Below are 57,671 nucleotides of genomic sequence, written 5' to 3'. Positions count from 1 at the left end.
CGCCGAGAGGTCTTGCGCGCCGAGCGCCAGCTCGAGCTTGTCGGCGTCGAGCAGGGTCTGGACGCTGCGCAGGTCGGTGAACGGCGGGAACACCGCGGCTTCCACCGACTCGAAGTCGTGCTTGGCGTCCTTGAGGGACCAGGCCAGCTTCTGGACGAACGCGATCGCCTGCAGGTGGTCGAGGTTCATCTTCCAGTTGCCGGCGATGAGGGGCGTGCGCGTGGTCACCATCCGAGGACCTCCAGTCCGGGGAGTCGTCTGCCCTCGAGGAACTCGAGGCTGGCTCCACCACCGGTGGAGATGTGGCCGAACTGGTCGTCGGAGAACCCGAGGGCTCGCACCGCGGCCGCCGAGTCACCGCCACCCACGACGCCGAGACCCGAGACGTGGGTGAGTGCCTCGGCGACGGTCTTCGTACCGTGTGCGAAGGCGGGGAACTCGAACACGCCCATGGGGCCGTTCCAGAAGACCGTCGACGAGGTCTGCACGATCTCGGCGAAACGGGCAGCCGTCTCGGGGCCGATGTCGAGCCCGAGGGCCTCGGAGCCCAGCGGCGAGGATTCGATGCCGTCGGCGGCGACCACGGCGTGCTCGGCGTCGGCGCTGAACGCCGAGGCGACCACCACGTCGACGGGGAGCACGAGGTTGACGCCTCGGCGCGCGGCTTCGTCGACGTAGCCCCTCACCCGGTCGAGCTGGTCCTTCTCGAGCAGGCTGCCGCCGACGGGGAGGCCCTGCGCGGCGAGGAAGGTGAAGAGCATGCCACCGCCGACCAACAGGTTGTCCACCCGTGGCAGGAGGTGCTCGATGACGCCGAGCTTGTCGGACACCTTCGACCCGCCCAGGACGACGGTGTACGGGCGCGTGGGGTTCTCGGTCAGCTTGTCGAGGACCTCGAGCTCGCGGGCGATCAGCGTGCCGGCGGCACTCGGGAGGATCGAGGCGAGCTCGTAGACGCTCGCCTGCTCACGGTGCACGACGCCGAAACCGTCCGAGACGAAGACGTCTCCGAGTTCGGCGAGGCGCTGGGCGAACTGCTGGCGCTCGGCGGCGTCCTTCGACGTCTCGGCCGCGTGGTACCGCAGGTTCTCGAGGACCACGATCTGGCCGTCCGCGAGGTCTCCGACGGCCGCGGCCGCCTCGTCCCCCACGGTGCTCGGCGCGAAGGCGACGCTCTTGCCGAGCAGCTCGCTGAGCCGCTGCGCCACCGGACGGAGGCTGTACTCGGGCTTCGCCTCGCCGTCGGGTCGACCGAGGTGCGAGATGACGGCGACCCTCGCGCCCTGGTTGATCAGCAGGTCGAGGGTCTCGAGGGAGGCGCGGATGCGCCCGTCGTCGGTGATCTCCCCGTCTTTCAAGGGGACGTTGAGGTCGCATCGGACGATGACGCGCTTGCCCGAGAGGGGACCGAGGGAATCGAGGGTACGCAGGCTCATGGGTTCGTTTCGGTAGGAGGACGGTGCCCCGGCCCGTGGGGGCCGGGGCACCGAGGTCGGACTAGAGGCGGTCGGCCACGTACTTCGTCAGGTCGACGAGGCGGTTCGAGTAGCCCCACTCGTTGTCGTACCACGAGGTGATCTTGACGAGGTTGCCGATGACCTTGGTCAGGCCCGAGTCGTAGATCGACGAGTGCGGGTCGGTCGTGATGTCGGTCGAGACCAGGGGGTCCTCGGAGTAGGCCAGGATGCCCTTGAGCTCGCCCTCGGCCGCTGCCTTGTAGGCGGCGTTGATCTGCTCGACGGTCACCGGGGTGCTGGTCTCGAGGGTCACGTCGGTGATCGAGCCGGTGGGCACGGGCACGCGCAGGGCGTAGCCGTCGAGCTTGCCGGCGAGCTCGGGGATGACGAGGCCGATGGCCTTGGCCGCGCCCGTCGACGTGGGGACGATGTTGAGGGCCGCCGCGCGCGCACGACGAGGGTCCTTGTGGGGTCCGTCCTGGAGGTTCTGGTCGGCCGTGTAGGCGTGGACCGTCGTCATCAGGCCACGCTCGACGCCGAAGTTGTCGAGGAAGACCTTCATCAGGGGCGCGAGGCTGTTCGTCGTGCAGGAGGCGTTCGAGATGATGTGGTGGTTGGCGGGGTCGTAGATGCCCTCGTTCACGCCCAGCACGATCGTGGCGTCGTCACCCGTGGCGGGTGCCGAGATCAGGACCTTCTTGGCCCCGGCCGTGATGTGCTTGCGCGCGTCCTCGGCCTTGGTGAAGAAACCGGTCGACTCGACGACGATGTCGACGCCCAACTCGCCCCAGGGCAGGTTGGCGGGGTCGCGCTCGGCGAGGACCTTGATCGGCTTGCCGTCGACGACGATCGAGTCACCGTCGAGCTCGACGGTGGCGTCGAGACGGCCCGTGATCGAGTCGAACTTGAGGAGGTGCGCGAGGGCGGCGTTGTCGGTCAGGTCGTTGACGGCGACGATCTCGATGTCGGTGCCCTTGGCGAGTGCCGCGCGGAAGTAGTTGCGGCCGATGCGACCGAAGCCGTTGATGCCGATCTTGACGGTCAATGAAACTCCTGATGATCAGGCGTCGTGGGGACGCGTGGAGGGGGTGGGCGACCAGGCCCGCGGCGCCTCCCGAACTCTCGATGACCTCGGGCCGGACACCATCCACGACAGTAGCAGCAGCCCTCCGGTGTTCGCCGTCCCGGGTCATCCCGGCGACCCCGGGCGCTCAGTCGAGGTCGAGGTCGGAGGGCAGGTTCGCGTCCGTGCCGGGGAGCCCCAGGTCGCTCGCCTTCTTGTCGGCCATCGCCAGCAGCCGTCGGATGCGTCCCGCCACGGCGTCCTTGGTCATCGGCGGGTCGGCGTGATGGCCCAGTTCGTCCAGGCTCGCGTCGCGGTGGGCCAGGCGCAGTTCGCCGGCGTACTTCAGGTGGTCGGGGATGTCGTCCCCGAGGATCTCCATGGCCCGGTCGACGCGGGCGCAGGCGGCGACGGCCGCCTGGGCGGAGCGGCGCAGGTTGGCGTCGTCGAAGTTGACCAGACGGTTCGCCGTGGCGCGCACTTCACGGCGTTGGCGCATCTCTTCCCATTCGGCGACGCTCTTCTCGGCGCCCATCGCCTTGAGCATCGTCCCGATGGCCTCGCCGTCACGGATGATGACGCGGTGGACCCCCCGGACCTCGCGGGCCTTGGCGCCGATGCCGAGCCGGCCCGCGGCCCCGACGAGCGCCATGGCGGTCTCGTTGCCCGGGCAGACGACCTCGAGCGAGGCCGAGCGTCCCGGGTCGGTCAGCGACCCCTGGGCGAGGAAGGCACCGCGCCAGATGGCGGCCAAGTCGTCTCGGGACCCCGTCGTGAGGCGGTTCGGCAGGCCCCGGACCGGGCGGCGTCGCGCGTCCATGAGCCCCGTCTGCCGAGCGAGCGTCTCGCCCGCCTCGTGCACCCGGACGAGGTAGCCGGGCGTGCGGCGGGAACCGGAGGGCGCGGTCATCGCGACGTCGCTGCGGGCACCGTACAGTTCGGCGAGGTCCTTCCGGACGCGACGGGCGATGAGGGCCGAGTCGAGCTCGGCCTCGACGGCGATGCGGCCCGAGATCAGGTGCAGGCCCCCGGCGAAGCGCAGGACGGTCGCCAGCTCGGCGGCTCGGATCGTCGTCCGGCTCACCTCGACGCGGGCGAGTTCTTCTTTGACGTCGGCAGTCTGAGCCACTCCGGTTGTTCCTTTTCGTCGGGTCGACCACTGGTCGGCTTCACGGGCGTGCTGAACGACCTCGTGAGGTCATTCTCGGCCGAGGTCGCGGTGTTTCACGCTGACGGCCACGCCCGGGAGTCCACGCAGACGCGCCGCCAGTTCACCCACGAGGGTGACCGATCGATGTTTGCCCCCGGTGCAGCCAATGGCGATCGTAGCGTGTCTCTTGTTCTCACGCTGGTAGCCGGCCAGCACGGGGACGAGCGACGAGGCGAAGGCGTCGACGAACTCCCGGGCGCCGTCCTGCTGCATGACGTAGCTCGTGACGGGCTCGTCGAGCCCGGACTGGGATCGCAACGCGGGCACCCAGAAGGGGTTCGGCAGGAACCTCGCGTCGCCCACCATGTCGGCGTCGGTGGGCAGACCGTACTTGAAGCCGAAGCTCAGGACCGTGACCTGCACGCCCGCACGGTCGGACTCGGCGAACTTCTCCGAGATCGTCGTGGCGAGCTGGTGGATGTTGAGCTCGGAGGTGTCGATGATGACGTCGCTCGTCTCGCGCAGTTCTTCCATGCGAGCGCGCTCGGCCAGGATGCCGTCGAGAAGCGTCCCGTCGCCCTGCAACGGATGGGGCCGACGCACCTGCTCGAAGCGTCGGACGAGGGCGGCGTCCGTCGCGTCGAGGAAGAGCACGCGCACCTTGCTCGGCATGCTCGCCCGGAGCGTTCGGACGGCCTCCTGGGCCTCGCTGAACAGGCGCCCGCCGCGCACGTCGACGACGGCGGCGATCTTGGGGAGGGAGTCCCCCGCCCGCTCGGCCAGGTCGAGCAAGGGGCGGAGCATCTGAGCCGGCAGGTTGTCGACGACGTACCAGTCGAGGTCTTCGAGGGCGTTGCCGACCGTCGACCGACCGGCCCCGGACATGCCCGTGACGATCAGGACCTCTTGCTGTTCGCTGGCGTCGCTCATGTCGGTGGTGTCCTCCGGGTCGGCGGGCGGTGCATCGATTCTAGGCGGGGCCCGTTGAAGGCGCGGTGTCGTCGACGTCGACCTGCTCGTCTCCGCGGAGGCGCTCGACCACGGCCGAGGCGAGCGTCGGACCGATCCCGCGGATGGCCGAGATGTCGGCGGCCTCGGCCTCCTTCAGGCGTTTGACGGAACCGAAGTGCTTGAGCAGCACGGCCACCCGTGACGGGCCCAAGCCCGGGATCTCGGCGAGCTGCGTCGAGATGTCGCGCTTGCGGCGCTGGCGCTGGTGCGTGATGGCGAAACGGTGGGCCTCGTCGCGGATGCGCTGGATGAGGAACAGGGCGTCGCTGTTGCGGGGAAGGATGACCGGGAAGTCGTCGTCGGGCAACCAGATCTCTTCGAGTCGTTTGGCGATGCCGCAGAGGGCGATGTCGGTCACGCCGGCGTCGTCGAGGGCCCGGCGGGCCGCCGCCACCTGGGGTTGCCCACCGTCGACGATGAGGAGGTTGGGACGGTACGCGAAGCGCTTGCGTTGCTCGCCGACCTCCTCGACGGGGGCGAGTTCGTCGTCGAGCCGGGACAGGCGTCGGCTGAGCGTCTGGTAGATGGACTCCGTGTCGTCCGTCGACTGCGGGATGTTGAACCGTCGGTACTGGTCCTTGCGTGGGAGGCCGTCCTCGAAGACCACCATCGAGGCCACGATGTTCGTCCCCGAGAGGTGCGAGACGTCGTAGCACTCCATGCGCAGCGGAGCGTCGCTCATCCCCAGCGCCTCTTGGATGTCGGCGAGGGCCGTGGACCGCGTGGCGAAGTCGGCGCTGCGGCGCGTCTTGTAGAGCATGAGCGACTGCTGCGCGTTCAGGGTCGCCGTCTGCATGAGGTTCGCCTTCTCGCCCCGCTGCGCCGTGTGGATCTGGACCCGTCCGCGTCCACGGATCTCGCTCAGGACGCTCTCGAGAGCGTCGTTGTCGTCCGGCGTCGCCGTCACGACGATCTCGCGGGGCAACTCGGCCCCTGCCGTGTAGATGCCCTGCAGCACCTGCTCGACGAGGTCCCCGGTCGAGATGTCGATCTCTTTGTCGACCACCCAGCCGCGAGAACCGCGGATGCGTCCGCCGCGCACCGTGAACAGCTGCACCGCCGCCGCCAGCTCGTCCTCGGCCAGGGCGTAGAGGTCGAGGTCGACGCTGTCGCGCAGGACGACCGCGGACTTGTCGAGCACGGCTTCGAGGGCCTGGACCTGGTCACGGTAGGAGGCCGCGTCCTCGAAGCGCTGCTCGAGCGCGGCCGCCTTCATCGACCGCTGGAGGTCGGCGATCACCTTCTTGTCGTAGCTGCCCATGAACTTGACGAACTCGTCGACGATCGCCCGGTGCTCGGCGATGGAGACCTTGTGGGAACACGGGCCGCCACAGCGCCCGATCTGGCCCGGGAAACAGGGCTTGCCCGTCTGCATGGCCTTCTTGTAGCTGCTGTCCGAACACGTGCGGATCGGGAAGACCTTGATCATCAGGTCGATGGTGTCGTGCACGGCCCAGATCTTGGGGTAGGGGCCGAAGTACTTCGCGCCCTTGATCCGGGGGTTGCGCGTGACCATCACCCGGGGGGCCTCGTCGGCCAGGGTGACCGCCATGAACGGGTAGGTCTTGTCGTCGCGGAACTTGACGTTGAACGGCGGGTCGAACTCTTTGATCCACGTGTACTCGAGCTGGAGGGCCTCGATGTCGCTGCCCACCACCGTCCACTCGACCGATCGGGCGGTCAGGACCATCCGACGGGTGCGCTCGTGGAGGGACGGGAGCGGGGCGAAGTAGTTGCTCAGTCGGGCACGGAGGTTCTTGGCCTTGCCGACGTAGAGCACCCTGCCCCGCTCGTCGCGCCAGCGGTAGACGCCGGGGTCGGTCGGGATCTCGCCCGCCTTGGGACGCCAGGAGACGGTGTTGCTCATCGGGCTTCGACGGCCTCCCGACGTCGTGCCGTGGTGGGCTTCTTCTTCTGCACCCGGGGCACGGTGTGACCCGACTCGAGGATCTCCTTCAGGAAGACGCCCGTGTGGCTCTCGGGCACGGTGGCGAGGTGCTCGGGTGTTCCCGTGGCGATGACGGTGCCGCCCCCCGCGCCTCCTTCGGGCCCCATGTCGATGAGCCAGTCCGCCGACTTGATGACGTCGAGGTTGTGCTCGATCGTGATCACGGTGTTGCCCTTCTCGACGAGGCCGTTCAGGACGAGGAGGAGCTTGCGGACGTCCTCGAAGTGGAGGCCGGTGGTCGGCTCGTCGAGCACGTAGACGCTGCGTCCGTTGGAGCGCTTCTGGAGTTCGGTGGCGAGCTTGACGCGCTGGGCCTCACCGCCGCTCAGAGTGGTGGCGCTCTGCCCGAGCCGGACGTAGCCCAGGCCGACGTCGACCAGCGTCGACATGAACCGCGAGATGGCGGAGATCGGAGCGAAGAACTCGGCTGCCTCGCTGATCGGCATCTCGAGGACCTCGGAGATGTTCTTGCCCTTGTAGCGCACGGCCAGCGTGTCTCGGTTGTAACGTGCACCGCCGCAGACCTCGCAGGCGACGTAGACGTCGGGCAGGAAGTTCATCTCGATCTTGATGGTGCCGTCGCCCGCGCAGTTCTCGCACCGCCCACCCTTGACGTTGAAGCTGAACCGCCCCGGGAGGTAGCCGCGCGCCTTGGCGTCGGTCGTCTCGGCGAACAGGGTGCGGATGCGGTCGAAGACGCCGGTGTAGGTGGCCGGGTTCGAGCGCGGGGTGCGCCCGATCGGAGCCTGGTCGACGTGCACGACCTTGTCGAGGGCGTCGAGCCCCGTGACGCGCGTGTGCTTGCCCGGGATCTGTCGTGCACCGTTCAGCTGGTTCGCCAGGACCTTGTACAGGATGTCGTTCACCAGGGACGACTTGCCTGAGCCGCTCACCCCGGTCACGGCCACGAAGGTGCCGAGCGGGAAGTCGACGGTGACGTCTCGCAGGTTGTTCGCCTTCGCCCCGACGACGGAGATCATGCGTTTCTTGTCGATCGGCCGACGGGTCGTCGGGGTCTCGATCGACCGGCGTCCGGCGAGGTAGTCCCCCGTGTACGAGTCGGTGTTCGCGACGAGGGCCTCGTAGCTGCCCGAGTGCACGACCGTGCCGCCGTTGACGCCGGCGCCCGGCCCGATGTCGACGATCCAGTCGGCCGTCTTGATCGTGTCTTCGTCGTGTTCGACGACGATCAACGTGTTGCCGAGGTTCTTCAGCTTGACCAGGGTGTCGATCAACCGGCGGTTGTCGCGCTGGTGCAGTCCGATGCTCGGTTCGTCGAGGACGTAGAGCACCCCCGTGAGGCCGGAACCGATCTGGGTGGCGAGGCGGATGCGTTGCGCCTCGCCGCCCGAGAGGGAACCGGCGGCTCGAGCCAGGCTCAGGTAGGTCAGGCCGACCTCGAGGAGGAACTCGAGTCGGACCCGGATCTCGCGCAGCACCTGGGCGGCGATCCGCGCTTCGCGTGTGGTCAGCGTGAGCCCGTTCATGAACTCGAAGGCGTCGGCGAGGCTCAACTCGGAGACCGCGGCGATGTCGTGACCGTCCACGAGCACGGCGAGGACCTCGGGCTTGAGTCGCTTGCCCTTGCAGACCACGCAGGGGATCTCGCGGAGGTAGGCGGCGTACCGCTGGCGCTGTGTGTCGGTCTCGGCCTCGGCGTACTTGCGTTCGATGTAGGGCATGACGCCCTCGAAGCCCGTCGAGTAGGTCATCTCACGGCCGAACCGGTTGCGCCACTTGACGGTCACCTCGAAGTCGTTGCCCTGCAGGACGGCCTTGTGGACCGACTCGGGCAGCTCGTGCCACGGCGTCTTGAGGCTGAAGCCCAGGTCGCCCGCCAGACCCTCGAGCAGCTTCTGGAAGTAGTTGTAGAGGCCCTTGCCCGACTGCGTCCACGGCAGGATGACGCCGTCGGCGAGGCTGAGCTCGGGGTCGCCGAGCAGGAGGTCGGAGTCGACCGACATCTTCGTGCCGAGGCCGGAGCACTCGGGGCAGGCGCCGAACGGGGCGTTGAACGAGAACGTGCGCGGCTCGATCTCGGTGAGCTGGACCGGGTGGTTGTTGGGGCACGACAGCTTCTCGGAGAAGGTCCGGTACTTGCCGGCCGCGCCGTCGTCGGTGTCGACGAAGTCGATCGTGACGAGGCCGTCGGTCAACCGGAGCGCGGTCTCGAGCGAGTCGGTGAGGCGCGTGAGGGCCTGGTCGGAGGCGACCAGGCGATCGACCACGACGGAGATGTCGTGCTTGACCTGCTTCTTCAACTTGGGCGGTGAGCTGAGTTGGACCTGTTCGCCGTCCACGATGGCCCGTGAGTAGCCCGTCGACGCCAGTTCGGAGAAGAGGTCGACGAACTCGCCCTTCTTCTGCGAGACCACCGGGCTGAGCACCTGGTATCGGGTGCCCGTCTCGAGGGTCATCAGCTGGTCGGCGATCTGCTGCACGCTCTGTTTGCTGATCTTCTCGCCGCAGACGGCACAGTGCGGGACGCCGATGCGAGCCCAGAGCAGGCGCATGTAGTCGTAGATCTCGGTGATCGTGCCGACCGTCGACCGGGGGTTGCGGTTGGTCGACTTCTGGTCGATGGACACCGCAGGGCTGAGACCCTCGATGAAGTCGACGTCGGGTCGGTCGACCTGGCCCAGGAACTGCCGTGCGTACGCCGAGAGGGACTCGACGTACCGCCGTTGCCCCTCGGCGAAGATCGTGTCGAAGGCCAGCGAGGACTTGCCGGAGCCGCTCAACCCGGTGAACACGACGAGCGAGTCGCGCGGGATCTCGAGGTCGACGTCGTTGAGGTTGTGGACTCGGGCGCCCCGGACGCTCAGCGTGGGGGAACCTTCTACGGGTGAGATGGACACTCTTACCATTCTGTCGATGTCGACGACGGTCGTCGTCGTGGCGGGCGGGCCCGCTCGGGATGCTGCCGGGGACCGACGGCTCAGGTGGTCGTGGACGCGACGGTGGGCTGGACGCCCGTCAGCTCGGTGGACACCTGCCACAGCCGGGCAGCGGTCGACCCGTCGCGGGCGTGTCGTCGGGCGGGGACGCGAGCCGGTGCGCCGGTCAGTTGGAACCACCCGGCCGGACCCCAGTATTCCCCGCCGACCACGTCGTCGCCCACGAGGGCCTGGGTCAGGGGCTCGGCTCCGACCTCTTTGCCCTGGGAGAACGTGTGCATGATCGAGGTGAGGACGGCGGGCGGTCTGCGGGGTTCGACGACGGGAGGTCGGGGATCGCTCAGGGACTCCCACGAGAAGCCCGGATGGGCGACGACGCTCGAGATCGACGACCCGGCGGCTCGCAGTCGCCGGTCGAGGTCGAACCCGAAGGTCATGACCGCCAACTTGGACCGTGCGTAGGCGACCGACCCGGAGTAGCTGCTGACCATCATGGGGTCGTCCAGGTCGAGACGGACGAACCGGTGACTGATGCTGCCCAGGTGGACGACGCGGGCTCGTCCCGACGATTCGAGGGCCGGCAGCAGGTGGGAGACGAGAGCGAAGTGACCGAGGTGGTTCGTCCCGAACTGGAGCTCGAATCCGTCGACGGTCGTCCGACGCCGTCGGGAGCCGACGACGCCCGCGTTGGCGAGCAGGCCGTCGATCGGACCACCCGCGGCGACGGTGGCCGCACCGGAGCGGACCGACGCGAGATCGGCGAGGTCGAGCGCCACCGTGTCGACGTCGGCGCCGGGCACCCGGTCGCGCAACAGATCGGCGGCTCGGACGGCGCGCTCGGCGTCCCGGGCGGCCAGGACGACCTGGTGACCGGCGGTGACGAGTCGTTCGGCGGCGAAGTAGCCGAGACCCGCGGTCGCCCCGGTCACGACGACTCGGCGACGCTCACCGGGCATGGCCGGCTGCTTCCATCTGACGGAGGTCCTTCTTCAGGTCGGCCACCTCGTCGCGCAGTCGGCCGGCCAGCTCGAACTTGAGCTCGGCGGAGGCCTGCAGCATCTGCTCGTTGAGGTCGGCGATGATCGCCTCGAGGCCGTTCGCCGCGCTGGCGGCCTTGCCCTCGCGGCGCAGGTTCGGCGTCGGTGCGCGCTTGCCGCCCTGTCGGTCGGCCAGGAGGCGTGCCGTGTCGGCTCCCTCTCGGGCCAACACCTCGGTGATGTCGGCGATCTTCTTGCGCAGCGGCTGGGGATCGATGCCGCGCTCGAGGTTGTAAGCCACCTGTTTCTCGCGACGACGGTCGGTCTCTTCGAGGGCCTGCTTCATCGAGTCGGTCATCACGTCGGCGTACATGTGGACCTGACCCGAGACGTTGCGGGCAGCGCGACCGATGGTCTGGATGAGCGACGTCGACGACCGGAGGAACCCCTCTTTGTCGGCGTCGAGGATCGCCACGAGGGAGACCTCGGGCAGGTCGAGGCCTTCTCGCAGCAGGTTGATGCCCACGAGCACGTCGTAGACGCCCTGGCGCAGTTCGGTGAGCAGCTCGACGCGGCGGAGGGTGTCGACGTCGGAGTGCAGGTACCGGACCCGCACGCCGGCCTCGGTGAGGAAGTCGGTGAGCTCTTCGGCCATCTTCTTCGTCAGGGTCGTGACGAGGACGCGCTCGTCGATCTCGACCCGCGTGCGGATCTCTTCGAGCAGGTCGTCGATCTGCCCGGCGGACGGCTTGACCACGATCTCGGGGTCGATCAGCCCCGTCGGCCGGATGATCTGTTCGACCACGCTGTCGGTGATGCCGAGCTCGTACTTGCCCGGCGTCGCCGAGAGGTAGACCTTCTGGCCGACGCGGTCGAGGAACTCCTCGAACTTGAGCGGCCTGTTGTCGAGGGCGCTGGGCAACCGGAAGCCGTGGTCGACGAGGGTGCGCTTGCGGGAGGCGTCGCCCTCGTACATCGCGCCGATCTGCGGCACCGTCACGTGCGACTCGTCGATGACCACGAGCAGGTCGTCGGGGAAGTAGTCGAGCAGGCAGTGCGGAGCTTCGCCCGGCGAGCGACCGTCGATGTGGGCGGAGTAGTTCTCGATGCCGTTGCAGAAGCCGATCTGCTCCATCATCTCGAGGTCGAAGGTCGTGCGCATGCGCAGACGCTGCGACTCGAGCAGCTTGCCCTGCTTGTCGAGCTCGTCGAGACGGGTGGCGAGCTCGTCCTTGATGGTGCCGATCGCGCGGTGCATGACGTCGGTGCCCGCCACGTAGTGGGAACCGGGGAACACCGACACGGCGTCCATCGTCTTGACCACGTCGCCGGTGAGCGGGTGCAGGGCGTAGAGCGCCTCGATCTCGTCACCGAACATCTCGATGCGGATGGCCAGCTCTTCGTACATCGGGATGATCTCGATGGTGTCGCCGCGCACCCGGAAGTTGCCTCGGGAGAAGTCGATGTCGTTGCGCTGGTACTGCATCGAGACGAACCGGCGGATCAGCGTCTCTCGGTCGATGCGCATGCCGACCTGGAGGGCGATCATGGCCTCCATGTAGCCCTCGGGCGTGCCGAGGCCGTAGATGCACGACACGGTCGAGACGACGATCACGTCACGCCGGCTGAGGAGTGAGTTGGTCGTCGAGTGACGGAGCCGCTCGACCTCGGCGTTGACCGAGCTGTCCTTCTCGATGAAGGTGTCGGTCTGGGGGACGTAGGCCTCGGGCTGGTAGTAGTCGTAGTAGGAGACGAAGTACTCGACGGCGTTGTTCGGGAAGAGCGACCGGAACTCGTTCGCCAGCTGGGCCGCGAGGGTCTTGTTGTGGGCGAGCACCAGGGTCGGGCGTTGGACCTGTTCGACGAGCCACGCCGTCGTGGCGGACTTGCCCGTGCCCGTCGCACCGAGCAGGACGACGTCGGTCTCGCCCGCCGTGATGCGGCCCGCCAGTTCGGCGATGGCCGCCGGCTGGTCACCACTGGGCTCGAACTCGCTGACGACTTCGAAGGGGCGCACGCTGCGGGTCGGTTCCATGGATTCCAGCTTACGAGGCACCACCGACACTCGCGTCGCGGGAGGCCGCCTCCTTCGCCGCTGACAGCGAACGGAGCCGGTCGTACAGCTCGTCGGCCTGAGCCAGGGTGTGCTCGAGCGACCCCGCCGAACGGACGACGACGTCCGCCACGGCCAGGCGGGCCTCGTCGTCGGCCTGTGCGTCCACCCGGCGCCGCGCCTCCTCGGGGTCCATCCCCCGCAGCTCGACCAACCGCCGGAGGCGCACCTCGCGGGGCGCGTGGACGACGACGACCAGGTCGAAACCGGTCGTGCCCCGCGCCTCGACGAGCAGCGGCACGTCGTAGACGACCACGCGCGCGGGATCGTCCGCCACGGCCTCGGCCATGCGGCGTGTCGAGAGCTCGTGGACGGCGGGGTGCGTGATGCCCTCGAGGGCACGGCGGGCGTCGGGGTCGGCGAAGACGACGGCCCCGAGCGCGGCCCGGTCGAGCGAGCCGTCGGGGCGGAGCACCGTGCGTCCGAACCGCGCGACGACGGCGTCCAGCCCCGGCGAGCCCGGCTCGACGACCTCGCGGGCGAGGGCGTCGGCGTCGACGTGGGCCGCACCCCGTTCGGCGAGTCGACGGGCCACGACGGACTTGCCGGCGGCGATGCCACCGGTCAACGCACAGACGAACACGACGACGAGACTACGCCGCGAACGCCGGAAGGCGGCTCCCCCGAGGGGGAACCGCCTTCTGGTCGAGACCGGACGGACTCAGTTGTTGTTCGACAGCTTCTCGCGCAGAGCAGCCAGCGACTCGTCGTCGGCGAGGGTGCCGGCGCCCGAGGCGGACTCGGCCGAGAACGACGAACCCGTGGGAGCGTCGAACGTCGTCTCTTCGACGAGCGAGGCAGCGACCTGCTTCTTGTGGGCTTCCCAGCGCGCCTGGGCGGCAGCGTAGTCCTGCTCCCACTTCTCGCGCTGCGAGTCGAAGCCCTCGCGCCACTCGTTCGTCTCGGGGTCGAAGCCCTCGGGGTACTTGTAGTTGCCCTGGTCGTCGTACTCGGTGAGCATGCCGTACAGCGCCGGGTCGAACTCGGTGCCCTCGGGGTCGACGCCCTCGTTGGCCTGCTTGAGGCTCAGCGAGATGCGACGGCGGTCGAGGTCGATGTCGATGACCTTGACGAACACCTCGTCGCCGACGGCGACGACCTGCTCGGCCAGTTCGACGTGCTTCGCCGACAGCTCGGAGATGTGCACGAGGCCCTCGATGCCGTCGGCCACGCGGACGAACGCACCGAAGGGGACGAGCTTCGTGACCTTGCCCGGAGCGACCTGGCCGATCGCGTGCGTGCGGGCGAACACCTGCCACGGGTCTTCCTGCGTCGCCTTGAGCGAGAGCGACACGCGCTCACGGTCGAGGTCGACCTCGAGGATCTCGACGGTGACCTCCTGGCCCACCTCGACGACCTCGCTGGCGTGCTCGATGTGCTTCCAGCTGAGCTCGGAGACGTGGACGAGGCCGTCGACGCCGCCCAGGTCGACGAACGCACCGAAGTTGACGATCGACGACACGACGCCCTTGCGGACCTGGCCCTTGTGGAGGTTGTTGAGGAAGGTGGTGCGGCTCTCGGACTGGGTCTGCTCGAGCAGCGCACGGCGCGACAGGACCACGTTGTTGCGGTTCTTGTCGAGCTCGAGGATCTTGGCCTCGATCTCCTGACCCAGGTAGGGCGTGAGGTCACGGACGCGACGGAGTTCGATGAGCGAGGCGGGGAGGAAGCCGCGGAGGCCGATGTCGACGATGAGGCCACCCTTGACGACCTCGATGACCGTGCCGGTGACGACGCCGTCGGCGTCCTTGATCTTCTCCACGTCGCCCCAGGCACGCTCGTACTGAGCGCGCTTCTTGGACAGGATCAGACGACCTTCCTTGTCTTCCTTCTGGAGGACGAGGGCCTCGACCGTGTCGCCGACCTCGACGACCTCGGTGGGGTCGACGTCGTGCTTGATCGAGAGTTCGCGCGAGGGGATGACGCCCTCGGTCTTGTAGCCGACGTCGAGGAGGACCTCGTCGCGGTCGATCTTCACGACGGTGCCTTCGATGAGGTCGCCGTCGTTGAAGAACTTCAGGGTCTTCTCGACCGCGGCCAGGAAGTCATCAGCGGATCCGATGTCGTTGATGGCGACCTGCTTGGGTGCCTTGGTCGTTACGGTTGTCATGTAGTTAGTGCTCCAGTACGGGCATGAATCGGGCCGTGTTCGTCCATCGAACGGTGTTCGGGTGGGGGTGTCGAACGCGGCGTGCGGACAGATCGACGCAGATAGCGCTCGGTCATCTTAGCGCGGCGTCCCGGGTGCGGGCAACGACGTGCCGGGGCCGTCGCGTGTCGTCGTCGGGTGGCGCCGGGTGCCGTGTGCCGGGACGGGTCACCACCTCAGGCGAGCAAGGCCCTGCGCAACGTGTCGAGCCCCACCCCGCCGAGCTGCAGGGCGTCGTGGTGGAAGGCCTTGACGTCGAACGCGGCTCCGTCGCGACGGGCGCGGTCGGCACGGAGGTCCTCCCAGATGCGCTGGCCGACCTTGTACGACGGGGCCTGCCCGGGCCAGCCCAGGTACCGGTCCACCTCGAAGCGGACGAACTCGGTGTCCATGTTGACGTTCTCGGACATGAACGCGAAGGCCTTCGCCGCGTCCCAGTCCCCGCCCCCGCCCGGGAAGGGCTTGCCGAGGTGCACGCCGATGTCGAGCACCACGCGGGCCGCCCGCATGCGCTGACCGTCCAGCATGCCCAGCCGGTCCCCCGGGTCGCCCAGCCAGCCGAGTTCGTCCATGAGTCGTTCGGCGTACAGGGCCCATCCCTCGGCGTGGCCGGACGAGCCCGCCAGCTGGCGGCGCCAGGTGTTGAGCGTCGCCCGGTTGTACACGGCCTGGCCGAGTTGCAGGTGGTGCCCCGGCACGCCCTCGTGGAAGACCGTCGTGGTCTCGCGCCAGGTGCCGAAGCGGGTCACCCCCTCGGGCACGGACCACCACATGCGCCCCGGACGCGAGAAGTCGTCGCTGGGGCTCGTGTAGTAGATGCCGCCGTCCTTGGTCGGGGCGATGCGGCACTCCAGCCGGCGCACGGGCTCGGGGATGTCGAACTGGTCGCGCCCCAGCTCGGCGACGGCCCGGTCGCTCAGCCCCTGCATCCAGTCGCGCAGCGCGTCCGTGCCGTGGAGTTGACGGGCGGGGTCGGCGTCGAGCAGCTCGATCGCCCGGGCGACCGAGGCACCCGGTTCGATCCGGTGGGCCACGGCCTCTTGCTCGCTCGTCATGCGGGCGAGTTCGTCGATGCCCCACTCGTAGGTCTCGTCGAGGTCGACCGTCGCGCCGAGGAAGCGTCGGGAGTGCAGTGCGTAGGCGTCGCGCCCCACGGCGTCCTCGGGGGTGGCGGCGGGCAGCAGCTCGTCGAGCAGGAACCGCCTCAGCCCGTCGTAGGCGGCGGCGGCCGACGAGGCGCCCGCCGTGAGGTCGCGGGCGAGGGCACCGCCCGGGACGCTGCCGTCGCCGAGCCGGGCTCCGTCGGCGAACTCGGAGAAGAACCCGTCGACGGCGCCGATGCGAGCACACTGCTCGGCCACCTTCTCGACCTGGCGTCGCGCCGGGGTCACCCCCTCGGCGATGCCCACCCGCAGCGTCTCGACGTACTGGTCCACCGCCGTCCCGACCCGCCCGAGTCGGGATGCGACGTCCGCCCAGTCGGTCTCGGACTCGGTCGGCATGAGGTCGAAGACGTCGCGGATGCCCTGCGCGGGCGAGGCGATGACGGCGAGATCGCGCAGCTCGAGCCGCTGGTCGGCGTACTCGAGTTCGAGCTCGAGCTCGCTGGTCAGGTCGTCTCGCGTGACGCGGTCGACGTCGTCGGCGGGGGTCGTGGCCCGCAGCTCGGTCAGCGTGGCCCGGACGGCGTCGACGTGTCGGGCGTGCCCCTCGGGCGAGAGGTCGCCGAACTCGCCGGTACGGCCTTCTCGGCCGATCCAGGTGGCGGTCGTGGGGTCGAGCTCGCACAGCGTGTCCACCCAGCGTTCGGCGACCGCGTCGACGGGGGTGGGCGTGCGGGGGCCGGGCGTCGCTGCAGGATCGGTCATGGCGACGAGCCTAACGACCGAGGAGGCGCGGTGCCGGACGACCCGCACCGCGCCTCCTCGGCCCCTCACGACGGACGGGGCGCCCACCGACCGTGGTCGGTGGACGCCCCGTGCGCGTCGTGGTGCGGTGCCTACTCTTTGTCGAGGTCGGTCGCGAGGAGCGCGACGAGCTCGTCGAGGGCTGCCTCGGCGTTGTCGCCCTCGGTCGCGACGACGACCTCTTCACCGTGGCCGATGCCGAGCGAGAGCACGCCGAGGATGCTGGCGGCGTTGACGCTCTTGCCGGCGGCGGAGGTCAACGTGACCTTCGCGCCGGTCTTGCCCGCGGCCTGGCTGAACAGCGAGGCCGGACGGGCGTGCAGCCCGACGCTGGAGGCGATGGTGACGGAACGTTCTGGCATGTGTTCTCCTCTGGAGGGGGTGGTGGTCAGTCGTCGTCGTCGGTCGACGCGAGCAGCTCGTAGACCTCGGCGGACGTGGTGGAGCCGCGCAGGGCGGCCGCCTTGTCGGGGTCCATCAGGATGCTCGCGAGCTGACTGAGGATGGCGATGTGGCCGTTGCCCTTGGCGGCGATGCCGACCGTGACCGAGACCTCGTTGCCGTCCCAGTCGACCGGGGTCGGGAACCGCAGCACCACCAGGGCGTCCTCTTTGACCGAGTCCTTGCCGGCGAGGGTGCCGTGCGGGATCGCCACACCCTCGCCGACGTAGGTGGACACCGAGTTCTCGCGCTCGAACATCGCGTCGACGTACGACTCGTCGATCGCACCCGCGTCGACGAGGGCCTGCCCCGTCTTGCGGATGGCCTCGTCGCGCGAGGCGGCGACCTCGTCGAGCCGGATGGACGACTCGGCGAGCAGCGTCGAGAGCTCGGGTGCCTGCTGATCGGTCATCGTCAGACCTCGACCGTCGAGCCGTCCTGGATCGCCTTGACGACCTTGGCGACGTTCGGGTCTCCCATGAACAGCTGGAACGGCACGACCGGCACGTTCGGCACCACGCCGCGGGCACGCTCGGCCAGGTTGTTCTGGGTGACGACGACGTCGGCGTCCGACGGGATCGACGCGACGGGCGAGTGCTCGACGGTGACACCGCTCTTCTTCAGCTGCTTCTTGAGCGTGGACGCCAGCATGACGCTGCTGCCCATGCCCGCGTCGCACGCGACGATGAGTTTCTTGATGCTGGAACCGTCGAGGGTTGCCATGACCTTCTCCTTGTGTGGTGGTGGTGCTGACTGGTGGTGCGGCAGGACTACGCGGTGGGTGCCGCGGTGCCCTTGCTGGTCGCCTTGTTGGCCGCGGTGGCGGCCTGGGCGTCGGCGAGAGCCTGCTCCTGGGCGGCGGCGTCCTCGGCACGGGCCTCGCGGTTCTCCTTGCGGCCGAAGCCCATCAGGAGGGACGAGACGACGAACGAGACGGCCGCCGAGAGCAGGATACCCAGGTAGATCGGGAGAAGGTCCCCACGGGCCGCGACGAGCGTGTAGGCGATGATGCTGCCGGGCGACGCCGGGCCCACGAGGCCGACGTTGAACAGGGCGAACGTGGCGATGCCGGTGGCGCCACCCAGGATGGCGGCGACGAGCAGGATCGGCTTCATCAGCACGTACGGGAAGTAGATCTCGTGGATGCCACCGAAGAAGTGCACGATGATCGCGGCCGGGGCCGACGGGCGGATGGCACGCGGGCCGAAGAACAGGTAGGCCAGCAGGATGCCGAGGCCGGGGCCGGGGTTCGACTCGAGCATGAAGAGGATCGACTTGCCGGCCTCCTGCACCTGGGTGCCTCCGAGCGGGGTCAGGATGCCCTGGTTGATGGCGTTGTTCAGGAACAGCACCTTGGCGGGCTCGATGATGATCGAGGCGAGGGGCAGCAGGCCGCGGTCGACGAGGAACCCGACGGCGCCACCGAACACGTTGGTGATGGCGGTCGTGACGGGCGCGAGGCCGAAGAAGGCCAGGACGGCCATGGCGCCACCGATGATGCCGAGCGAGAAGTTGTTGACGAGCATCTCGAAGCCGGACTTGATGCGGCCGTCGACCAGCTTGTCGAACTGCTTGAGCACCCACGCGGCCAGCGGGCCGACGATCATGGCGCCGAGGAACTGCGGCACGTCGGTCGCGACGACGACGCCCATGACGGCGACGGCACCGATGACGGCACCACGCTGACCGTGGACCATGCGGCCACCCGTGTAGGCGATCAGGATCGGCAGCAGGTAGGTGATGATCGGGCCGACCAGGCCCGGCCACGGCGTGCCGTCGGCCTGCTCGCCGAAGCCGCCGAGCTGGGGCACCGGCGTCCAGCCGGTCTGGATGAAGAGGGCCGTGATGAGGCCCCAGGCGATGAAGGCGCCGATGTTCGGCATGATCATGCCGGCCAGGAAGCCTCCGAAGCGCTGGACGCGCGCGCGGGCTCCCGTACCGGTGACGGTGGGGGTGAACTCGGACATGTGGGTGGTTCTCCTTGTCTCTCAGCGACGAGAGGGATGTGGGGTGATGGAGGTGGAGCGGGGGGCTGTGGTGCGTCGGGGTGGGGCGGGGGTGGCCGGCCGGTCTCGCGTCATGCGATCACGACCCGAGGGCCGGCCTGTTCGACGTCGTCGGCCAACTCGGCGTCCACGCCGGAGTCGGTGATGACGGTGTCGACGTCGGTGAGCGGCGCGACCTTGGCGAAGTCCTCGCGGCCGAACTTGGTGTGGTCGGCGAGGACGACGGTGCGTCGCGACGCGGCGATGAGGGCGCGCTTGACCCGCGCCTCCGCCAGGTCGGGGGTGCTGATGCCGCGCTCGACCGACACGCCGTTCGTGCCGACGAAGGCGACGTCGGCGAAGACGTCGGCGATCTGGGCTCGCGTCCAGTCCCCCACGGCCGAGTAGGTGCGGGTGCGGATGAGGCCGCCGAGCAGGTGCAACGTGACGTTCGGGCGGCTGATCAGGATGGTCGCCACCGCGAGCGAGTGCGTGACCACGGTGAGCTCTCGGTCGAGCGGCAGCAGCTCGGCCAGCCGGATCGTCGAGGTGCCGGCGTCGACGATGATCGAGCCGCCGTCGGGGAGCTCGTCGAGGGCGGCCCGGGCGATGCGTTCCTTCTCGGTCGCGGCGGTGCCCTCACGGTCGACCACGGGCGGCTCGATGCCCAGGCGCTCGACGGCGATCGCTCCCCCGTGCACGCGACGCAGGACGCCCCGCCGCTCGAGTGCGGTCAGGTCGCGACGGACCGTCTCGGGCGCCACGGACAGCTCGCGCGCGAGACCGGCGACCTCGACACGCCCCCGGGACAGGGCGGTGTCGAGGATCTGCTGGTGACGCTCCGGTGCGTACATGGGAGACCTCGTCGTCGGACTGCACGGTCGCCCCGTGGGGGTCGGCCGGTGGTGCGGAAGTGCGGAAAGAGTTCAACTGGTGTTGATCTGCGCTTATATAAGTCCGTTTGTGTGGCTCGGTCAAGTCTGTGCCGCGTGTCGTGTCCGTTTGTGCCCGGGTCGGGGGACGGTTGGTTGCCCGACGGGCACCGATCGGCCCGCTCGAGGCGTTGCGGACACCCGTCCGGGTCCGTCCGGGCACCGGGGTCGGGGCATCGGGGCATCGGGGTGTCGGCGTGTCGAGACGTCGGCGGGTCGAAGAGGCGCCGGTCGGGGCGGTCGCGGAGCCGTCGCGTGAGCGGACGGCTCCGCGACGCGGCCCGGTGACCCGGCCCTCGACGCAGCCTTCGGACCACGCGGGGTCAGTGGGCGGCAGCGTCCCAGCTCTCGCCGAGGCCCACGCTGACGTCGAGCGGGACACGGAGGTCGGCTGCGCCGCTCATGCGCCGCCGGACGATCTCGCGGACGTCGTCGACCTCGCCCGGTGCGACCTCGACGATGAGTTCGTCGTGCACCTGGAGCAGGACGCGTGAGCCCATCTCTCTCTCGTCGAGCTCGGACCGGACGCCGAGCATGGCGATCTTCATGATGTCGGCGGCCGAGCCCTGGATCGGCGCGTTCAGCGCGGCCCGTTCGGCGTTCTCGCGGAGCACCCGGTTGGGCGACTTGAGGTCGCCGAACGGTCGGCGGCGGCCGTAGATCGTCTCGGTGTAGCCGTCTTCTCGGGCCTGTTCGACGACGTTCCGGAGGTACTCGCGCACGGCGCCGAAACGCTCGAAGTAGTCCGTCATCAGTTGGCGGGCCTCGGCGGTCTCGATGCGCAGCTGCTTCGACAGGCCGAAGGCGCTCAGACCGTAGGCGAGGCCGTACGACATGGCCTTGACCTTGGTGCGCATGGCGGAGGTGACGTCGGACGGCTCGACGCCGAAGATGCGGGCGCCGACGAACCGGTGGAGGTCCTCGCCCTCGGCGAAGGCCTGGATCAGCCCCTCGTCACCCGACAGGTGCGCCATGATGCGCATCTCGATCTGTGAGTAGTCGGCCGTGAGCAGCGTCTCGTAGTCGGGGCCGTGGACGAACGCCGCGCGGATCTCGCGTCCCACCGCGGCCTTGATGGGGATGTTCTGGAGGTTCGGATCGACGGACGAGATGCGCCCCGTGGTCGTCCCCGTCTGGTCGTAGGTCGTGTGGATGCGGGCGTCGTCGGCGATCGACTTCTCGAGCGTCTCGATGATCTGCCGCAACTTGGTCGCGTCACGGTGCTTCAGGAGGAGGTCGAGGAAGGGGTGCGGGTGTTTCTCCTGCAGGTCGGCCAACGACGCCGCGTCGGTCGAGTAGCCGGTCTTGGTCGCCCGGGTCTTGGGCATCTGGAGCTGGTCGAACAACACCTCTTGGAGTTGCTTGGGCGACCCGAGGTTGACCTCGCGCCCGATCTCGGCGAACGCCGCCGCGGCGAGTCCACCGGCCTGTTCGCCGAGTCGCAGGGACAGCGCCTTGAGCGCGTCACGGTCGGCGGCGACCCCGGTGAGCTCCATGTCGCCGAGGACGGCGACGAGGGGGAGCTCGATCTCGGTCAGCACGCGACGGGACCCGTCGTCGAGGGCGGCGACCAGCGACTCGGACAAGCGCAGGACGTACCAGGCCTCGGAGGCGACGTTGACGTCGTCGTCGGCCGAGACCAGCTGGTTCGGGTCGCCGACCGGCAGCGTCTCGCCGAGCTGCTCGTACACGAGGTCGGACAGGGCGAAAGAGGTGCGGCCCGGGCGCAGCAGCCAGGCGGCGATCCGCGGATCGCCGACGATGCCGGTCAGGCGGAGCCCGGCCCGGGACAACGCCTTGTAGGCACGCTTGGCGTCGTGGACCACCTTGGGCGTCCGGCCGTCGAGCCAGGCCTCGAGCGCGACGTAGTCGCCCCGACCCGCGGCCCAGGGCACGTAGGCGGACTCGTCGGACGACGAGATGCCGAGACCCACGACACCGTCGGCCCCGTACTCGACCGTGAGGCCGACGGGCTCGTCGGGGTCGGAGGCGTGCTTCTTCAGCCAGAAGGCGAGCTCTTCGTCGATGAGCGTGCGGACGACGGGGAGGCCGGTCGGGGCAGCCGTGACGGGCGCCTCGGTCGGGGCGCCGGCCGACCGGTCGCCCGCGTCGGAGAGTGCGAGGACCCGTTCGAGGAGCGTGCGGAACTGCAACTTGTCGAAGAGCTCGCGGACGGCCTCCTCGTCGATGCCTCGTCGTTCGAGGTCGCTCGGGCCGACGGGCAGCTCGACGTCGGTCACGAGACGGTTCAGGCGACGGTTGCGGACCGCGTTGTCCTTCTGCTCGCGGAGCTTCTGCCCGACGACGCCCTTGATCTCGTCGGCCCTGGCGATGATCTCGTCGAGGCCGCCGTACAGGTTGATCCACTTGACGGCGGTCTTCTCGCCCACCTTGTCGATGCCGATCAGGTTGTCGCTGGTCTCGCCCACGAGGGCCGCGACCTCGGGGTACTGGTGCGGTTCGATGCCGTAGCGCTCGAAGACCTTGTCACGGTCGTACCGGGTGAGCTCGCTGACGCCTCGGGCAGAGGGGTAGAGCAGCGTCACGTCGTCGTTCACCATCTGGATGGCATCGCGGTCGCCCGAGACGACGAGCACCCGGAAGCCCTCGGCGCGGCCACGGGTGGCGAGGGTGGCGAGGATGTCGTCGGCCTCGAAGTCCTCTTTGGTGATCGTGGTGATGCCCATGGCGTGGAGGGCTTCTTGCAGCAGCGGGATCTGACCGACGAACTCGACGGGGGTCTCGGACCGGGTGCCCTTGTACTCGGGGTACTCGCGCGTGCGGAACGAGAAGCGGGAGATGTCGAAGGCCACGGCGAGGTGCGTCGGCTTCTCGGCCTTGAGCAGGCTGAGCAGCATCGAGATGAAGCCGTGGATCGCGTTGGTGTGCTGACCCTCGCGGTTGACGAAACTGTCGACCGGCAGGGCGTAGAACGCCCGGAACGCGAGGGAATGGCCGTCGATGACCAGGAGGGTAGGCTTCGTGTCGTCCGTCACCACGTCAGCCTAGCGGGCACCCCCGACACCGTCGCCGGGCGCCTCCGTCCCCCACCGGAGAGTCATGACCCGTCCGCCCGCCGCCCCGAACGACGCCGAGAGGACCGTGTCGTCGGACGCGTCCCTGAGCGAGGCCGCCGTCGAGCTGTTCCGGCGTCGCGGCGTCGGCGCCCTGGCCGAGAAGATGGGCATCGTCATCGACGAGATGAGCGCCGAGCGCGCCGTCGGTCGCATGCCCGTCGAGGGCAACACGCAGCCCGTGGGCATCCTGCACGGAGGTGCGCACGTCGTGCTGGCCGAGACCCTCGGGTCGGTCGCCGCGAACGTGCACGCCGGCCCGGGACGCGTCGCCATGGGCATCGAGCTGAACGCGAGCCACAGCCGGTCCGCCGCCTCCGGGTGGGTCACGGGCACCTGCACCGCCGTCCACCTCGGCTCGACCCTGGCGACCCACCAGATCGTCATGACCGACGACCGCGGGCGGCTGTTGTCGACCGTGCGCATCACGAACTTCCTGACCGACGCCCGCGACGAGGGGTGACACGCGAGAAGGCCCGCCCCGATCGTCGGGGCGGGCCTTCTCGCGTGGGGTGCGCTACTTCTTGGCGCTGAGCTGCTCGATGATGGCCTGGGCCACGTCGTGCATCGTGAGACGGCGGTCCATCGAGGCCTTCTGTATCCACCGGAAGGCCTCGGGCTCGGTCAGTCCCATCTTCTCGTTGAGCAGGCCCTTGGCCCGGTCGACGAGCTTGCGGGTCTCGAAGCGCTCGACGAGGTCGGCGACCTCGGCCTCGAGGGTGATGATCTGGGCGTACCGCGAGAGGGCGATCTCGATGGCGGGCAACAGGTCGTTCGGAGTGAACGGCTTGACGACGTACGCCAGGGCGCCGGCCTCGCTGGCCCGTTCGACGAGCTCTTTCTGGCTGAAGGCGGTGAGCAGGACGACGGGGGCGATGTGCGCCTTCGACAGCCGCTCGGCCGCCGAGATGCCGTCGAGCTGGGGCATCTTGACGTCCATGATGACGAGGTCGGGGCGCAGTTCGGTCGCGAGGGCGACGGCGGTCTCGCCGTCACCGGCCTCGCCCACCACCTCGAAACCGTTGTCGCGGAGGATCTCGACGATGTCGAGGCGGATGAGGGACTCATCCTCGGCCACGACGACGCGACGGGGTGCTGCTGGGGTTGCTTCCTGGTCACTCACGACGTCGAGCCTACGGTATTGTCGACGTGGTTGTTGTGCGCCGGATTGGCGGAATGGCAGACGCGGAGCACTCAAAATGCTCTGTCCGTGAGGGCGTGTGGGTTCGAGTCCCACATCCGGCACCAGCCCGACGAGACGTGGCCCTCCTTCCCTCGCCGGCTGGTCCCGCCGACGACCTCCGTCGCAACACGCCGACACGAGTTGTGCTCAGAGGGTGTCCCCGTGAGCATCCGTGCACTACGCTGGTGCCACTGGTTGTTGTGTTACGCATTTGTATCTCGCGACGTGCCGAAGGCCTCCTCTCATCGAGAGGGGTTCCGAGGGTGGCGTCGTTCTCAGAGGGAGCGGACAAAAAGGCACCGCGACGAGCGATCTCGAAATCGAGATCGACAACTCTGATTGAAGGAACAAGAAAAATGGCAACAGGCACCGTTAAGTGGTTCAACTCCGAAAAGGGCTTCGGCTTCATCACCCCCGACGACGGAACCACTGACGTCTTCGCGCACTTCTCCGCGATCGCCGGCGACGGCTACCGCAACCTGGAAGAGAACCAGAAGGTCGAGTTCGACACGGCCCAGGGCAACAAGGGCCTCCAGGCCGAGAACATCCGCGTCATCTGACTCGGTGGCGTCCTCGTGACGCCGTCAGTCGGCGGGTTCGCCCGCCACTGAACCGAAAGCCCCGATCCGCTCGCGCGGGTCGGGGCTTTCTCCGTTCTGCGGGGTGCCGAGGTCGCGGGGGTCAGACACCCGCTCGGGCCTCACGGAAGCGGGAAGCCGAGGAGGCGCGCCACCGGCTCGTAGTCCCGGCTCGCCGTCCGGTACGCCGACTCCCACTCGGCGATCCGTGCTCCGGCCTCGCGCGGGTCCGTGAAGCGGTCGTCGTCGCCACCGCCGGCGACGAGGGCCTCACGGGCCTCGCGGTACCGACTGGTGAGGGTCGACCACAGGACGAGTTCGTCGCCGGTCGAGTCCTCGGGGGCCGCGCGGGCCACGTCCCACGGCACCTCGACCCTCGGCAACGGTCCGGTCGCCGGGCGCACCGTCGTCGTCTCGTCGGCGGCGTCGCCCTCGCGGAAGATCGTCCGGGTGCCGACGGCCAGGACGGCTCCGACCCCCGCACCGAGGACGAAGATCAGCAGCAGCGCCCAGAGGCCGTCGACCCGCCACACGGTCGCGGCCAATCCCCCGAGGAACGAGCCGCCCACCAAGGCACCGAGACCGGCCCACCGGGCCGGACCCGCACCTCCTCGGCGTGTCGTCGACTCGTCGGCGCCGAGGCTGTGCCGCGTCTCGGCCACGCCGTGCCCGCTCCAGGACGGCACGACGTAGAGACGGCCCTCGAACTCGAAGCACGAGGGATGGCGGGCGTCCACGGACATGGCGTGAGCGTACGCCCCGTCCGCACGACGAAGCCGGGACGATCCCTGGGGATCGCCCCGGCTCTTCGGGACGGACGGCCCGGCGTCAGGGCTGCGAGGCGTAGGCCGGCGCGGCCTCGCCGTGGGCGTCGCCGACGCGGTGCACGCGGAGGTCGTTCGTCGACCCGGCGATGCCGGGAGGGGACCCGGCGATCACGATGACCTTGTCGCCCGACTCGGCCAGGTCGTTGCCGATCAGGATGTCGTCCACCTGGGCGAACATCGCGTCGGTGTGCGTGACGGTCTCGACGAGGTACGACTGGACGCCCCAGCTGATGGCCATGCGCCGACGGATGGCCTCGTTGGGGGTGAAGGCGAGGATCGGGATGGAGTGGCGCAGGCGCGACATGCGACGCACCGAGTCGCCGGACTCCGTGAACACGCAGAGGAACTTCGCCTGGACGAACTCGGCGACGTCGGCCGCGGCCAACGTGATCGCCCCGCCCTGGGTGCGGGGGCGGGTGCCCAGCGGGGGGATGCGCTCGAGGCCGTGCTCTTCGGTCGAGGCGACGATGCGGGCCATGGTCTGCACCGTGATGACGGGATACTCGCCGACGCTCGTCTCGCCCGAGAGCATGACCGCGTCGGTGCCGTCGAGCACCGCGTTCGCGACGTCGGAGGTCTCGGCCCGCGTCGGGATGGGGCTGGAGATCATCGACTCGAGCATCTGCGTCGCGACGATGACGGGTTTGGCCATGCGGCGCGAGAGCTCGACGGCGTGCTTCTGGACGATGGGCACGGCCTCCAGGGGCAGTTCGACCCCGAGGTCGCCGCGGGCCACCATGATGCCGTCGAACGCGTCGATGATGGCCTCGAGGTTGTCGACCGCCTGGGGCTTCTCGATCTTCGCGTAGACCGGGACCTTGCGACCCTCTTCTGCCATGATCTCGTGAACGCGCACGACGTCGTCGGCGTCACGGACGAACGAGAGGGCGATGAGGTCGGCGCCCAGTGCGAGGCCCCAGCGCAGGTCGGCCTCGTCCTTGTCGGAGAGCGCGGGCACGTTGACCGCGACGCCCGGCAGGTTGATGCCCTTGTTGTTCGAGACGGTGCCCGCGACGACGACCTCGGTCGTGACGACCGTGCCGTCGGTCTCGAGGACGCGCAGCTTGACGCGACCGTCGTCGATCAGCAGCGGGTCGCCGGGTGCGACGTCGTTCGGCAGCCCTTTGAAGGTCGTGCCGCAGATCTCCCTCGAACCGAGGATCTCGTCGGTCGTGATCTTGAACACGTCGCCGACCTCGAGGTCGTGCGGACCGTCGGCGAACTTGCCGAGCCGGATCTTCGGACCCTGGAGGTCGACGAGGACCGCGACGGCGCGGCCCGAGTCGGCCGCGGCCTGGCGGACGTTCGCGTAGACGCCCTCGTGGACGTCGTAGCTGCCGTGGCTGAGGTTCATGCGGGCGACGTCGACTCCGGCGTCGATGATCGCCCGGATGTCGTCGTAGCTCGACGTCGCCGGCCCGAGGGTGGCGACGATCTTTGCGCGTCTCATGTGTTCCGTTCGTGTGGGGGGAAGGGTGGTGGGACGACTGCAGACCCGACGACCACCTTATTCCCGTCGGATGGCGGGATCAGACCGAGAGGGACCGATCAGTGGGCTTCACCGGGAAGGGCAGCACGGTCTCGCCCTCGAGGTAGGCGTCGACGGCCGACGCCGTCGCGCGACCCTCGGCGATGGCCCAGACGATGAGGGACTGTCCGCGGCCGGCGTCCCCCGTGACGAACACGCCGGGCTCCCCGGTCTCGTAGGTCGCGCCGCGTTCGAGGGACCCGCGGCCGTCGAAGGTGAGGCGCAGCTGCTCCTCGATGGTCTCCCGCTCGGGGCCGGTGAAACCGAGGGCGAGGAGGACGAGGTCGGCGGGGACCTCGCGCTCGGTGCCCGCCTTCGGCACGCGACGTCCGTCGAGGTACTCGGTCTCGGCGACTCGGATGGCCCGCACCTCGCCGACCTCGTTCGTCAGGAACTCGACCGTCGAGGCGAGGTAGACGCGTTCGCCGCCCTCTTCGTGGGCGCTCGACACCTCGAAGAGGGTGGGGAACATGGGCCACGGTTGCGCCTCGGGGCGCTCCTCCGGCGGCTGCTGGCCGATGGCGAGGTTGGTCACCGAGAGGGCGCCCTGACGGTGTGCGGTGCCGATGCAGTCGGCTCCGGTGTCGCCACCGCCCAGGACGACGACGTGCTTGCCCTCGGCCGTGATCTGGTCCGACACCGTGTCGCCGGCACCGGCCTTGTTCTGCTGCACGAGGTAGTCCATGGCGAAGTGGATGCCCGACAGGTCGCGTCCCGGGATGGGCAGGTCGCGGGGCACCGTGGCCCCCGTCGCGACGACCACGGCGTCGTAACGCGCCCGCAGGTCGTCCCAGGCGATGTCGCGCCCGATCTCGACGCGGGCGCGGAAGCGGGTCCCCTCGGCCTGCATCTGGGCGATGCGCTGCTCGAGCTGCTTCTTCTCCATCTTGAAGTCGGGGATGCCGTACCGCAGCAGGCCGCCGATTCGGTCCTCGCGCTCGTAGACCGCGACCGTGTGTCCGGCACGGGTCAGCTGCTGGGCGGCGGCGAGGCCGGCGGGGCCCGAGCCCACGACGGCGACCGTCTTGCCCGTCAGGCGCTCGGGCGGGTGCGGGGTGACCCAGCCGTTCGCGAAGGCCTGGTCGATGATCGACACCTCGACCTGCTTGATGGTGACCGGCGGCTGGTTGATGCCCAGCACGCAGGACGACTCGCACGGCGCCGGGCAGAGGCGGCCCGTGAACTCGGGGAAGTTGTTGGTCGCGTGGAGTCGCTCGATCGCCTGACGGCCCTCACCACGCCACATCAGGTCGTTCCACTCGGGGATCAGGTTGCCGAGGGGGCACCCCTGGTGGCAGAACGGGACGCCGCAGTCCATGCAGCGACCGGCCTGGCGTCGGAGCTCACCGCTCTCTTGTTGCTCGTAGACCTCTTTCCAGTCCATGAGCCGCACCGACACGGGGCGGCGCTTGGGCAGCTCGCGGGTCTGCGTCTTCAGGAAGCCTTTGGGGTCAGCCACCGGTCACCTCCAGGATTCTCTTCCATGCTTCGTCGCCATCGGGGTCGAGACCCTCGTCGACGGCCGTCTGCCGGGTGGCGAGGACGGCGGCGTAGTCGCGGGGCAGCACCTTGACGAACTCGGCCACCGTGGTGTCGAGGTCGTCGAGCATCCGCCGGGCCACGGGAGACCCGGTCTCGGCCAGGTGCCGCTGCAACAGGTCGGTCAGGATCTCGACGTCGGCGCTGCCGAGGGGGTGCAGTTCGAGCTCGCCCGAGGCCAGGGCCTCGGCGTTGACCCGTTCGGGCTTGAGCCGGTGCACGTAGGCCGTCCCCCCCGACATGCCCGCGCCGAGGTTGCGGCCGGTGTCGCCGAGGATGACGGCGAGCCCGCCGGTCATGTACTCGAGCGCGTGGTCCCCCACGCCCTCGGCGACCGCGCTGGCTCCCGAGTTGCGCACCAGGAAGCGCTCCCCCACGATGCCGCGCAGGAACATGCTGCCCTGGGTGGCGCCGTAGCCGATGACGTTGCCGGCGATGACGTTCTCCTCGGCCGCGAAGCCGCTGCCCCGCGGCGGACGCACGACGACGTTGCCTCCCGAGAGACCCTTGCCCACGTAGTCGTTGCTGTCGCCCTCGAGCCGGAGCGTGATGCCCGCAGGGAGGAAGGCGCCGAGCGACTGCCCGGCCGAGCCGGTCAGGTTGACCTCGATGCTGCCGTCGGGCAGACCGTGCTCGCCGTGACGCAGGGTCACCTGGTGGCCGAGCATCGTGCCGACGGCCCGTTCGGTGTTGCGGATGGGCAGAGTGATCTCGACGTGGCCGCCGTTCTCGAGCACGTCTGCGCTGCGTTCGATGAGCTGGACGTCGAAGTGGTCGCCGAGACCGTGGTCCTGCGTCGTGAGGTTGCGGCGGGGCTCGTCGTCGGCGAAGGTCGGGCCGACCAGCACGGGGGCGAGGTCGAGACCGGAGGCCTTCCAGTGGTCGACGGCCCGGTCGACGTCGAGGACGTCGGTCCGGCCGATGGCCTCGTCGAGGCTGCGGAATCCCAGGGCGGCGAGGTACTCGCGGACCTCTTGCGCGAGGAACTCGAAGAAGTTCACGACGAACTCGGGCTTGCCCGAGAAGCGCGCCCGGAGCTCGGGGTTCTGCGTCGCGACGCCGACCGGGCAGGTGTCGAGGTGGCACACGCGCATCATGATGCACCCCTCGACGATCAGCGGGGCCGTGGCGAAGCCGAACTCCTCTCCGCCCAGCAGGGCGGCGACGAGCACGTCGCGACCCGTCTTCATCTGACCGTCGACCTGCACGACCACCCGGTCGCGCATGCCGTTCAGCATCAGCGTCTGCTGCGTCTCGGCGAGGCCGATCTCCCACGGCGTGCCGGCGTGCTTCAGCGAGTTCAGGGGGCTCGCGCCGGTGCCTCCGTCGTGACCGGAGACCAGGACGACGTCGGCCAGCGCCTTGGTCACGCCTGCGGCGACCGCCCCGATGCCGGACTGGCTCACGAGCTTCACGTGCACACGGGCCGCGGGGTTGGCACGCTTGACGTCGAAGATGAGCTGCTTGAGGTCCTCGATCGAGTAGATGTCGTGGTGGGGCGGGGGCGAGATGAGGCCCACGCCCGCGGTGGCGTGGCGGGTCCGTGCGACCCAGGGGTAGACCTTGGTCGGCGGCAGCTGTCCGCCCTCGCCGGGCTTCGCGCCCTGGGCCATCTTGAGCTGGATGTCGGTGGCGTGGGTCAGGTACATGCTCGTGACGCCGAACCGACCCGAGGCGACCTGCTTCACGGCGCTGCGGCGTTCGGGGTCGAGCAGGCGGTCGACGTCCTCGCCGCCCTCACCGGTGTTCGACTTGCCACCGAGCCGGTTCATCGCGATCGCCAGGGTCTCGTGGGCCTCCTGCGAGATCGAGCCGTAGCTCATCGCCCCGGTCGAGAACCGCTTGACGATCGACGCGATCGGCTCGACCTCGTCGAGCGGCACGGCCGGTCGCACCCCGTGCTTGAGGCGGAACAACCCGCGGAGCGTCATCAGCTGTTCGGCCTGGTCGTCGACGAGCTTCGTGTACTCGCGGAAGATGTCGTATCGGCGCGTGCGCGTCGCGTGCTGCAGCCGGAACACGGTGTCGGGGTTGAAGAGGTGGCGGGGGCCCTCGCGGCGCCACTGGTACTCGCCGCCGGTGGCGAGCCGTTCGTGGGCGATGACCGAGCCGTCGCTGGGGTACGCGCTGGTGTGGCGCTGCTTGTTCTCGGCCGCGATGACGTCGATGCCGACGCCGCCGAGCATCGACGAGGTGCCGGTGAAGTAGGTGTCGACGAACTCCTGGCTGAGGCCCACGGCCTCGAACGCCTGGGCGGCGGCGTAGCTCGACACCGTCGAGATGCCCATCTTGGACATGATCTTCAGCACGCCCTTGCCGAGGGCCTTGATCAGGTTGTGCACGGCGTCCTCGGGACTCAACCCGGTGATCATGCCGGCACGGACGAGGTTCTCGCAGGTCTCCATCGCGAGGTACGGGTTGACCGCCGACGCGCCGTAGCCGATGAGCGTGGCCACGTGGTGCACCTCGCGGACGTCGCCCGCCTCGACGATCAGGCCGACCTTCATGCGGTTCTCGGTGCGGATGAGGTGGTGGTGGACCGCCGCGATCATGAGCAGCGAGGGCACCGGGGCGAAGTCGGCGTTGGAGTCGCGGTCCGAGAGCACGATGAACTCGGCGCCGGCCTCGATGGCGTCGTCGACCTCGTTGCACATGGCCGAGATGCGCTTCTCGAGGGCCCGCGGGCCCTTGTCGGCGCGGTAGAGCCCCCGGATGGTCGACGTCAGGCGCGATCCGGGGCTCGGGTCGATGTGCTGGATCTTGGCGAGCTCGTCGTTGTCGATGACCGGGAAGTCGAGGATCACCTGACGGGCGTGCTCCGGCGTGGCCGCGAGCAGGTTGCGCTCGGGGCCGAGGCCCAGCTTGAGCGACGTGACGACCGACTCGCGGATCGAGTCGAGCGGGGGGTTGGTCACCTGGGCGAACTGCTGCGTGAAGTAGTCGAACAGGAGGCGCGGGCGCTCGGACAGGACGGCGATCGGCGTGTCGCTTCCCATGGCACCGAGGGGCTCGGCGCCCGTCTTCGCCATCGGCGTCAGCAGGATGCGCACCTCTTCCTCGGTGTACCCGAAGGTGCGCTGACGGCGCGTGACCGACGCCGGGGTGTGGACGATGTGCTCGCGCTCGGGCAGCTCGGAGAGGTGGATGCGTCCCTCGGCGAGCCACTCGCCGTAGGGCGCGGCGGTCGCGAGGTCGCGTTTGATCTCGTCGTCCTCGATGATGCGACCGGCCTCGGTGTCGACCAGGAACATCTTGCCCGGGCGGAGCCGCCCCTTGCGGACCACCTTGGCGGGGTCGACGTCGATGACCCCGATCTCGCTCGCGAGCACGACGAGGCCGTCGTCGGTCACGAGGTATCGCCCGGGGCGGAGGCCGTTGCGGTCGAGGGTCGCACCGACGTGCGTGCCGTCCGTGAACGTGATGGCGGCAGGACCGTCCCACGCCTCCATGAGCATGGAGTGGTACTCGTAGAAGTCGCGAAGGGTCGGGTCGATGTCGACCTGGTTCTCCCAGGCCTCGGGCACCATCATCATGACGGCGTGCGGGAGCGACCGGCCCGTGAGGCTCAGCAGTTCGACGACCTCGTCGAACGAGGCCGAGTCGCTGGCACCCGGGCTGACGATCGGCAGGATGGGCTTGAGGTCGCCGATCAGCTCGTTCTCGAGCTGCGACTGGCGGGCCCGCATCCAGTTGCGGTTGCCGCGGACCGTGTTGATCTCGCCGTTGTGGGCGATCATGCGGAACGGCTGCGCGAGCGGCCACGAGGGGAACGTGTTCGTCGAGTAGCGGGAGTGCACGATGGCGAGCTTCGAGGCGAAGCGCTCATCGCTCAGGTCGGGGTAGAAGGGCTCGAGCTGCAGGGTGGTGACCATGCCCTTGTAGACCATGGTCCGGCTTCCCAGCGACGTGAAGTAGGCGGAGAGCTTGCGCTCGGCCCGCTTGCGCAGCCGGAACGCCTGGCGGTCGAGCGCAACGCCGGCGAGCGGCACGCCGTCCGCGTCGTGGTCGCGGCTGGCCACGAAGAGCTGCTCGAACGCCGGCATCGCGTTCCGTGCGAGCGTGCCGAGCTCTTCCGGACGCACGGGGACCTCACGCCAGCCGAGGACGTCGAGGTGCTCGAGGTCGGCGATCCGCTCGATGCCGGTCTTCAGCTCGGCTCGCTCCTGGTCGTCGAGGGGCAGGTACGCGATGCCCACCGCGTATCGACCGGCGGGCGGCAGGTCGAAGTCGACCTCGTGCCGGAAGAACTCGTCGGGCACCTGGCAGAGGATGCCCGCTCCGTCGCCGGTGCCGGCGTCGGAGCCCACGGCCCCACGGTGCTCGAGGTTGCGGAGGGCCCGCAGGGCGGTGTCGACGATGTCGTGGCCAGGGGTTCCGCGGAGGGTGGCGACCATGGCCAGGCCGCAGGCGTCCTTCTCGTTGCGCGGGTCGTAGAGGCCGGTGGCCTCGGGAACCGTGCTGAACTGCTGGTGTGCTGGCGTGAGAGCCATGGAATCCGTCCTCACGAAGAGATCCGACAGGGGGCGGGACGTCGTCGGCCCGAGGTGCCTGACGGGGCCGGGGTCTGTGGGCGGCCCCGACGCGGCGGGAGAGGTCGGCTCGTGGCGACCGTGGGCGTGCACGCCGACGTGGGACGTCGACTGCGCTCGATCTTACGAGGCGCGGGCGCGTGCACAGAACCGTGTCGCGGGCGGATCGCTCGCACCGGGATGGGGTGGAGGGGATCGGGCGCCGCGACGGTGGGGCGCCGGGCCCGCGGTCGTCGTGGAGTGGACGACCTAGGGACGCGGTGAGCGATCGGTGTTGTCGTCCGATGCGCCGACGGTGACCAACTCGGGTTCGTCGTTCTCCGTGTACGTGTCGTCGGAGTCTACCGCAGACGGTCGGTCGCTCGGAGCACGTCCGGGAACGTAGGGCCCGGGCTCGGTGCCGGTGTGGCGCCGGGAGGCGACGACGAAGATCACGACGCCGAGGACGATCGCGAAGAAGCTCATCCACACGTTCGTCCGGATGCCGAAGAACAGCAGGCTGGGGTCGGTGCGGATGGACTCGAACCAGGCCCGGCCGATGCCGTACCAGACGAGGTAGAACGCGAGCGACTTGCCCCACTGCATCGACGACTTCTTCTCGAGGAGCAGCAGGATGGCGACCCCGGCCAGCATCCAGACGATCTCGTAGAGGAACGTGGGGTGGAAGAGCGTGCCCTCGGGCAGGCCGGTCGGGTAGGCCGCGTTCGTCGACTCGATCTCGAGCCCCCAGGGCAGGTCGGTGGGCATGCCGAAGAGCTCGTGGTTGAACCAGTTGCCGAGACGCCCGAAGGCCTGGGCGACGAGCAGCCCCGGGGCCAGGGCGTCGGCGAAGACCGTGAACCTCAGGCCCGTGAAGCGGCAGCCGAGCCAGACGCCGACCGCGCCGAACAACAGGGCGCCGTAGATGGCGAGGCCGCCCTCCCAGACGGCGAAGGCGCGCCACCATTCCTGCCCGGCGAAGTAGTCGCCCGGGTGGGTCACCACGTGGAAGAACCGTCCCCCGACGATGCCGAAGACGACGGCCCAGATCGCCACGTCGATGACGATGCCCTTCTCGGCGCCGCGCCGGTTCAGACGGTGGTTCGTGATGAGCGCGGCGGCGACGATGCCGACCAGGATGCAGATGGCGTACGCGTGGATGCGCAACGAGCCGGGCAGCGAGGCCCCGAAGGTCGAGTTCAACCAGGCGGTGACGTCGAAGTACTGCCACGCGGCCGACGGGCTCGGGATGCTCAGGGGAACGAACACGGTCGGTGTGCCTTTCGGAGGGGTTCGGGGCGTCGGTCACCCGACGGGTGACGACTCTAGCGCGAGTGCCCTCGCGCCCGAGGGGTCAGGAGGCGGACGGGGCGGCGCCCGAGGACAGGTCGGCCGACACCTCGGCGAGGCGTTCCACGCCGCCGTCGGCCAGGGCGCGGACGAAGGCCGAGCCGATGATGGCACCGTCGGCGTACTCGAGGACCTCGCGCACCTGCTGCGCGGTCGAGATGCCGAGCCCGACGCAGGCGTTCTCGACGCCGACCTCGCGCAGGCGGGCGACGAGGGTGCTCGCGGCCGCGTCGACGTCGGAGCGGGCACCGGTGATGCCCATGGTCGAGACGGTGTAGACGAAACCGCGGCTGCTGGCGACGGCCTGACGGAGGCGCGACTCGCTCGACGAGGGAGCGGCCAGGAACACCCGGTCGAGGTCGGCCGCCACGGCGGCGGCCGTCCAGTCGCCGGCCTCGTCGGGGATGAGGTCGGGGGTGATGAGCCCGGCGCCGCCCGCGGCCGCGAGGTCGTCGGCGAAGCGTTGGACACCGTACTGCGCGACGGGGTTCCAGTAGGTCATCGGGATCACGGGGGCGTCGACCCGGGCGGTGATCTCGCGGATGGCCGTGAAGACGTCGCGGACGCGGAAGCCCTCGGCGAGCGAGCGCTGGGTGGCGGCCTGGATGACCGGGCCGTCCATGACCGGGTCGGAGTACGGGATGCCCAGCTCGATGACGTCGATGCCGTTCTCGGCCATCGCGACGGCGGCGTCGATGCTGGTGTCGAGGTCGGGGAAGCCGACCGGCAGGTAGCCGACGACGGCCCCGGTGCCGGCCTCGCGCCGCGCGGCGATGGCCGCGCCGACCTTGCTGGTGCCGGTGGGGGTGTCGGTCGTCACAGCTGCTGTGCTTTCTCGTCGAGGACGCCGAAGTACCGGCTGGCGGTCGCGACGTCCTTGTCGCCGCGGCCGCTGAGCGAGACCAGGATCGTCCAGTCGGGGTGCTCGCGGCCGAGCTTGATCGTGCCGGCCAGGGCGTGTGCCGACTCGATCGCCGGCATGATGCCTTCGGTCTGCGAGAGCAGGCGGAAGGCCTGCATCGCCTCGTCGTCGGTCACGGGCTGGTACTCGGCCCGGTGGGTCTCGGCCAGCCAGGCGTGCTCGGGACCGACGCTCGGGTAGTCGAGTCCCGCCGAGATCGAGTGGCTCTCGAGGGTCTGGCCGTCTTCGTCCTGCATGAGGTACGACCGGGTGCCCTGGAGGTTGCCGACGCGCCCCAGGGTGATGGAGGCCGCGTGGCGGCCCGTCTCGACCCCGTCACCGCCGGCCTCGAAGCCGAAGAGCCGCACCGAGGGGTCGTCGAGGAACGCGTGGAAGATGCCCATGGCGTTCGACCCGCCACCGACGCACGCCGTCACGGCGTCAGGCAGCGATCCCGTCAGGTCGAGGACCTGCTGGCGGGCTTCTTCACCGATGATCTTGTGGAAGTCGCGCACCATCGCGGGGAAGGGGTGCGGGCCGGCGACGGTGCCGAGCACGTAGTGCGTCGTGTCGACGCTCGCGACCCAGTCGCGCATGGCGTCGTTGATCGCGTCCTTGAGCGTGCGCGACCCGGTCGTCACCGAGACGACCTCGGCGCCGAGCAACCGCATCCGGGCGACGTTGAGGGCCTGACGCTCGGTGTCGACCTGGCCCATGTAGACCACGCACTCCATGCCGAAGAGGGCGGCGGCCGTGGCCGTGGCGACGCCGTGCTGTCCGGCCCCCGTCTCGGCGATCAGCCGCGTCTTGCCGAGCTTGCGGGCCAGGAGGGCCTGGCCGAGCACGTTGTTGATCTTGTGCGACCCGGTGTGGTTGAGGTCTTCGCGTTTGAGGATGACGCGGGCCCCGCCGGCGTGCTCCGCGAAGCGGGGCACCTCGGTGATGATCGAGGGACGTCCCGTGTAGGTGGCGTGCAGGGCGTTCAGCTCGGCGGCGAACTCGGGGTCGACCGCAGCGGCCTTGTAGGCCGCGTCGAGTTCGTCGAGGGCCGCCACCAGGGACTCGGGCACGAAGCGCCCGCCGAAGGAGCCGAAGTAGGGGCCCGTCTCGTCGCGTAGTGCCATGGTCAGACCTCCAGGAAACGGGTGATGGCGTCGGCGGGGTCGCCGTGGGTGACGAGGGCCTCGCCCACGAGCACGACGTCGGCACCTGCCCGCCGGTAGTGGGCGACGTCGTCGGGTGACAGGACGGCGGACTCGGCGACGCGCGTGACGCCGGACGGGATCGAGTCGGACAACCGACCGAAGAGGTCGCGGTCGAGTTCGAACGTCGTCAGGTCTCGGGCGTTGACGCCGAGGACCGTCGCGCCCGCGTCGAGGCCACGCGACACCTCGTCGGCCGAGTGGGTCTCGACGAGAGCCGTCATGCCGAGCTGACGCACCAAGTCGTGCAGGTCGACGAGCACGCGTTGCTCGAGACCGGCGACGATGAGCAGCACGAGGTCGGCCCCGGCCGCCCTGGCCTCGAAGACCTGGTAAGGGTCTGCGATGAAGTCCTTGCGGAGCACGGGGACGTCGACCGCGGCCCGGACGGCCTCGAGGTCGGCGAGCGACCCCTTGAACTTGCGCCCCTCGGTGAGGACGCTGATCGCGCTCGCTCCGCCGGTGGCGTACGAGACGGCGAGGGAGGCCGGGTCGGCGATGGTCGAGAGGTGGCCGCGTGAGGGGCTGGCCCGCTTGACCTCGGCGATGACCTTCACCCGGTCGGCCGGGCTGAGCGCGGCCCGCGCGTCGAGGGCGGCCGGGCGTGCCAGGGCGGCCGCCTCGACGGCGGCGAACGGAAGCGCTTCGCGGCGTGCCTCGGCGTCGGCCACGGCACCCGCGTACAGATCGTCGAGCACCTAGTTGTGGGCCTTCGGAACGTACCGGTGCCCGCCGACGCCGTAGCCGACCCGCTTCAGCACGAAACCGACGACCAGGCCCACGACGACGAGGCCGGCCGACGCCCAGACGATCCAGGGGATGTCGAGGAAGAAGGCGAGGGTGCCGATGGCGAAGCCGACCAGCATGATGACCACGGCCGTCCACGCCGCAGGCGAGTTGCCGTGACCGAGGTCGTCGGCCGACTCGGCGTCGTGGCCCTTCGAGCCGGAGTCGACCTTCGCCGGGGCGTTCTTCAGGGGCGCGTCGCCACCGGAGGGGGTGCTCGTCGTGTTCGTGCTCACAGTGCTCCTTGGATCAGGTCGGTACGAGGGCCGAGTCTACCGGGTGCCGCCCGGGTCGCTCGGACCCGACCCGCCTCCGCCGGGACGGGGTCCGTCGTCGGTCGGGTCGTCGCCTCCCGAGAGGGAGTCCCAGGCGGCGGCGGGGTCGGCCGTGGGGTCCGCCGAGACCAGCCGGGTGGCCGAGTACTTGCGGGTGGCCTCGGGCCAGGCGCCCGAGAGCAGGACGGTGGCGAGTCCGAGCACCGCGGCCAGCACGCCGGCCACGAGGCCCAACCAGGGCCAGGCCGTCGGCTCGACCGACGAGACGATGGCCCGGATCGAGTCGGTGCCGTCGACGCCCGTGGCGGTGGTCACGGCACTGCCGGAGGCCCGGACGGGGTCGGCCACGGCCGTCGCCGTCGTCAGCACGACGCTGGCGCCCAGGACCACCTGCAGCAGGCCGAGCACGACGCGGAAGACGCGGCCGGCGATCGTGAGCGCACCGAACAGGGCGAGGCTCGCCAACGCGAGCGCGGACAACGGGGCGCCGGCCACGTCGCCCGCGACGTCGAGGGGCAGGTCACCGCCCTGAGGCGAGGCGACGACGACGTGGAACCAGTCCTGGGTCCACGAGAGCAGGGCGAGCCCGGCCAGCACGATGCCGAGCAGGATCGTCGTCAGCTTCAGGCGGCGGGCGGTCATCAGCGCAGCCTCGACATGGCGTTGGCGACCGCGACGGCACGCAACGGGGCCGCGGCCTTGTTGCGCGCCTCCTGGTTCTCGGCGGCGGGATCGCTGTCGGCGACGAGCCCGGCGCCCGCCTGGACCCGGGCGACGCCGTCCTGCAGCAGGACCGTGCGGATCGCGATCGCGACGTCGGCGGACCCGGCGAAGTCGAAGTAGCCCACGACTCCCCCGTAGACGCCCCGCTGTGCGGGCTCGAGCTCGTCGATGATCTCGAGCGCCCGTGGTTTGGGTGCACCCGAGAGGGTGCCGGCCGGGAACGTGGCACGGAAGGCGTCGATGGCGTCCCGCCCGGGCGCCAGGTCGCCCTCGACGCTCGAGACGAGGTGCATGATGTGGCTGAACCGTTCGACCTGCATGAACTCGGTCACCTCGACGGTGCCCGGCGTGCAGACCTTGAGCAGGTCGTTGCGCGCGAGGTCGACGAGCATGAGGTGCTCGGCGCGTTCCTTCTCGTCGGACGAGAGCTCGTCGGCGAGGTGCTGGTCCTCGTCGGGCGTCGCGCCGCGCGGCTTCGACCCGGCGATGGGGTGCGTGTAGGCCCGTCGGCCGTCGACCTTGACGAGCGCCTCGGGCGACGACCCGACGATCGTGTACGGCCGACCGTCGACGTCGTCGAGGGTCACCAGGTACATGTACGGGCTCGGGTTGAGCGTGCGCAGCACCCGGTAGACGTCGAGCGGCTCGGCCGTCACCTCGTGGTCGAAGCGCTGCGAGACGACGACCTGGAACACGTCGCCGTCGTGGATGTACCGCTTCGACCGCTCGATGGCCTGCGAGTACTCCGCGTCGGTCGTCCGCCGGGTGGGCGTCGACTCGATCGACAGGTCGACGTCGGCGAGGAACGTCTCGCTCGGCGCGGCAAGTCGCGACTGGAGGTCGTCCAGGCGGGCCTGGGCGTCGGCCCAGAGGGCGTCGGCGTCGTCGGTCCCGTCGTTCAGGGCGGTCGCGACGAGCAGCACCGCGCCGGTCCGGTGGTCGAGGGCCACGAGCTCGGAGACGAAGCTCAGCGCCTGCGACGGCACCGAGAACTCGGCGGGGGGTGCGTCGGGCAGGTGCTCGAGCTCGCGGACGGCCTCCCAGCCGATGAAGCCGACCAGCCCGCCCGTGAGGGGCGGCATGCCGTCGATGCGGGGCGTCGCCCAGCGCTGGTGCAGCGCCGACAGCACCTCGAGGGGACGACCCGAGGCGTCGCCGAGTGCCCGGTCGCGGTCGATGCCGTAGTCGATCCAGCTCGCCTCGCCGCCGTCGGTCGTCAGCACGCCGAAGGACGAGACGCCGACGAACGACCACCGCGACCAGATGCCCCCCTGGGCGGCGGACTCGAGCAGGAAGCTGCCGGGTCGACCGTCGGCGAGTTTGCGGTACACGCCGACCGGCGTCTCGCCGTCGGCGAAGAGGTCTCGGACGACCGGGACGACCCGGTGCCCGGCCAGCCGCTCGTCGAACTGCGCGCGGGTCGTCGAGGTGCGGATCGGTGCGTCAGGCACGCGGGCCTCCGGTCGGGTCGGTGGCGCCGGACGACGGGGACGAGGAGGCGGTGGCCGGCTCGAGCGGGTCGACCTCGAAGCACGAGTGGGCACCGGTGTGGCACGCGGCGCCGAGCTGCTCGACCGTGACGAGCAGCACGTCGTCGTCGCAGTCGAGGGCCGCGGCCCGGACGAACTGGGCGTGGCCGGACGTGTCGCCCTTCCGCCAGTACTCCTGCCGGGAGCGCGACCAGAACGTGACCCGCCCCTCGGTCAGCGTGCGTCTCAGTGCCTCGGCGTCCATCCAGCCCATCATGAGGACGTCCTTCGTGCCCTCTTGCTGGATGATGGCGGGCAGCAGGCCCGACTCGTCGAACCGGGCCCGGGCGACGACGGGCTCGACCGTCTCGCGCGTCAGCTGGTCGGTCATGGTGTGCTCCTCGGTGCGGTGCGGTGCGGTGCGTAGGTCGGTGCCGTGACGTGGTCGGGTGGGTGACGTCGGCCCGGCTCAGCGGACGACGGCCCCCGACCGGGCCAGTTCGTCCTTGACCTGGCCGACCGTCAGCTCGCCGTTGTGGAAGACCGAGGCCGCGAGCACGGCGTCGGCGCCCGCCTCGATGGCGGGGGCGAAGTGCTCGAGCCGGCCCGCGCCTCCGGACGCGACGACCGGCACGCGGCTGAGCTCGCGCATCGCCCGGACGAGTTCGAGGTCGAAGCCCTGCTTGGTGCCGTCGGCGTCGATCGAGTTGACCAGCAGTTCGCCGGCGCCGCGCTCGATGGCCTCGCGGGCCCAGTCGAGCGCGTCGAGGGTCGTCTCGGTGCGACCGCCGTGGGTCGTGACGGCGAAGCCGGACGCGGTGCCGGACGAGCGCTTCACGTCGAGCGAGAGGACGACGGCCTGGGCGCCGAACCGGTCGGCGATCTCGCCGATGAGGTCGGGCCTGGCGATCGCCGCGCTGTTGACGCCGATCTTGTCGGCCCCCGCTGCCTGCAGCCGGGCGACGTCGTCGGTCGTGCGCACCCCTCCGCCGACGGTGAGGGGGATGAAGACCTGCTCGGCCGTCGCGCGGACGACGTCGTAGGTGGTCGACCGCTCGTCGACCGTGGCCGTCACGTCGAGGAAGGTGATCTCGTCGGCGCCCTGCTCGTAGTACGTCCGGGCCAGCTCGACCGGGTCGCCAGCGTCACGGAGGTCGAGGAAGTTCACGCCCTTGACCACGCGGCCCGCCGCCACGTCGAGGCACGGGATCACCCGGACGGCGAGCGACTCGTCGCCGGCGGCCGCACCGGTGGCGGACACGGTCAGAGCCTCGCGGCGTGGATCGGGCTGACGAGGATCGCCCGGGCGCCGAGGTCGTAGAGGGCGTCCATCACCTGGTTCGTGTCGGCTCGCGGCACCATGACGCGCACGGCGACCCAGTCGGGGTCGTGCAGCGGCGACACGGTCGGGGACTCCATGCCGCCCGCGACGGCGGTGGCGGCGTCGAGCGCGCCCACGGGCACGTCGTAGTCCATCAGCACGTACTGACGGGCGACGAGGACGCCCTGGAGGCGCCGGTGCAGCACCGACAGGCCGTCGACGTCGGCGTCGGACGAGATGAGCACGGCGGTCGACTCGAGGATGACCGGGCCGAAGATCTCGAGCCCGGCGGCCCGGAGGGTGGCACCGGTCGAGACGACGTCGGCCACGGCGTCGGCCACGCCCAGCTGGACGGCGCTCTCGACCGCACCGTCGAGGGGCACGAGCGTGGCGGTGACGCCGTGGCCCTCGAGGAACGTGCCGACGAGCCCCGCGTAGCTCGTCGCGACCCGTGTGCCCTGCAGCTCGCGGAGGTCGGCGAACCGGCCGGGAGGACCGGCGAAGCGGAAGGTCGACCCGCCGAAGTCGAGCGGGGCGACCTCGTGGGCGGGCGAGTGCGAGTCGAGCAGCAGGTCGCGGCCGGTGATGCCGACGTCGAGCGCGCCCGAGCCCACGTAGGTGGCGATGTCGCGGGGGCGGAGGTAGAAGAACTCGACGCCGTTGCGGGGGTCTTCGACGTGGAGGGTCTTCGGGTCTCGGCGACCGGTGTAGCCGGCCTCGGCGAGCATGGCGGAGGCGGTCTCGCTGAGCGAGCCCTTGTTGGGCACTGCGACGCGGAGCATGGGGTTCTCTGTCTGCTGGGGAGCCGCGGGGGCGGCCTGACGAACGGGGGTGACGGAGGCCGGCTCAGAGATGTCGGTAGACGTCGGCCGGGGTGATGCCCTTGGCGATCATCATGACCTGCAGGTGGTAGAGCAGCTGCGAGATCTCTTCGGCGGTCGCGACGTCGCCCTCGTACTCGGCGGCCATCCACACCTCGGCGGCCTCTTCGACGATCTTCTTGCCGATCTGGTGCACGCCGGCGTCGAGCTCGGCCACGGTGCCCGACCCCTCGGGACGGTCACGGGCCTTGTCGCTGAGCTCGGAGTACAGGTCGTCGAAGGATTTCACGACGTCAAGGCTACCGTCGCGGCGGCGGCCCGGAGTGCAGCGATGTTCTCGGCGGGCGACCCGCCGTAGACCGCCGACCCCGCGACGACCGTGTCGGCGCCGTTCTCGACCGCCGTGACGATCGTCTCGGTCGTGATGCCGCCGTCGACCTCGAGCCAGACGTCGAGACCCGAGGCGCGGACGGCGTCCCGCGCACGGGAGAGCTTGGCCATCGTCTCGGGCATGAACGACTGCCCGCCGAAGCCGGGCTCGACGGTCATGACGAGGATCATGTCGTAGGCGTCGAGCGTCCTGAGGTACGGCTCGAGGTCGGTGCCGGGCTTCACGGCGACGGAGGCACGGGCCCCGTTGGCGCGGATGGCCCGGGCCGTCGCGACGGGATCGACCGCGGCCTCTGCCGAGAACGTCACCGAGAAGGCACCCGTCTCGGCGTACCGCGGTGCCCAGTGGTCGGCGTCGTCGATCATGAGGTGCAGGTCGAGCGGCAGCGGGCTCACCTCGCCCAGTCGCTGCACGACCGGAAGGCCGAGGGTGAGGTTGGGGACGAAGTGGCCGTCCATGACGTCGACGTGGACGAGGTCGGCGTCGGCGATGCGCTGCAGGTCGCGCTCGAGGTTCGCGAAGTCGGCCGAGAGGATGCTGGGGCTGATGCGGATCGACACGGGACGAGCCTACCGTCCGGCGCGTCGCTCGATCAGGGCGACGAACATGGCGTCCGTGCCGTGGCGGTGGGGCCAGAGCTGCACGAACGGAGCCGACGCCAGGTCGACGGGTCGACCGGCGATGCGCTCGACCCCGGTCGTCGCGTCGAGCAGCGTCAGGTCGGCCTCGCGGCCGCGCAGGCCCGTCTCGACCACGCCGCGCGTCTCGGCGGTGTGCGGCGAGCAGGTGACGTACGCGAGGACTCCCCCGGGGGCGAGTGCGTCGAGGGCGCTGGCGAACAGTCGGGACTGAAGGGCCGTGAGCTGACCGACGTCGGAGGGTTGCTTGCGCCACCGGGCCTCGGGTCGCCTCCGCAGGGCGCCCAGGCCCGTGCACGGGGCGTCGAGCAGGATGCGGTCGAACCCGCCGGGACGTTCGGTGCCGAACCGGGTGGCGTCACCCTCGAGCACCTCGACGTCACCGGGGACCGCCTCGAGGGCCTGCCGGACGAGACCGGCCCGGGCGGGGACGAGCTCGTTGGCGACGAGGTGGGCCCCGACGCGGGCGGCCTCGGCACCGAGCAGCGCGGCCTTGCCCCCGGGACCGGCGCACATGTCGAGCCACCGTTCGCCCGGCTCGGCGGCCCGGTGGCGACTGAGCAGCAGGGCGGCGAGCTGCGAGCCCTCGTCCTGGACGCGGGCGCGACCCTCTCGCACGGCCGTCTGCTGGGCCGGGTCTCCCCCGCCGCTCGTCGCCGCGAGCGGCGACAGGCGTCCGCCGGGTGCACCGAGCTCGGCCACCTCGGCGAGCCCGGGGAGGGCCACCAGGCTGACCTTGGGGGCGTCGTTGTCCGCCGAGAGCAGGTCGACGAGCTCGCCCTCGCGTCCCTCGGCGGCGAGCGACCGACGGAAGGCCCGCACCACCCAGGCGGGGTGCGACCACTCGGCCGCCAGACGGTCGTCGTCACCGGTCGTCCCGGCCAGGACGCGCTCGCGCCACTCGGCGGGCGTGGACCGCGAGATGGTCCGGAGGACGCCGTTGACGAAGCCCGTGCCCGAGCGGCTGCCGACCTGGCGGGCGAGCTCGACGCTCTCGTCGACGGCCGCGTGCACGGCCACGCGCGTCGAGAGCAGCTGGTGCGTGCCGAGCCGCAGCACGTCGAGCAGGGCGGGGTCGATGGCGTCCGTCGCCCGACGCGCGGCGAGGGCGATGACGCGGTCGTAGTAGCCCCGGAGGCGCAGCGTGCCGTAGGTGAGTTCGGTCGCCAACCCGGCGTCCTGCGCCCCGAGACGCGCCCGGACGATGCGTTGCGGCAGCAGCAGGTTGGCGTACGCGTCGTCGTGCTCGACGGCCCGGAGGACGTCGAGGGCGACCTGGCGGGCGGGCTGGACTCGGCTCATGAGGTGCTCTTCGTGTCGATGTCGGTGTCGGTGTCGGCACGGGTGTCGACGTCGGTCGTGCCGGGCGGGGTGGGGAGGGTCACACGGCGGTCTTCCGTCTCGGACAGCCCGCGCCACCAGTCGGCCGCCGGCATCTCCTTCTTGCCGGCGGGCTGGACGCGGACCAGCTCGACGGGCGAGGAGGCGGTGCCCATCAGCAGGCGTCGGCCCCGGGACTCGAGGCGACCGGCCTCGAGGGGTGCCTCACCCGCGGGCGTCACCCGCGCCTCCGTGATCTTGAGGGTCGTGCCGTCGAGGTCGACCCGGGCGCCGGGCTCGGGGGTGACCCCCCGGAAGCGGTCGATCAGTTCGGCGGCGGGACGGCCGGCGTCGAGGTCGCCGTCGGCGAGGGTGAGCTTGGGGGCGAGCGTGACCGCACCGGACTGCGGGGTCGCCTCGGCCGTGCCGTCCGTCAGGCGGTCGACCACGCCGACGAGCAGCTCGGCACCCGAGCGCGACAGCTCGTCGAGCAGGTCGCCGGCCGTCTCGGTGCCGTCGAGCGGACGCGTGAGGGTGTCGTAGACGTCACCGGCGTCGAGCTCGGGGACGAGCCGGAAGACGGCCGCGCCCGTCACCTCGTCGCCCGCCATGAGCGAGCGTTGGACGGGAGCCGCCCCGCGCCAGGCCGGCAGCAGCGAGAAGTGCAGGTTGATCCAGCCGAGTCGCGGCGTGCCGAGCAGGGGGTCGCGCAGCAGGGCGCCGTAGGCCACGACGACGCCGAGGTCCGGCTCGAGGGCCGTCAGCTCGGCCGTGACCTCGGGCGTGAGGCGCCGGGCCTTGACCACGGGCAGGCCGAGGCGATCGGCCTCGACGGCGACGGGGGTCGGCGTGAGGACGCGCTTGCGTCCCTGCGGTGTGTCGTCGCGGGTGAGCACGGCGACGATCTCGTGGGGGCCCGCGGCGAGGGCGGTGAGCGAGGGCACGGCAGCCGTCGGGCTGCCGGCGAAGACGAGGCGCATGGGGTTCCTGGCGGTCAGTCGGCGAACGGCTCGACGTCGTCGAACCGCACTCTGAGTGTAGGGACGGCTCTCGCGCGCTTCTGACCGAGGGCCTTGCGGCGGTCGGTCGCCGCACGGATCACCTGCGAGCGGAGGGCGAGGGCCACGTCGTGACCCCGCGAGTAGTCGAACCGGACGATCGCACGGACCCCCGCCGACTCGACGTCGACGGGGCCGAGGGTCTCGGCCCGGACCTCGTCGGGCAGGTCGTCGAGGGCGCGGGCGACGGTGTCGACCGTGCCGGTCACGGTGGCCACGCGGACGGCGGGCGGGAACCGGAGGACCCGGCGGTCGGCGAGCTCGGCCGACACGAAGCGCGCGAGCTCCCACGTGGCGAGGGCCGAGGCGATGGCCCCGCCCACGCCGACCAGGACGACCGGCGCACGGCGGGCGGCCAGGGCCGTCGCGTTGGCCCACCAGCGCAGGCAGTCCTCGGCGACGCGGAGGCTCTCTCGGGCGAGCATGCGCTCGCCGTCGAGCAGCAGCACCGCACGGTAGCCGCCGGGTGCCACCGGCTCGGCGCCCCGCGTGGCGACCACGATGGCGGGGGCGTCGTCGACGTGGGTCAGGGCCCTGGCACCGTCCGAGACGATGATCCGCACGCCCGGGAACGCCTTGCCGAGCTCGTCGGCCGTGCGGGAGGCGCCGGTGCCGACGGCGCGCATGCGCGTGCCCTCGCAGGTGCGGCAGTGCCACGAGACGGCCAACGCGCCGCACCAGGCGCAGGCGGGGGTCGCCCCGCGCTCCCGCTGCTGGAGGGGGCCGTTGCAGCGCAGGCAGCGGGCCGTGTCGCCGCAGTCCACGCAGGCCAGGCGCGGCGAGTAGCCCGGTGAGGCGACCTGGATGAGGACGGGCCCGTGCTCCACCGCCGCCTTCGCCTCGCCGTAGGCGGACGACGGGATGCGGGCCCTGGCCGCGAAACCGTCGGACGCCGCCTGGCGGACGGTGGGCACGACGCGGGGCTGGTACCGCGGGTCGGGGCGGACCTCGGCCAGGAACCCGATCTCGACCAGGCGCTGCACGTCGGTGCTGCGCGAGTGACCGAGGAACACCAGGGCGCTGTCTTGCTGGGCCTGCCGCAGCAGCGCCGTGTCACGAGCGTGGACGTACGGGGCCAACGGCTCGCCGAACGACGGGTCGCCGTCGTCGAACACCACGACGACCCCGAGTCGCGCCGAGGGCGCCAGCAGCACCGAGCGGTTGCCGACCACGACGACGGGCTCGTCGCCCCGGGCGCGGAGGAGCGCCCGGTACCGGTCGGCGTTGGACTGCCGGGAGTCGAGGCGCACGACACGGTCGGACGGGAGCACGGCGGCGAGGGCCTGCAGGACGTGCTCCTCGTCGCGGTAGTCGGGGACGGCGACGATGGCGTTGTCACCGGCGTCGAGTGCGACGGCGGCGAGCTGCGCCGCGGTCAGGGCCCAGTGCCCGACCCACGTGCCGTCGGGCAACTCGACGAGCAGCGGCACGGCGTCGACCGCGGCCCGGCCGCGGGCCGTGACGAGGCCCGCGAGGTCGGTCGACCGGTAGCCCACGACCCCCGGGGACGCCTCGGCCGCTTCAGCGGACGGCCCGGCCGCGTCGGCGGACGCCTCGGCCGCGTCGGCGGCCGCCGCGGCCGACGGCGCCGGACCGGTCGCCGCCTCGGGCGCTCGGGGTGCGGCGGCCGCGGCGAGGTGGGCCTTCTCGACCCGGACCTGACGCGGTGGCACGGCCAGCCGGACCACGTCGCTGGCCGACCCGCCGGCCCGGTCGGCGACGGCGCGCGCGAGTCGCCAGACCTCGGGCGCGAGGACCGGGACGGTCGACACCACGTCGTCGATCTCGCTCAGGTCGCCGCCGTGCTCGGAGGACGACGTGACCTCGACGACGAACCCGTCGGCGATGCGACCGGCCGAGCGCAGCGGCACCCTGACCCGGATGCCCGGCGCGACCTGCTCGCGGAGGCGCTCGGGAACGGAGTAGTCGAACAACCGGTCGAGTTGCGGCAGGGGCGACTCGACCATCACCCGGACGACGCGCGGGTCGCCCTCGAGGGGCGTGTCGGCGACCGCCGGCACGGTCAGAGCCCGGCGGCGGCCCGGAGGGCGTCGACGCGGTCGAGCGCCTCCCAGGTGAAGTCGGGCAGGTCGCGACCGAAGTGGCCGTAGGTCGACGTCGCGGCGTAGATCGGCCGCAGGAGGTCGAGGTCGCGGATGATCGCGGCCGGGCGGAGGTCGAAGACCGAGCGGATGGCCTCGGTGATGACGTCGTCACCCACGTGGCCGGTGCCGAAGGTCTCGACGTACAGGCCGACGGGGGCCGCCCGGCCGATCGCGTAGGCCACCTGCAGTTCGAGGCGGTCGGCGAGGCCCGCGGCCACGGCGTTCTTGGCGACCCACCGCATGGCGTACGCGGCCGATCGGTCGACCTTCGAGGGGTCCTTGCCCGAGAAGGCGCCACCGCCGTGTCGGCTCGCGCCGCCGTAGGTGTCGACGATGATCTTGCGGCCGGTCAGGCCGGCGTCGCCCTGCGGGCCGCCGATCTCGAAGCGACCCGTGGGGTTGATGATGAACCGGGTGTCGACCGACGACAGGCCCGCCTCGTCGAGGACGGGGCGGATGACGTGCTCGACGACGTCGGACTCGAGCTGCTCGCTCGAGACCTCGGGCGAGTGCTGGGTCGACAGCACGACGGTGTCGACCGTCTTGGGCACGACGCCGTCGTAGCCCACCGTGACCTGGGTCTTGCCGTCGGGGCGCAGGTAGGTGAGGGTGCCCGACTTGCGCACGGCCGCCAGGCGCTCCGCCAACCGGTGGGCGAGCCAGACCGGGAGGGGCATGAACTGGGGCGTCTCGTTCGTGGCGTAGCCGAACATGATGCCCTGGTCGCCGGCGCCCTGGCGGTTCAGCAGGTCGTCGTCGCCACCGCGCGCCTCGAGTGCCGTGTCGACGCCCTGGGCGATGTCGGGAGACTGCGACCCGATCGACACCTCGACGCCGCAGGTGCGACCGTCGAAGCTCACGGCCGACGAGTCGTAGCCGATGCCCACGATGAGGTCGCGCACGATCGTGGGGATGTCGACGTAGCCCTTGGTGGTGACCTCGCCGGCGACGTGCACGAGCCCCGTGGTGACCATCGTCTCGACCGCGACCCGACTGGCGGGGTCGACGGCGAGCAACGCGTCGAGGATGCCGTCCGAGATCTGGTCGCAGATCTTGTCGGGGTGGCCCTCGGTGACCGACTCGGACGTGAACAGTCGCAGGGAGGCCGGTGTCGTCGTGGTCTGGTCGGTCGTGTCGGTCAGGGTCACGGTGTTCCTCTGGGTCGTACGGGGGTGGGGACGCGATGAGGCCCCACGGGATGGACTCCCGGGGGCCTCGTCAGATGATAGGACCGACCACCGTCACGGTGGCCGGTCGTCTCGCCGCGCTACTCGGCGGGAGCGGCGAGCGGCTTCACCTCGAGCTTGTCCTCGTTGATCTCGTGCATGGCCACAGAGAGCGGCTTGTCGTCGATCGAGCTGTCGACCAGCGGGCCGACGTTGTCGAACAGGCTGCCCTCGTGCAGGTCGGCATAGTAGTCGTTGATCTGACGCGCGCGCTTCGAGGCGAAGATGACGAGTGCGTACTTCGACTCGACCTTCGACAGCAGCTCGTCGATGGGCGGATCGATGATGCCCTGGTTCTTGTCGGCCATTGGTTGCTCCTCGTGTCGATGGGGGTGGGTGCCGGCACCGCTCGAGACGAGCGTGGGCACCGAGATCGGGGCGCGGTTCACGCGCGGGTGCGGCCCGGTTCGGGCGCAGTCATCAATTCTACGACCTCGCGGGCCGCTTCGGCCACGTCGTGGTTCACGACACGCGCGTCGAACTCGTCCTGGGCGGCCAGCTCGACCTTCGCCGTCTCGAGACGGCGCTGCTGCTCGGCGGCGTCCTCGGTGCCCCGGCCGATGAGGCGCCGGACGAGTTCGTCCCAGGTCGGGGGCAGCAGGAAGACCAGCACGGCCTCGGGCATCGCGGCGCGGACGAGCCGGGCACCCTGCAGGTCGATCTCGAGCAGCACGCTGCGGCCCTCGTTCAGGGCGGCGTCCAAGGGGGGACGGGGGGTGCCGTACCGGTACGAGTTGTGGACGGTGGCGTACTCGAGCAGCTCGCGGTCGCGGATCATCCGGTCGAACTCGGCGTCGTCGACGAAGTAGTAGTGGACGCCGTCGACCTCGCCCGGTCGCGGGGCGCGCGTCGTCGCGGAGACGCTGAGGTGGACGTCGGGGTAGTTCTCGCGGATGTAGGTCGAGACCGTGCCCTTGCCGACGGCCGTGGGGCCGGCGAGCACGACGAGCCGGGACCGGAGGCGCCCCTTGGCCTCGCGGGCGGCCAGCCAGTCGCCGAGGATGCGCCGTTGGCGGACGCCGAGCCCGCCGACGCGCTTGGACTCGGCAATGCCGAGCTCGGTCATGATCCGGGCGACCCGGGTCGGTCCGATGCCCGGGATGCTCGTCAGCAGCTCGCGGACCCGCAGCGATCCCTCGGCGCTCGTGGGCTCGCCGGCCCAGGCCGTCTCGGCGACGTCGAGGGCGCTCCGGCTGCGCGAGGCGACGGCGTTCTTGACCGTCGCGCGTCCGCGCCGGGCGGCCACGGCGGCCCGGGCGGCGGCGGCCCGGTCGACCGGAGGAGGCGTCAGACGAGGCACGAGCGCACCTCGTCGGCGTCACGACGGACGGCCTCGGCGAACCCGGCGGGACCCGCCGAGAGGAGCGCCCGCGAGGCGGAGACGAGCACGGCACCCGCAGCGGCACCGAACAGGCGGGGCAGGTCGGCGTACGAAGCGCCCTGGTGCCCGAAGCCCGGGGCGAGGACGGGCGTCGTCGTCAGCCGGGCCGCGTCGATGCCGTAGTCGTCGAGGTCGACGGTGGCGCCGAGCACGAGGCCGACGCTGCCGAACGGGGCGTCGCCCGCCGTCTGGTTGTCATGGAGCACGTCGTCGACGATACCGCTCGCGACGGTGCCCTCCGCGCCGTGGTCGTCCGTCCGGACGGCCGTCTGGGTCGTCAGCGCCTCGACGTTCGACGTCGCGGCCAGGACGAAGACGCCCGCGTCGACGGCGCGTGCACGACCGACCAACCCGGCCATCGAGTCGAAGCCGAGGTAGGGGGAGACGGTCAGCGCGTCGACCCGCAAGGGCGACGAGCGGTCGAACCACGCGTCGCCGTAGGCGTCCATGGTCGTGCCGATGTCACCCCGCTTGGCGTCACCGATCTGCAGCAGTCCCCGATCGCGTCCCGCGGCGAGGACGTCCTCGAGGGCGGCGAAGCCGGCCGAGCCCCACCGCTCGAAGAACGCCACCTGCGGCTTGACGATCGACGCCGAACCCGCGACGCCGTCGACCACCCGCAGGCCGAACTCGCGCACGCCCGCGGCACCGGCGGGAAGTCCCCACTGCTCGAGCAGGTAGGGGTGGGGGTCGATGCCGACGCACAGCGGACCGGTCGCGGCGAAGGCCGCCGCGAGCCGGTCGCCGAACGACGAGCTCACCGTCGGGCCGCCCGGGCGAGACCGTAGTCCTGCAGGCTCGTCACCTCGAGGTCGCTCTGCACGGCCTCGATGGACGCCACGGCCGCGCCGAGCTGGGCGATGGTCGTGAAGAGCGCCTTGTCGGCCGCGACGGTCGCCGCGCGGATCTCGTAGCCGTCGGCCCGGGCAGTGGACCCGCTCGGGGTGTTGATCACGATGTCGACCTCGTCGGCGTTGATCAGGTCGACGACCGAGTGGCCCCCGGCGCTGAACTTGTCGACGGTGTCGGCGTGGATGCCGTTGCGGACGAGGACCGTGGCGGTCCCCTCGGTCGCCAGGATGCGGAACCCGAGCTGTTGCAGGCGCAACACCGGCAGGACGATCGCGCGCTTGTCACGATCGGCGACGCTCACGAAGACCGTGCCCGAGGTCGGCAGTCCGCCGTACGCGGCGGTCTGGCTCTTGGCGAAGGCCCGGGGGAAGTCGCGGTCGATGCCCATGACCTCGCCCGTCGAGCGCATCTCGGGGCTGAGGACGCTGTCGACGACCTGCCCTTCTTTCGTGCGGAAGCGCTTGAAGGGCAGCACGGCCTCCTTCACCGAGATCGGCGAGTCGAGCGGCACGTCCGAGCCGTCCTGGGCGGGCAACAGACCACCGTCGACGAGCTCGCGCACGCTGCGGCCGACCATGACGAGCGAGGCGGCCTTGGCCAGGGGGATGCCGAGGGCCTTCGAGACGAAGGGGACCGTGCGGCTCGCCCGGGGGTTGGCCTCGATGACGTAGAGCACGCCGGCCGCGATGGCGAACTGGACGTTGAGCAGGCCGGACACTCCGATGCCCTGCGCGATGGCGAGCGTGGCGTCGCGGACGCGGTCGATCTCGCCCTTGCCGAGGGTGACCGGAGGCAGGGTGCAGCTCGAGTCGCCCGAGTGGATGCCGGCCTCCTCGATGTGCTCCATGATGCCGCCCACGTAGAGCTCGGTGCCGTCGTAGAGCGCGTCGACGTCGATCTCGACGGCGTCGTCCAGGAAGCGGTCCACGAGCAGGGGGGCTTCCGGACCGATGATGGCCTGGTCCGCGACCCGCTCGAAGTAGTCCGCCAACGACGGGCTGTCGTAGACGATCTCCATGCCGCGGCCGCCGAGGACGTACGACGGACGCACGAGCACGGGGTAGCCGATCTCCTCCGCCACGGCGACGGCGCTGTCGTAGTCGGTCGCCGTGCCGTTGCGCGGCGCGAGCAGGCCGGCCGCGTCGAGGATGCCCTGGAAGAGCCCGCGCTCCTCGGCCGAGTCGATCGCGTCGGGCGTCGTGCCGAGGATCGGCACGCCCGCGGCCTCGAGGCCCTTCGACAGGCCGAGGGCCGTCTGGCCGCCGAGCTGCACCACGACTCCGACGAGCTCGCCCCCTGCGCTCTCGGCGTGGACGACCTCCAGGACGTCCTCGAGCGTCAGCGGCTCGAAGTACAGCCGGTCGCTCGTGTCGTAGTCGGTCGAGACGGTCTCGGGGTTGCAGTTGATCATGATCGTCTCGAAGCCCGCGTCGCTCAGCGCGAAGCTGGCGTGCACGCACGAGTAGTCGAACTCGACGCCCTGGCCGATGCGGTTGGGCCCCGAGCCGAGGATGATCACCTTGCGCCGGTCGCTCGCGACGACCTCGGTCTCGGTGTCGTAGCTCGAGTAGTGGTACGGGGTCAGGGCGGGGAACTCCCCCGCGCAGGTGTCGACGGTCTTGAAGACGGGACGCACGTCGAGGGCGTGGCGGTGGTCGCGCACCTGCTGTTCGGAGAGACCCCGCAACTGCCCGATCTGGTCGTCGCTGAAGCCGTGGTCCTTCGCCAGCACGAGGGTGTCCACGTCGAGCTCGGCGGCCGCCGCGACCTGCTCGGCGACCTCGTTGACCAGCACGACCTGGTCGATGAACCACGGGTCGATCTTCGTGGCGTCGAAGACCTGCTCGGCGGTCGCGCCGGCCCGCAGGGCCTGCTGGACGGTGACGATGCGACCGTCGGTGGGCGTCGCCGACGAGGCGAGCAGCGCCTCCCGGTCGCCGGGCTCGCCCTGCCAGTGGAAGCTCGAACCGCGCTTCTCGAGGGAGCGCAGCGCCTTCTGCAGCGCCTGGGTGAAGTTGCGTCCGAGGGCCATGGCCTCGCCGACGCTCTTCATGGTCGTGGTGAGCGTCGTGTCGGCTGCCGGGAACTTCTCGAAGGCGAAGCGGGGCACCTTGACCACGACGTAGTCGAGCGTGGGCTCGAAGGAGGCGGGGGTCACCCCGGTGATGTCGTTCGGGATCTCGTCGAGACGGTAGCCGAGGGCCAGCTTCGCGGCGATCTTCGCGATCGGGAAGCCGGTCGCCTTCGACGCCAGGGCGCTGGAGCGCGAGACGCGGGGGTTCATCTCGATGACGATCACGCGGCCGTCCGCCGGGTCGACCGCGAACTGGATGTTGCAGCCGCCGGTGTCGACGCCCACGCGACGGATGATGTCGATGCTGATGTCGCGCAGGTTCTGGTACTCGCGGTCGGTCAGCGTCAGGGCGGGGGCGACGGTGATCGAGTCGCCGGTGTGCACGCCGACCGGGTCGACGTTCTCGATCGAGCAGACGACGACCGTGTTGTCGGCCGTGTCGCGCATCATCTCGAGCTCGTACTCCTTCCAGCCGAGGATGCTCTCTTCCAGCAGCACCTCGGTCGTCGGGCTCTGGTGCAGCCCGTCGGTGACCATGCGCACGAGTTCGTCGCGGGTGTACGCGAAGCCGGAGCCCAGCCCGCCCATCGTGAAGGAGGGGCGGATGACGAGGGGGTAGCCCAGGTCCTCCGCGTACTCGACGGCCTGGTCGACGGTCGTCGCGATGTACGACTTCGCGACGTCGGCACCGGACTCGAGGACGAGCTTCTTGAAGAGCTGGCGGTCCTCGCCCTTCTGGATGGCCTCGACCTTGGCTCCGATCAGCTCGACGCCGTGCTTGGCGAGGATGCCTTCCTCGTCGAGGGCGATGGCGGCGTTCAGGGCCGTCTGCCCGCCCAGGGTCGGCAGGATGGCGTCGGGACGCTCCTTGACGATGATCGCCTCGAGCACCTCGGACGTGATGGGCTCGATGTAGGTGGCGTCGGCGAAGTCGGGGTCGGTCATGATCGTCGCCGGGTTGGGGTTCACGAGGATCACGCGCACCCCCTCGTCGCGCAGCACGCGGCAGGCCTGGGTGCCCGAGTAGTCGAACTCGGCCGCCTGGCCGATGACGATCGGACCGGAGCCGATCACGAGGACGGAGTTGATGTCAGCGCGCTTGGGCATCAGTTGCTGCTTTCGATGTCGGAGCCGAAGTCGACGGCCTGGCCGTCCTTCCGGGCGACGACCGCCTCGCGGAAGCGGTCGAAGAGGTGGTTGCTGTCGTGGGGTCCGGCGGCTGCCTCGGGGTGGTACTGGACCGAGAACGCCGGGATGTCGAGCGCCCGCAGGCCCTCGACGACCTGGTCGTTGAGGCTGTAGTGGCTGACCTCGACGCGGCCGAAGCCGGCCGGTGACTCGAGGACGCCCTCGATCGGCGCGTCGACCGCGAAGCCGTGGTTCTGGCTCGTGATCTCGACCTTGTTCGTCGTCTTGTCGAGGACCGGCTGGTTGATGCCGCGGTGGCCGAAAGGCAGCTTGTAGGTGCCGAAGCCGAGCGCGCGGCCGAACAGCTGGTTGCCGAAGCAGATGCCGAAGTACGGCAGGCCGTCGCGCAGGGCGCCCTGCAGCAGCTCGACCTGCGAGTCGCTCGCGGCCGGGTCGCCGGGGCCGTTCGAGTAGAAGAGCGCGTCCGGCGAGAGGGCGCGCAGGTCGTCGAGCGTGGTCGACTGCGGCAACACGTGCACCTCGAAGCCGCGCTGCGCGAGGTACCGCAGGGTCGAGGTCTTGACGCCCAGGTCGAGGACGGCGACCGAACCGACGCGGTCGCCCTCGGCGGGCACCACGTACGGCTCGACCGTCGACACCTGGCTCGAGAGGTTGAGGCCGCGCATGTCGGCACCCGCGGTGACGAGCGCGAGCTGCTCGGCCGGGTCGAGTTCGGCGTCGGGGCCGCTGAAGACGCCGCCCTTCATCGAGCCGACGTCGCGCAGGCGGCGCGTCACGGCACGCGTGTCGATGCCGCGGATGCCGACGATCCCGTCGGCGACGAGCTGGTCGTCGAGGCTGCCCTGCGCCCGGTGGTTCGAGACCACGCGGCTGGCGTCCCGCACGACGTAGCCGGCGACCCAGATGCGGCGTGACTCGGGGTCGGCGTCGTTCACACCCGTGTTGCCGATGTGCGGTGCCGTCATGACGACGATCTGGCCGGCGTACGAGGGGTCGGTGAGGGTCTCCTGGTAGCCGGTCATGCCGGTCGCGAAGACGACCTCGCCGAGGGTGCGGCCGACGGCGCCGTAGGCGCGGCCGACGTACCGGGTGCCGTCGGCGAGGACCAGCACGGCCCTGTCGGTGGTGGAGGCGTCAGTCAATGGTCTTCTCCTTGGTGGTGCCGGCCCCGGGGGCCGTGGGGACGAGGGGGCGGATCGCGTCGACGACGGGCGCGGGGTCGTCGGGGATGCGCAGGTAGGTGTCGAGGTCGGCGTCGCCGAGGCGCCAGCCGACGAGCACGAGGCCGTCGCGCTCGACGACACGGTCGATGGTCCAGGTGGCGCGGTCGACCCCCCGCAACGAGGAGGCGCGGATCAGCACGGGCGGTTCGCCCGCGATCTCGAGGCGCACGCCCTCGGCGTGGACGGACACGATGGCCCGACCGCGGAAGCCGAGGCCGTGCACGACCACGCGGTCGAGCGGGTCGCCGCCCCGCGAGGTCGCCACGTAGAACGCGTCGACCGCGACGACCGGGTCGGACAGGTCGTCGGGCGCCCCGTCGGGTGCGGGGATGTCGGACTGTCGACGCCCGCGAGCCCGCCAGGACCGGGCCATCAGCCCGATCAGCAGCCCGACGCCGACGAGGATGAGCGCGGCGATGATCCACTGGCTCACCGGGCGGTCGCCCCCTCGGCGCCGGCGAGGGCCGCGGCGGTGTCGACCAGTCGGGCCGCGTGCGCGACCACGTCGCTGTCGACGACGTCGCCGTCGACCACGGTCGCGTAGCCCTGGTGGAAGGTGGCGCGGACCCGGCCGGGCAGGACCCGCCCGAGGTAGGGCGAGTTGCGGCTCTTGCCCGCGAGGTGCTCGGTGGAGAACGTGCGGGTCACCTCACGATCGTAGAGCGTGAGCTCGGCGGGTTCCCCCACGGCCAGGGGGCGCCCGTGGCCGGCGACCTGCCCGATGGCGGCCGGCGCGACGGACATCACCCGGGCCACGTCGGCCCAGCCGATCGCCCCCGTCTCGACCATGGTGTGGTGCACGACCGACAGGGCCGACTCGAGCCCCACCATGCCGTTGGCGGCGGCGTCCCACTCGCAGCACTTGGCCTCGGACGTGTGCGGGGCGTGGTCCGTGGCGACGATGTCGATCGTGCCGTCCGCCAGGGCGGCACGCAGGGCCTCGACGTCCTCGGCGCGGCGGAGGGGCGGGTTGACCTTGTACCGCGAGTCGTAGCCCGACACGAGGTCTTCGGTGAGCAGGAGGTGGTGCGGCGTGACCTCGGCGGTCACCTCGATGCCGCGCGACTTCGCCCACCGGATCACCTCGACGCTGCCGGCGGTCGACACGTGGCAGACGTGCAGGCGGGCGCCGACGTGGTCCGCGAGGAGCACGTCGCGGGCGATGATGGCCTCTTCGGCGACCGCGGGCCAACCGCCCAGGCCGAGCTCGGCCGACAGGGCTCCCTCGTTCATCTGGGCGCCCTCGGTGAGCCTGGGCTCCTGGGCGTGCTGGGCGAGGACTCCCCCGAACCCCTTGATGTACTCCAGCGCCCGACGCATCAGCAGCGGGTCCGCGACGCAGGACCCGTCGTCGGAGAAGACCCGGACGGCGGCGCGCGAGCGGGCCATCGCCCCGATCTCGGAGAGGTGGGTGCCGGCGAGCCCCTGGCTGACCGCACCGACGGGGCGGACGGTCACGAAGCCCGCGCGCTCTCCGAGGGCCTGCACCTGTTCGACCACGCCGGCCGTGTCGGCGACCGGCGACGAGTTGGCCATCGCGTTGACGGCGGTGTAGCCACCGGCCGCGGCTGCCCGGGACCCGGTCAGCACGGTCTCGCTGCCCTCGCCCCCGGGTTCGCGCAGGTGGGTGTGGAGGTCGACGAGGCCGGGCAGCAGGAGCAGGCCGTCGGCGTCGGTCACCGTCGCGCCGGCCGCGCTGAGGCCGCGGCCGAGCTCGATGACGACCCCGTCGCGGACGACGACGTCGGTGCGGGCCCCGTCGACGGTCTCGGCGCCCCGGATGAGATGGGTGGTGGTCACGATGCGTCCTCCCGGTCGCCGGCGAGGGTGAGGTAGAGCACGGCCATGCGGACGGCGACGCCGTTCGTGACCTGCTCGCGGACGGTCGAGCGCGGCGAGTCGGCGGCCTCGTCGCTGATCTCGAGGCCACGGTTCATCGGGCCCGGATGCATGACGAGGGTGGTCTCGGGCAACGACCGGAACCGAGCCGCGCCGAGCCCCCACGACCGGGCGTACTCGCGCGGGTTGGGGAAGAACGCGTCGTTCATGCGCTCTTGCTGGATGCGCAGCATCATGACGACGTCGGGTCGGACCTCGGTGAGGGCCTCGTCGAGGTCGTACCGGACGGCGGCGCCGAAC

The 57,671-nt window shown here is 70.6% G+C and carries 49 protein-coding genes and 1 tRNA gene (2 of these 50 running past the window's edge); 3 read left to right on the top strand and 47 right to left on the bottom strand.

The window, feature by feature from the left end:
* From tpiA to polA, 18 genes are all read right to left on the bottom strand, one after another.
* Positions 1 to 231, bottom strand: partial view of a triose-phosphate isomerase gene (gene tpiA, locus AC3CCI_RS15245; protein ID WP_488627683.1) — the 5' portion only. It extends 558 nt beyond the left edge of the window; 231 of the gene's 789 nt are visible here — the first part of the coding sequence; its start codon is at positions 229 to 231; its stop codon lies beyond the left edge, outside the window.
* On the bottom strand, positions 225 to 1,436 hold the full coding sequence (locus AC3CCI_RS15240; RefSeq protein WP_488627682.1) for a phosphoglycerate kinase: 1,212 nt from the start codon (positions 1,434 to 1,436) through the stop codon (positions 225 to 227). The genes tpiA and AC3CCI_RS15240 overlap by 7 nt, the downstream gene beginning before the upstream one ends.
* A gap of 61 nt (positions 1,437 to 1,497) precedes the next feature.
* Positions 1,498 to 2,502, bottom strand: coding sequence for a type I glyceraldehyde-3-phosphate dehydrogenase (gene gap / locus AC3CCI_RS15235; protein WP_043595015.1), 1,005 nt, complete (start codon positions 2,500 to 2,502; stop codon positions 1,498 to 1,500).
* A gap of 166 nt (positions 2,503 to 2,668) precedes the next feature.
* Positions 2,669 to 3,649, bottom strand: a complete 981-nt coding sequence (whiA, locus tag AC3CCI_RS15230) for a DNA-binding protein WhiA (RefSeq protein WP_354594207.1) — start codon at positions 3,647 to 3,649, stop codon at positions 2,669 to 2,671.
* 69 nt (positions 3,650 to 3,718) lie between these two features.
* Complete coding sequence (gene rapZ / locus AC3CCI_RS15225; protein WP_354594208.1) at positions 3,719 to 4,600, bottom strand: RNase adapter RapZ; 882 nt, start codon at positions 4,598 to 4,600, stop codon at positions 3,719 to 3,721.
* A 40-nt stretch (positions 4,601 to 4,640) separates the two neighbouring features.
* Positions 4,641 to 6,548, bottom strand: a complete 1,908-nt coding sequence (uvrC, locus tag AC3CCI_RS15220) for an excinuclease ABC subunit UvrC (protein WP_488627681.1) — start codon at positions 6,546 to 6,548, stop codon at positions 4,641 to 4,643.
* On the bottom strand, positions 6,545 to 9,496 hold the full coding sequence (uvrA, locus tag AC3CCI_RS15215) for an excinuclease ABC subunit UvrA (RefSeq protein ID WP_488627680.1): 2,952 nt from the start codon (positions 9,494 to 9,496) through the stop codon (positions 6,545 to 6,547). The genes uvrC and uvrA overlap by 4 nt, the downstream gene beginning before the upstream one ends.
* Positions 9,497 to 9,567: 71 nt before the next feature.
* A complete protein-coding gene (locus AC3CCI_RS15210) occupies positions 9,568 to 10,482 on the bottom strand; it encodes an SDR family NAD(P)-dependent oxidoreductase (protein WP_354594211.1) in 915 nt (304 codons plus the stop codon).
* Positions 10,472 to 12,538 (bottom strand): excinuclease ABC subunit UvrB, encoded by a 2,067-nt coding sequence (uvrB, locus tag AC3CCI_RS15205; protein WP_354594212.1) that lies wholly within the window; start codon positions 12,536 to 12,538, stop codon positions 10,472 to 10,474. Before uvrB ends, AC3CCI_RS15210 begins: the two co-directional genes overlap by 11 nt.
* A 10-nt stretch (positions 12,539 to 12,548) precedes the next feature.
* A complete protein-coding gene (coaE, locus tag AC3CCI_RS15200; protein ID WP_488627679.1) occupies positions 12,549 to 13,199 on the bottom strand; it encodes a dephospho-CoA kinase in 651 nt (216 codons plus the stop codon).
* A 78-nt stretch (positions 13,200 to 13,277) separates the two neighbouring features.
* Complete coding sequence (gene rpsA, locus AC3CCI_RS15195; protein ID WP_043592805.1) at positions 13,278 to 14,726, bottom strand: 30S ribosomal protein S1; 1,449 nt, start codon at positions 14,724 to 14,726, stop codon at positions 13,278 to 13,280.
* Between the two features lie 215 nt (positions 14,727 to 14,941).
* Positions 14,942 to 16,633, bottom strand: a complete 1,692-nt coding sequence (locus tag AC3CCI_RS15190) for a DUF885 domain-containing protein (protein WP_488627678.1) — start codon at positions 16,631 to 16,633, stop codon at positions 14,942 to 14,944.
* A gap of 131 nt (positions 16,634 to 16,764) precedes the next feature.
* Positions 16,765 to 17,034, bottom strand: coding sequence for an HPr family phosphocarrier protein (locus AC3CCI_RS15185; protein WP_043592801.1), 270 nt, complete (start codon positions 17,032 to 17,034; stop codon positions 16,765 to 16,767).
* A gap of 26 nt (positions 17,035 to 17,060) precedes the next feature.
* The gene (locus AC3CCI_RS15180) at positions 17,061 to 17,525 is read right to left on the bottom strand and encodes a PTS mannitol transporter subunit IIA (RefSeq protein ID WP_354594215.1); all 465 of its coding nucleotides are present in this window, start codon (positions 17,523 to 17,525) and stop codon (positions 17,061 to 17,063) included.
* Between the two features lie 2 nt (positions 17,526 to 17,527).
* Positions 17,528 to 17,836, bottom strand: a complete 309-nt coding sequence (locus tag AC3CCI_RS15175) for a PTS lactose transporter subunit IIB (protein WP_054146078.1) — start codon at positions 17,834 to 17,836, stop codon at positions 17,528 to 17,530.
* A gap of 47 nt (positions 17,837 to 17,883) precedes the next feature.
* Entirely contained in the window at positions 17,884 to 19,080 is a 1,197-nt protein-coding gene (gene mtlA / locus AC3CCI_RS15170; protein ID WP_354594216.1) for a mannitol-specific PTS transporter subunit IIC, read from the bottom strand.
* Between the two features lie 110 nt (positions 19,081 to 19,190).
* Positions 19,191 to 19,952: a DeoR/GlpR family DNA-binding transcription regulator gene (locus AC3CCI_RS15165; protein WP_354594217.1), complete on the bottom strand. Its 762-nt coding sequence runs from the start codon at positions 19,950 to 19,952 to the stop codon at positions 19,191 to 19,193.
* 401 nt (positions 19,953 to 20,353) lie between these two features.
* The gene (gene polA / locus AC3CCI_RS15160; protein WP_488627677.1) at positions 20,354 to 23,026 is read right to left on the bottom strand and encodes a DNA polymerase I; all 2,673 of its coding nucleotides are present in this window, start codon (positions 23,024 to 23,026) and stop codon (positions 20,354 to 20,356) included.
* A gap of 184 nt (positions 23,027 to 23,210) precedes the next feature.
* On the opposite strand from polA, the gene AC3CCI_RS15155 reads away from it, so the two are divergent.
* Positions 23,211 to 23,567 carry a PaaI family thioesterase gene (locus AC3CCI_RS15155; RefSeq protein WP_488628702.1) on the top strand — a complete coding sequence of 119 codons (357 nt, stop codon included), beginning with the start codon at positions 23,211 to 23,213 and terminating at the stop codon, positions 23,565 to 23,567.
* A gap of 54 nt (positions 23,568 to 23,621) precedes the next feature.
* On the opposite strand, the gene AC3CCI_RS15150 is transcribed toward AC3CCI_RS15155, so the two are convergent.
* On the bottom strand, positions 23,622 to 24,227 hold the full coding sequence (locus AC3CCI_RS15150) for an ANTAR domain-containing response regulator (protein WP_043592796.1): 606 nt from the start codon (positions 24,225 to 24,227) through the stop codon (positions 23,622 to 23,624).
* A 39-nt stretch (positions 24,228 to 24,266) separates the two neighbouring features.
* On the opposite strand from AC3CCI_RS15150, the gene AC3CCI_RS15145 reads away from it, so the two are divergent.
* Both AC3CCI_RS15145 and AC3CCI_RS15140 read left to right on the top strand, forming a co-directional pair.
* Positions 24,267 to 24,352, top strand: a tRNA-Leu gene (locus AC3CCI_RS15145).
* Between the two features lie 291 nt (positions 24,353 to 24,643).
* Complete coding sequence (locus tag AC3CCI_RS15140) at positions 24,644 to 24,847, top strand: cold-shock protein (protein ID WP_043592793.1); 204 nt, start codon at positions 24,644 to 24,646, stop codon at positions 24,845 to 24,847.
* A gap of 140 nt (positions 24,848 to 24,987) precedes the next feature.
* Here AC3CCI_RS15140 and AC3CCI_RS15135 read toward each other — a convergent pair whose 3' ends face one another.
* The 28 genes from AC3CCI_RS15135 to AC3CCI_RS15000 form a co-directional block, all read right to left on the bottom strand.
* Positions 24,988 to 25,608: a hypothetical protein gene (locus AC3CCI_RS15135; RefSeq protein ID WP_488627676.1), complete on the bottom strand. Its 621-nt coding sequence runs from the start codon at positions 25,606 to 25,608 to the stop codon at positions 24,988 to 24,990.
* Between the two features lie 85 nt (positions 25,609 to 25,693).
* Positions 25,694 to 27,142 carry a pyruvate kinase gene (gene pyk, locus AC3CCI_RS15130; protein WP_354594221.1) on the bottom strand — a complete coding sequence of 483 codons (1,449 nt, stop codon included), beginning with the start codon at positions 27,140 to 27,142 and terminating at the stop codon, positions 25,694 to 25,696.
* 79 nt (positions 27,143 to 27,221) lie between these two features.
* Complete coding sequence (locus tag AC3CCI_RS15125) at positions 27,222 to 28,679, bottom strand: glutamate synthase subunit beta (RefSeq protein ID WP_354594222.1); 1,458 nt, start codon at positions 28,677 to 28,679, stop codon at positions 27,222 to 27,224.
* Positions 28,672 to 33,249 (bottom strand): glutamate synthase large subunit, encoded by a 4,578-nt coding sequence (gene gltB / locus AC3CCI_RS15120; RefSeq protein ID WP_488627675.1) that lies wholly within the window; start codon positions 33,247 to 33,249, stop codon positions 28,672 to 28,674. Before gltB ends, AC3CCI_RS15125 begins: the two co-directional genes overlap by 8 nt.
* A gap of 288 nt (positions 33,250 to 33,537) precedes the next feature.
* Positions 33,538 to 34,536 (bottom strand): prolipoprotein diacylglyceryl transferase, encoded by a 999-nt coding sequence (gene lgt, locus AC3CCI_RS15115; protein ID WP_354594224.1) that lies wholly within the window; start codon positions 34,534 to 34,536, stop codon positions 33,538 to 33,540.
* An 85-nt stretch (positions 34,537 to 34,621) separates the two neighbouring features.
* The gene (gene trpA / locus AC3CCI_RS15110; protein WP_488627674.1) at positions 34,622 to 35,437 is read right to left on the bottom strand and encodes a tryptophan synthase subunit alpha; all 816 of its coding nucleotides are present in this window, start codon (positions 35,435 to 35,437) and stop codon (positions 34,622 to 34,624) included.
* Complete coding sequence (trpB, locus tag AC3CCI_RS15105) at positions 35,434 to 36,642, bottom strand: tryptophan synthase subunit beta (protein ID WP_488627673.1); 1,209 nt, start codon at positions 36,640 to 36,642, stop codon at positions 35,434 to 35,436. Before trpB ends, trpA begins: the two co-directional genes overlap by 4 nt.
* Positions 36,643 to 36,644: 2 nt before the next feature.
* On the bottom strand, positions 36,645 to 37,418 hold the full coding sequence (gene trpC, locus AC3CCI_RS15100; RefSeq protein WP_354594227.1) for an indole-3-glycerol phosphate synthase TrpC: 774 nt from the start codon (positions 37,416 to 37,418) through the stop codon (positions 36,645 to 36,647).
* Positions 37,419 to 37,697 (bottom strand): DUF6704 family protein, encoded by a 279-nt coding sequence (locus tag AC3CCI_RS15095; protein WP_354594332.1) that lies wholly within the window; start codon positions 37,695 to 37,697, stop codon positions 37,419 to 37,421.
* An 81-nt stretch (positions 37,698 to 37,778) separates the two neighbouring features.
* A complete protein-coding gene (locus tag AC3CCI_RS15090; protein ID WP_488627672.1) occupies positions 37,779 to 38,423 on the bottom strand; it encodes a Trp biosynthesis-associated membrane protein in 645 nt (214 codons plus the stop codon).
* Positions 38,423 to 39,955, bottom strand: a complete 1,533-nt coding sequence (locus tag AC3CCI_RS15085; RefSeq protein ID WP_488627671.1) for an anthranilate synthase component I — start codon at positions 39,953 to 39,955, stop codon at positions 38,423 to 38,425. Before AC3CCI_RS15085 ends, AC3CCI_RS15090 begins: the two co-directional genes overlap by 1 nt.
* Positions 39,948 to 40,364: a phosphoribosyl-AMP cyclohydrolase gene (hisI, locus tag AC3CCI_RS15080; protein WP_488627670.1), complete on the bottom strand. Its 417-nt coding sequence runs from the start codon at positions 40,362 to 40,364 to the stop codon at positions 39,948 to 39,950. The genes AC3CCI_RS15085 and hisI overlap by 8 nt, the downstream gene beginning before the upstream one ends.
* A 78-nt stretch (positions 40,365 to 40,442) precedes the next feature.
* Positions 40,443 to 41,234: an imidazole glycerol phosphate synthase subunit HisF gene (gene hisF / locus AC3CCI_RS15075; RefSeq protein ID WP_488627669.1), complete on the bottom strand. Its 792-nt coding sequence runs from the start codon at positions 41,232 to 41,234 to the stop codon at positions 40,443 to 40,445.
* Positions 41,235 to 41,236: 2 nt separating this feature from the next.
* On the bottom strand, positions 41,237 to 42,076 hold the full coding sequence (gene hisG, locus AC3CCI_RS15070; RefSeq protein ID WP_354594231.1) for an ATP phosphoribosyltransferase: 840 nt from the start codon (positions 42,074 to 42,076) through the stop codon (positions 41,237 to 41,239).
* Positions 42,077 to 42,140: 64 nt separating this feature from the next.
* Complete coding sequence (locus AC3CCI_RS15065) at positions 42,141 to 42,404, bottom strand: phosphoribosyl-ATP diphosphatase (protein WP_056256365.1); 264 nt, start codon at positions 42,402 to 42,404, stop codon at positions 42,141 to 42,143.
* Entirely contained in the window at positions 42,401 to 43,066 is a 666-nt protein-coding gene (gene rpe, locus AC3CCI_RS15060; protein ID WP_488627668.1) for a ribulose-phosphate 3-epimerase, read from the bottom strand. The genes AC3CCI_RS15065 and rpe overlap by 4 nt, the downstream gene beginning before the upstream one ends.
* A gap of 9 nt (positions 43,067 to 43,075) precedes the next feature.
* On the bottom strand, positions 43,076 to 44,446 hold the full coding sequence (locus AC3CCI_RS15055; RefSeq protein WP_488627667.1) for an RsmB/NOP family class I SAM-dependent RNA methyltransferase: 1,371 nt from the start codon (positions 44,444 to 44,446) through the stop codon (positions 43,076 to 43,078).
* Positions 44,443 to 45,444, bottom strand: a complete 1,002-nt coding sequence (gene fmt, locus AC3CCI_RS15050) for a methionyl-tRNA formyltransferase (protein WP_488627666.1) — start codon at positions 45,442 to 45,444, stop codon at positions 44,443 to 44,445. The genes AC3CCI_RS15055 and fmt overlap by 4 nt, the downstream gene beginning before the upstream one ends.
* Before the next feature lie 14 nt (positions 45,445 to 45,458).
* Positions 45,459 to 47,543 carry a primosomal protein N' family DNA-binding protein gene (locus tag AC3CCI_RS15045; RefSeq protein WP_488627665.1) on the bottom strand — a complete coding sequence of 695 codons (2,085 nt, stop codon included), beginning with the start codon at positions 47,541 to 47,543 and terminating at the stop codon, positions 45,459 to 45,461.
* A 2-nt stretch (positions 47,544 to 47,545) separates the two neighbouring features.
* Positions 47,546 to 48,727 carry a methionine adenosyltransferase gene (gene metK, locus AC3CCI_RS15040; protein ID WP_354594334.1) on the bottom strand — a complete coding sequence of 394 codons (1,182 nt, stop codon included), beginning with the start codon at positions 48,725 to 48,727 and terminating at the stop codon, positions 47,546 to 47,548.
* 167 nt (positions 48,728 to 48,894) lie between these two features.
* Entirely contained in the window at positions 48,895 to 49,161 is a 267-nt protein-coding gene (rpoZ, locus tag AC3CCI_RS15035; protein WP_043592764.1) for a DNA-directed RNA polymerase subunit omega, read from the bottom strand.
* Between the two features lie 77 nt (positions 49,162 to 49,238).
* Positions 49,239 to 50,153 (bottom strand): guanylate kinase, encoded by a 915-nt coding sequence (gene gmk, locus AC3CCI_RS15030; RefSeq protein WP_354594236.1) that lies wholly within the window; start codon positions 50,151 to 50,153, stop codon positions 49,239 to 49,241.
* Positions 50,141 to 50,995 (bottom strand): orotidine-5'-phosphate decarboxylase, encoded by an 855-nt coding sequence (gene pyrF / locus AC3CCI_RS15025; protein ID WP_354594237.1) that lies wholly within the window; start codon positions 50,993 to 50,995, stop codon positions 50,141 to 50,143. Before pyrF ends, gmk begins: the two co-directional genes overlap by 13 nt.
* Positions 50,992 to 54,267, bottom strand: coding sequence for a carbamoyl-phosphate synthase large subunit (carB, locus tag AC3CCI_RS15020; protein ID WP_354594238.1), 3,276 nt, complete (start codon positions 54,265 to 54,267; stop codon positions 50,992 to 50,994). Before carB ends, pyrF begins: the two co-directional genes overlap by 4 nt.
* Positions 54,267 to 55,451, bottom strand: a complete 1,185-nt coding sequence (gene carA, locus AC3CCI_RS15015) for a glutamine-hydrolyzing carbamoyl-phosphate synthase small subunit (protein WP_354594239.1) — start codon at positions 55,449 to 55,451, stop codon at positions 54,267 to 54,269. The genes carB and carA overlap by 1 nt, the downstream gene beginning before the upstream one ends.
* Positions 55,444 to 55,965, bottom strand: coding sequence for a PH-like domain-containing protein (locus tag AC3CCI_RS15010; RefSeq protein WP_354594240.1), 522 nt, complete (start codon positions 55,963 to 55,965; stop codon positions 55,444 to 55,446). Before AC3CCI_RS15010 ends, carA begins: the two co-directional genes overlap by 8 nt.
* Positions 55,962 to 57,332 carry a dihydroorotase gene (locus AC3CCI_RS15005; protein ID WP_488627664.1) on the bottom strand — a complete coding sequence of 457 codons (1,371 nt, stop codon included), beginning with the start codon at positions 57,330 to 57,332 and terminating at the stop codon, positions 55,962 to 55,964. The genes AC3CCI_RS15010 and AC3CCI_RS15005 overlap by 4 nt, the downstream gene beginning before the upstream one ends.
* On the bottom strand, positions 57,329 to 57,671 hold the final stretch of the coding sequence (locus AC3CCI_RS15000; RefSeq protein WP_488627663.1) for an aspartate carbamoyltransferase catalytic subunit. 614 nt of this gene lie beyond the right edge of the window; only the last 343 of its 957 coding nucleotides appear in the window; its start codon lies beyond the right edge, outside the window; it ends in the stop codon at positions 57,329 to 57,331. The genes AC3CCI_RS15005 and AC3CCI_RS15000 overlap by 4 nt, the downstream gene beginning before the upstream one ends.

This window comes from Frigoribacterium sp. CF331 (genome assembly GCF_057787905.1).
The sequence above is the reverse complement of the archived record's forward strand: the minus strand, read 5'-3'. Positions and strand labels throughout refer to the sequence as shown.

Coding starts and splice junctions, on each gene's coding strand:
- AC3CCI_RS15240 (WP_488627682.1), bottom strand. CDS start 1,436: ATGAGCCTGCGTACCCTCGATTCCCTCGGTCCCCTCTCGGGCAAGCGC.
- rapZ (WP_354594208.1), bottom strand. CDS start 4,600: ATGAGCGACGCCAGCGAACAGCAAGAGGTCCTGATCGTCACGGGCATG.
- uvrC (WP_488627681.1), bottom strand. CDS start 6,548: ATGAGCAACACCGTCTCCTGGCGTCCCAAGGCGGGCGAGATCCCGACC.
- uvrA (WP_488627680.1), bottom strand. CDS start 9,496: ATGGTAAGAGTGTCCATCTCACCCGTAGAAGGTTCCCCCACGCTGAGC.
- AC3CCI_RS15210 (WP_354594211.1), bottom strand. CDS start 10,482: ATGCCCGGTGAGCGTCGCCGAGTCGTCGTGACCGGGGCGACCGCGGGT.
- uvrB (WP_354594212.1), bottom strand. CDS start 12,538: ATGGAACCGACCCGCAGCGTGCGCCCCTTCGAAGTCGTCAGCGAGTTC.
- rpsA (WP_043592805.1), bottom strand. CDS start 14,726: ATGACAACCGTAACGACCAAGGCACCCAAGCAGGTCGCCATCAACGAC.
- AC3CCI_RS15190 (WP_488627678.1), bottom strand. CDS start 16,633: ATGACCGATCCTGCAGCGACGCCCGGCCCCCGCACGCCCACCCCCGTC.
- AC3CCI_RS15185 (WP_043592801.1), bottom strand. CDS start 17,034: ATGCCAGAACGTTCCGTCACCATCGCCTCCAGCGTCGGGCTGCACGCC.
- AC3CCI_RS15180 (WP_354594215.1), bottom strand. CDS start 17,525: ATGACCGATCAGCAGGCACCCGAGCTCTCGACGCTGCTCGCCGAGTCG.
- AC3CCI_RS15175 (WP_054146078.1), bottom strand. CDS start 17,836: ATGGCAACCCTCGACGGTTCCAGCATCAAGAAACTCATCGTCGCGTGC.
- mtlA (WP_354594216.1), bottom strand. CDS start 19,080: ATGTCCGAGTTCACCCCCACCGTCACCGGTACGGGAGCCCGCGCGCGC.
- AC3CCI_RS15165 (WP_354594217.1), bottom strand. CDS start 19,952: ATGTACGCACCGGAGCGTCACCAGCAGATCCTCGACACCGCCCTGTCC.
- AC3CCI_RS15155 (WP_488628702.1), top strand. CDS start 23,211: ATGGGCATCGTCATCGACGAGATGAGCGCCGAGCGCGCCGTCGGTCGC.
- AC3CCI_RS15140 (WP_043592793.1), top strand. CDS start 24,644: ATGGCAACAGGCACCGTTAAGTGGTTCAACTCCGAAAAGGGCTTCGGC.
- AC3CCI_RS15135 (WP_488627676.1), bottom strand. CDS start 25,608: ATGTCCGTGGACGCCCGCCATCCCTCGTGCTTCGAGTTCGAGGGCCGT.
- pyk (WP_354594221.1), bottom strand. CDS start 27,142: ATGAGACGCGCAAAGATCGTCGCCACCCTCGGGCCGGCGACGTCGAGC.
- gltB (WP_488627675.1), bottom strand. CDS start 33,249: ATGGCTCTCACGCCAGCACACCAGCAGTTCAGCACGGTTCCCGAGGCC.
- trpB (WP_488627673.1), bottom strand. CDS start 36,642: ATGGCACTACGCGACGAGACGGGCCCCTACTTCGGCTCCTTCGGCGGG.
- AC3CCI_RS15090 (WP_488627672.1), bottom strand. CDS start 38,423: ATGACCGCCCGCCGCCTGAAGCTGACGACGATCCTGCTCGGCATCGTG.
- hisI (WP_488627670.1), bottom strand. CDS start 40,364: ATGACCGACCAGCTGACGCGCGAGACGGTCGAGCCCGTCGTCGCCCGG.
- hisG (WP_354594231.1), bottom strand. CDS start 42,076: ATGCTCCGCGTCGCAGTGCCCAACAAGGGCTCGCTCAGCGAGACCGCC.
- AC3CCI_RS15055 (WP_488627667.1), bottom strand. CDS start 44,446: ATGAGCCGAGTCCAGCCCGCCCGCCAGGTCGCCCTCGACGTCCTCCGG.
- fmt (WP_488627666.1), bottom strand. CDS start 45,444: ATGCGCCTCGTCTTCGCCGGCAGCCCGACGGCTGCCGTGCCCTCGCTC.
- rpoZ (WP_043592764.1), bottom strand. CDS start 49,161: ATGGCCGACAAGAACCAGGGCATCATCGATCCGCCCATCGACGAGCTG.
- carB (WP_354594238.1), bottom strand. CDS start 54,267: ATGCCCAAGCGCGCTGACATCAACTCCGTCCTCGTGATCGGCTCCGGT.